This window comes from Thiocapsa imhoffii (assembly GCF_016583985.1).
Lineage (GTDB): Bacteria > Pseudomonadota > Gammaproteobacteria > Chromatiales > Chromatiaceae > Thiocapsa > Thiocapsa imhoffii.
This window is the reverse complement of record NZ_NRSD01000006.1, coordinates 111982-168908: the sequence shown is the minus strand read 5'-3', so window position 1 is coordinate 168908 and position 56927 is coordinate 111982. Positions and strand designations below refer to the sequence as shown.

The window sequence follows — 56927 nt, the reverse complement described above, 5'->3', positions numbered from 1 at the left end:
CCAGAGCCAGGCGAGGAAGGTCAGCAGGGCCACGACCAGCACGATGGGGACGAAGACGGCCGCGATCCGATCGGCCACGCGTTGGATTGGTGGCTTGCTCGACTGCGCATCTTCCACCAGGCGGATGATCTGTGCTAGCAGGGTCTCTGCTCCGACCCGCGTGGCACGATATCGAAAGGCCCCCGTTTGGTTGACCGTGCCACCGATAACCGCGTCTCCAGGGTCTTTGCGCACGGGCACGGGCTCCCCGCTGATCATGGATTCGTCGACATAACTCCCGCCCTCGGTCAGGATGCCATCGACCGCAAGACGCTCACCCGGTCGGATCAGCAGGATGTCGCCGGGAACGACCGCATTGGCCGGGATCTCGCGCTCGCCCGTCTCGCTCAGGATCCGCGCGCGTTGGGGTTGCAGATCGAGCAGGCCGCGAATCGCCTCGGAGGTTCGACCTTTGGCGAGTGCCTCAAGATAACGTCCGAACAGGATCAGGGTCACGATCACGGCCGCGGCCTCGAAATAGAGGTTGGCGGTGCCGGGCGGAAAGACCTCCGGAACCGTGACCACGAGCAGTGAGTACCAATAGGCCGCTCCACTCCCGAGCATCACCAGGCTGTCCATGCCAGGACTGAGGTGACGCAACTCGGTCACACCCCGCACGAGAAAGCGTCGCCCCGCCCAAAAGAGCACCGGTGTGGCTAGCAGCAGCTCGAGCCCGTTCCAGATCGTCTTAGGTGCTAGGTGCTCGAACCAGAGGCCAAGCGGTGGCACAACCATGGGCCCCATGCTGATCAGCAGCAGCGGTAGGGTCAGCACCGCGGCGATGATGAGGTCGCGCCGCAGTTCCAGACGCGCTTGATCCTTGCGGGTCTGTTCGGTGGTGAGATCCCGCTCCTTGAGGACGGGATGATAGCCGGCCGCGCGGATCGTCTCGGCAATGCGTTCCGCGCTCGACGTGGCCGGAAGATAGGTGACCCGCGCCGTTTCCGTCGACAGATTGATGTCGGCGGCGAGGACGCCAGGCAGGGCGCGGATCGCGCGTTCGACCCGCGCGACACAGGCGGCGCAGGTCATTCCTTCGATGCCCAGGGTCAGTGAGGTGACCTGGGGCTCGAATCCAGCGGCGCGCAGTGCCGCGAGCAGTGCCGCGAGCCGCGCGGGGAGGGGGGGTGACGAGGGCGTGGGCACGAGGCGCAGCACGGCGACCCCAGCGGCGAGATTGACAGCGGCCGAGTCCACGCCGGGTTCGCGCGTGAGGACGCGCTCGACCCGCGTGACGCAAGCCGCGCAGTGCATGCCGTCGACACCGATTCGAACCTCCTGCATGATCTTCCCCCAATGCGCGACGCGATCCCGATAACCATGGCGTCGGTTGGTCCCATGATACAGTTCCTTCAGGTTCGGCCAAGCGAACGCATAAGCGCATCCGACCAGGCGACCCGAATGCCGCGTGATGCGATTCGTTCGTGAACCATAGCGGAGTCATCCATGCTAACGATTCGTCCGATCCCTGCGTTTTCCGACAATTATATTTGGATCCTAACGGATTCCGACGCCCCGCGTGGAGCGCGCGCCCAGTCCTCGAGCCTAGCCGTGGTGGTTGATCCCGGTGATGCCGAACCGGTGATCGCGCATCTGCAAGCGGAATCACGCACGCTCGGGGCCATTCTCATCACGCATCATCACGGTGATCACATCGGCGGCGTGGCGGAGCTGCGCGCGGCCTTCCCCGCGGCCCAGGTGTTCGGGCCAGTCGATCCACGCATCCGCGGGATCACGCATCCGGTTCGCGACGGCGAGCGATTCCGTCCCCACGGGATCGGGATGGCGATGCGTGTCATGGCCGTCCCGGGTCATACCTCGACCCATATTGCGTATCTCGGCGATGGCGTGTTGTTCTGCGGTGATACCCTATTCGCGGGAGGCTGTGGCCGAGTCTTCGACGGAACCTTCGAGCAGCTCTCGGACTCTCTTGATCGAATCGCGGCACTGCCAGCGGACACGCTCATCTACTGCGCGCATGAGTACACGCTCGCCAATCTTGGATTTGCCCGCTGGGTCGAGCCGCAGCATGAGCCGTTACGCGCCCGTCTGGAGGCGGATGGCGCCCGGGACGATGCGGGAGAACCGACCGTGCCCTCACGCCTCGAACTCGAACGCGCCACGAACCCCTTCCTGCGCACGCGTGTCCCAGCGGTGATCGCGGCCGCTGAGCAGTTCGCCGAGCGCCCCCTAACCACGCCGCGCGAGGTCTTCAAGGCGCTGAGACAATGGAAGGACACCCTGTACGATTGATCTCCTCGTCGACGTGTCTGGTCGTGGGGGACCGCCATCCGCCCGTCCTGGCCGGGTTCCCGCAGCCGGCGGGCTCGGGAGTGATGCGCGAGCTTGGGCCGGGCGCGCAGCCGGTCCCCTGCAACAGACCTATTCGTCGTATCTCATGAGACCGCATCTCGCCATGGCTGCCATCCACGCCCGCCTGTACTCACTGTTGATGGCCCTGCTTGCGCTCGTGAGCGGGGCTCTCGTGGTCCTAGGCTTTGCCCCCTTCGGTTGGTATCCCATGGCGCTGGTGGGCTTGCTCGGGTTGTTGTTCGCTCTGCGGGGGGCAGACGCGCGCGACGGCGCGCTGCGCGGATGGCTCTTCGGTGTTGGTCTAATGGGCTTCGGGGTGTTCTGGATTCGTATCAGTTTGAACGAATTCGGGAATATGACGCCCGTGGTCGCGAACCTGCTGACGGTGCTCTTCGTCGCCATCATGGCGCTCTATTATGGCCTGCTGGGTTGGCTTCTCAGACGACTGGGCCGCAACGATGACTGGGTCGTGCCCGGGTTGCTCTTTCCCGGCATCTATCTGTTGATCGAGTGGCTCCGAGGATGGTTGTTCACGGGGTTTCCCTGGCTGAATCTCGGTTATACCCAGCTCGACGGGCCGCTGAGTGGGTATGCCCCAGTGGTGGGCGTCTATGGGGTTGGGTTGCTGCTGGTCTGCTCAGTGGGGCTGCTCTGGGGACTGGTTCATTGGGCGCGGGCAGGCCGGTGGGCCGCGGTCGGCGCACTGGTGGTGATCTGGGGTGGCGGGCTCCTGTTGCAAACCGTCGCCTGGACACAGCCCACGGGCGAGCGGTTGCGCGCGGCGGTGGTCCAGGCAAACATCCCCCAATCGATCAAGTGGGACCCGGAACGCTTGGTCTCGACGGTGTCGATCTATTGGGAGCTGACGGAAGACCTCCTCGGTGTCGATCTGGTGGTCTGGCCAGAAACGGCGATCCCAGCGTTCCTCCACGAGGTCCGCACGGCCGTGATCGAGCCCATGGCGCTGCGCGCGGCCGAGGCGGGGAGCGAACTCGTGTTGGGCATCCCAGTGATGGAGACGGAGCAGGGGCGTTATTACAATGCCCTGCTGAGCATTGGGACGCAGGAGGATCTCTATGCGAAACGTCACCTGGTCCCCTTCGGTGAGTTCATGCCCTTCAAGCCGATCCTCGGTCCCCTTGTGGAACTCTTCGAGGTGCCCATGTCCGATTTTAGCCCTGGCCGTTCCGAGCGACCCTTGCTGGCGGTCGGAACCTGGTCAGCCGGGGTCTCAATCTGTTATGAGGACGCGTTTCCGAGCGCCGTGTCGCAGGCGCTGCCGGAGGCGCGGTTCTTGATTAATGTCAGCAATGATGCCTGGTTCGGTGACTCACTGGCACCGCATCAACACCTCGAGATCGCGCGCATGCGCGCACTCGAAAACGGTCGCTACCTGTTGCGCGCGACCAATACGGGGATTTCCGCCATCATCGACACGCGTGGACGACTTCTAGGGGTGGTGCCGTCGTTCGAGCTCGGGAGCCTGACCAGCGAGATCGAGCTTTACCAGGGCGCCACACCATTTGCACGCTTCGGCAACGGGCCCGTGATCGTGACGGCGGCATTCATGGTGTTGCTGGCATTGGGGTTCGGCGTGATCGGCATGGCTGGTGCTAAGATAAGGCGCAGGCGTGCTTGACCCGGGCTGGTGTCCTTGGTCCTCCCGCAGCCGCGGTCCGCTGAGGTGAGCGCGCGGCACTCTCCGAGCCGTGCTAAAGGCTGAACCGCGCCGAAGGGCTGAATCGGGCACAACTGGATCGCAGGCTGGGCGGCGTGGGCGTCGGTATCGGGCACCCGGGCGCGCACGGGTGCGGTTGTAACGGGTTTCGTGAACGGGAGTCATCGTGCAGGCCTTGATCTTATTCTTTGCCGAGCTGTGCGCGCTGCGCAAGACACCGCAGGATCTACCCGCTTCGAACGTTCTGTTCGGGCTGGTCGTGCTCGCGGCCGTCGTGGTCGGGGTCGTGATCGGTCTGGTTGCCGGACTCTCGTTCGGGGTCAGCTCCCTGCATACGGTGGTCGAACTTGCCCTCACGCTGATGGCGCTTTCGTTGGCCCTGCGACTCGTGGGGAAGCCCTCGCGCTTCCTGCAAGCAGCGACCGCATTACTGGGCGCGGGGGTCGTGATCGGCGTGATCGCGATCCTTCCACTGAGCTTGAACCCGACCGGTCCGGAGGAAAGCGATCTCGCCGCGCTCGGCGCACTGCTGCTCCTGGTGATCTTCGTCTGGAGCGTCGTGGTCACCGGGCACATCCTGCGCCACACCTTCGGAATCACGTTGGGACAGGCGGCGGCGATTACCGTGGCCTTCAAGATCGCGATGGTTCTGGTGCTCGGGTCGCTCGGAAGCCTCTAGCCGAACGCGACGTCGCACTGAGCGAACGCCTGGACTGGTTCGGACCTCCCGGCGTCACTGAGCCCGCGCGCTTGGGTTCGGCCCTCGCGGAGCCGATCTGGCGTGCGTCGCGTGGATTGACGGGAACAAGATTAAGGATTGGACATGCACCTGCATCTGTTGGGAATCTGTGGCACCTTCATGGGCGGGATCGCCCTGCTTGCACGTGCGCTCGGGCATCGGGTCACGGGTTCGGACGCGAACGTCTATCCGCCGATGAGCACACAACTCGAGGAGGCGGGGATCGAACTCATGGAGGGTTATGACCCAGCCCATCTGCGCCCAGTCCCGGACCTGGTCGTGGTGGGCAATGCGCTGACACGTGGAAACCCAGCGGTCGAGGCGATGCTGGATCAGGGTCTACGCTATTGCTCCGGTCCGGACTGGTTGCGCGAGCATCTCCTGAGCGAGCGCTGGGTCTTGGCGGTCGCCGGAACCCATGGTAAGACGACGACCGCGAGCATGTTGGCCTGGGTGCTCGAGGAGGCTGGACTCGCGCCGGGCTTTCTGATCGGCGGGGTACCACTGGATTTCGGTCAGTCCGCCCGTTTGGGCACGGCGCCTTTCTTCGTTGTCGAGGCAGATGAATACGATACGGCCTTCTTCGATAAGCGGTCGAAATTCGTCCACTACCGTCCAAGCACCCTGATTCTGAACAACCTCGAGTTCGATCATGCCGATATCTTCGATGATCTGTCGCACATTCAACGTCAATGTCATCACCTGATCCGCACCGTCCCCCAACGCGGTCTGATCGTACATCCCGCTGCCGATCCCGCGATCGACGAGGTCTTCGCGATGGGGTGCTGGACCCCACGAGAATCCTTCGGCGCCGCCGGACATTGGAGCGCCCAGCTCATTGCCGCGGATGGATCCCGGTTTGTGGTGTCTTGCGATGGCGAACCCGTGGGGGAGGTGGCCTGGGGCCAGACCGGCTTGCACAACGTCCACAACGGGCTTGCGGTCGTCGCGGCGGCCCGGCATGCTGGCGTGCCCGTGGCGCAAACGCTGGCGGCCCTATCCTGCTTCAAGGGGGTGAAACGGCGCATGGAGCTGCGCGGCCGGGTCGCGAAGGTCAGCGTTTACGATGATTTCGCCCATCATCCGACCGCGATCGCGACCACCCTGGCCGGATTGCGCCAGCGGGTCGGGACACAGCGCATTCTCGCCGTGCTCGAACCGCGTTCGAACACCATGAAACTCGGCGTGCACAACGACACCCTCGCCGCCTCGCTCGACGACGCCGATCGTGTCTTCGTCTTCGCCCCCGAGGATCTGGGTTGGGATGCGGGTCGCGTCTTCAGTCGGCTCGGGAGCCGCGCCGTGGTGCATCGCGAGATTGCGTCGCTGCTCGACGCGATTCTTGCCGCAAGCCGTCCTGACGATCACATCCTGGTGATGAGCAACGGGGGGTTCGCGGGTCTGCATCAGCGCCTGCTCGACCGTCTCGGGATGCCTACCTCCGCGGCCGATCGCGGTTGCGGCGCGCGCGAGTGCTGAGTTGGCGAGCGTGTATCCGGCCCACCTCACAGCAGGAATGCCATGATGGCATCTGAACCATCATCTCCCTGGCCAAAGACGATCACCGTCGCCCTGACCGGTGCCTCGGGTTCGCAATACGGGTTGCGTTTGGTCGACTGTCTCTTGTCCGCGGGGATGCGCGTCTATCTGCTGGTGTCGCAAGCGGGGCAAGTGGTGCTGAAGATGGAAGCAGACCTCGAGGTCCCGGGACGGGCCGGCGATGCCGAGGCGTTCTTCCGCGACTACTTCAAGTCCACGCCCGGGCAGTTGCGTGTTTTCGGCCGCCAGCAGTGGAGCGCGCCCGTGGCGAGCGGCAGCAATCCTCCCGATGCCATGGTGGTGTGTCCCTGCACCACCGGAACCCTGGCCAGCATCGCCGCGGGCGTCTCCACCTCCTTGATCGATCGTGCCGCCGACGTGACCATGAAGGAGTCAAGGAAGTTGATTTTGGTCGTCCGCGAGACTCCCTTCACACCCATCCATCTCGAGAACATGTTGCGGCTTGCTCGCGCTGGAGTCGTCATCATGCCGGCCAATCCGGGGTTCTATTTCAAACCAACACGGGTCGAGCAATTGGTCGATTTCATGGTGGCACGCGTGCTGGACCATCTCGGTGTGCCGCATGCCCTGTTGCCACGCTGGGGCGACGAGTCAGTCCCTCCGACCTGAACCGACCAGGCCTGAACCGACTCGCCCCGTGGCCCTGGTGCCCGGGCCACGAGGCTCAAGTGTGAGCGCGATGGCCTCTGACACCGAGCCTGTCCCCGGTGAGCGGAGCCTCAGATCCTGAGCAGCAGTCGCGCCGGATCTTCCAGGGTGTCTTTGATGGTGCCGAGGAACTGAACTGCTTCGCGCCCATCGATGATGCGGTGGTCGTAGGTGAGCGCAAGGTACATCATTGGTGCGATTTTGATCTCGCCCTTGATCACCACGGGGCGTTCCTGAATCTTATGCATACCCAGGATCGCGCTTTGCGGCGGGTTGAGGATCGGCGTCGAGAGCAGGGACCCGAACACGCCACCATTGGTGATCGAGAAGGTGCCGCCGGTCAGCTCCTCATAGCTTAGGGTGCCGTCGCGGGCTTTCTCGCCGAAGCCGACGATTCCCTGTTCGATATCCGCCATCGAGAGCTGGTCGCAGTTGCGCAGGATCGGCACGACGAGCCCGCGTGGGGAACTGACCGCGATGCCGATATCGTAGTACCCGTGGTAGATGATGTCGTCACCATCGACCGAGGCGTTCAGCACGGGGAAACGCTGCAATGCCTCGATGGCCGCCTTCACGAAGAAGGACATCAAGCCGAGTCGGACGCCATGCGTGGTCTCGAAGGCCTCTTTATAGCGGCTGCGCAGTGCCATCACGGCAGCCAAATCGACCTCGTTGAAGGTGGTCAGCATGACCGCGTTTTGTTGTGCCTGAACCAGCCGTTCGGCAATGCGCGCGCGCAGCCGCGTCATGGTGACACGCTGTTCCGGACGCCCGGCCTCACCGGTCAGGCTCGGTGATTGAGCCATACTGGGCTGGGCGGCATCGGGTTCTTGATGCGGCGTTTCTGCCTCGCGCTGATCGAGATAGGCCATGACATCGGCCTTGTGAATGCGTCCCTCGCGACCGGTTCCCGCGATCGCGCGGGCATCGAGATTCAATTCCTTGATCAGGCGCCGCGCGGCGGGCGCGACCTGTGGTTCAGCCGTGTCTGGAGCAGTGGTGTCGGGCCGCTCCTGGGGGGCGCTCGCGGTCGACGCGCGCGCTGCGGTCTCGGAGGGGGAGGGCACGGCCGTCTCATTGGTGCGCGCCGCGGTATCGGCGGCGATACGGGCGAGCAACCCATCGGACTGCACGAGATCACCGACCTCGGCGAGGATTTCACTGAGGATGCCATCGGCCGGCGCGGGGACCTCGAGAATGACCTTATCGGTCTCGAGATCGACGAGATTTTCTTCGCGCTTCACCGGATCTCCGAGGCGTTTGTGCCAGGTCGCGACCGTGGCATCGGCAACCGACTCGGGGAGGTTGGGGACGCGGACTTCGCTGCTCATTGTGGCGGGATCCTTTTATTCATGCTGGGGTTGAAGAGCCCAGTGAGGGCCTCGTCGATCAAGCGCTCCTGTTGCTCCACATGGGCCGCGCGATGACCGACGGCGGGGGCCGCGGCCGCGGGTCGACCGACATAGACGGGACGTTTGCCGTCCTGGATTAGGTTGTGGAAACGGTGTTTGATCTGGTCCCAGGCCCCTTGATTTTGCGCCTCCTCCTGACACCAAATGATCTCATCGGTGGCTCGATAGGTCTCGAGCGCGGCCGCGAACTGATCCTTGGGAAACGGATAGAGTTGCTCGATGCGGATCAGGGCGACATTCGTGAGGCCGCGGGCGCGACGGGCCTCGAGCAGATCATAATAAAGCTTGCCGCCACAGAAGATGACCCGCTCGATGTCGGCCGGATCCAGTGGATCGACTTCTGGCAGCACCGGCTGGAAGCGGCCGGCGGCAAGTTCATCCAGGGAGGAGACCGCCAGGCGATGGCGCAGGAGACTCTTCGGCGTCATTACAATCAACGGTTTGCGGTAGTCCCGAACCATCTGTCGGCGTAACAGATGAAACATCTGAGCCGGCGTCGTCGGCGTGCAGACCTGGATATTGTGTTCGGCGCTCAACTGAAGGAAGCGCTCGAGACGCGCCGAGGAATGCTCCGCGCCCTGACCCTCGAGACCGTGCGGCAAGAGCATCACCAGTCCGCAGCAGAGTCCCCATTTGGTGCCAGCGGAGGTGATGAACTGATCGATCACGACCTGCGCGCCGTTGGCGAAGTCACCGAATTGGGCTTCCCAGATCGTCAATGCACCCGGCTCGGCGGTCGCGAAGCCGTATTCATAGGCGAGCACCGCCTCCTCGGACAAGATCGAATCGATCGCGATGAAGGCCCCTTGGTGTGGACTGAGATGCTGCAGTGGGGTGTAGGCGTTGCCTGTTAACTGATCATGAATCTTCGCGTGACGGTGGAAGAAGGTGCCGCGTCCGGTGTCCTGCCCGGACAGGCGCACCGGGATGCCCGCATCGAGCAGTGTGGCATAGGCCAGGTTCTCGGCGAATCCCCAGTTCAGGAGCTGGTCCCCTTGCGCCATCTTGCGACGCTCTTCGTAGAGCTTCTCGACCCGGGCATGCAACTCGAACCCGTCCGGCACGCGCAGCATCGCCTCCGTGAGTTCCCTCAGTTTGTCGATCGGGACCCCGGTCTCGACATCCTGGTCCCATTCGGTGTTACGACAAAATGCCCAGCTCACGCGATAGGCGTGGTCCAGTCCACAGAGCACCGGACGGGCGACGACGACACCCTGCTCGATCGAGTCGCGATAGTCGGCGACCAGCGCATCGGCCTCTTCTTTCGCGATGACCCCATCGGCGATGAGCCGATCGGCATAGACCGCACGAGGGGTGGGGTGTTTGCGGATTTTTTTGTACATCATCGGCTGGGTAACCGAGGGTTCGTCGGCCTCGTTGTGGCCGAGCCGGCGGTAGCAGACCAGGTCGATGATGACATCCTTATGGAATTGATTACGGAAGTCGAGTGCCATCCGAGTGACGAAGATAACGGCCTCCGGATCGTCGCCATTCACATGGAAAACAGGCGCTTGCACCATTTTCGCCACATCGGTGCAGTAGAGCGTGGAACGTGTGTCCAGCGGATTGCTGGTCGTAAACCCGATCTGGTTGTTGATGATGATGTGAATCGTGCCGCCGGTGGTGTAGCTGCGCGTCTGCGAGAGTTGCAGGGTTTCCATCACCACGCCCTGTCCGGCGAAGGCGGCATCGCCGTGGATCAGGACTGGCAGCACCTGGTCACCGCTGCGATCGTGGCGACGCCGTTGGCGTGCGCGCACCGAGCCTTCGATAACCGGGTTGATGATCTCCAGGTGCGATGGGTTGAAGCCCAGCGCAAGATGGACGATGCCTCCCGGCGTGTCGATATCGGTCGCGAATCCAAGGTGATATTTCACGTCGCCGGCCATCTTGCGCCAGTCCATCTGGACCCGGCCCTCGAACTCGTCGAAGATATCCTGCGGCGGCTTCCCGAAGATGTTGGTCAGGACGCTCAGGCGCCCGCGGTGCGCCATGCCGATGACCAGCTCCTTCTGGCCCTTGCGACCGGCACGCTGGATGAGTTCGTCGAGCAGTGGGATAAGCGCGTCGCCGCCCTCGAGCGAGAAGCGTTTCTGCCCGACGTAGCGTTGGTGGAGATACTTCTCGAAGCCCTCGGCGGCGCTCAAGAGGGTGAGCAGCCATCGACGATCCGCGCCATCGAGTTCCGGCGTTGCGCGATAGCCCTCGAGACGCTTCTGAATCCAGCGCTTCTCCTGGGTATCGGTGATGTGCATGTACTCCGAGCCGACCGTGCCGCAATAGATCTGCTCGGCCATGGCGATGATGTCGCGCAAGGGCATGCGGTCGGGTGCGTAGAGCGACCCCGTGTGGAAGACCTGATCCATGTCCTCCGTGGAGAGATTGTGGTACGAGGGGTCGAGGTCGGCGATCTTCGGTGTCTCGCGCAACGCGATCGGGTCGAGGCGCGCGACCTGATGGCCGCGGTAGCGATACCCGTTGATCAGAGACAAGACTGCCGACTGTTTCTCGGCCGCGGCGGGCTCGAGTCGTTCCGTGGAGCGGGTGTGTGCGCGTGAACGGCTCTCTTGGGCCAAGCGCAGAAAATTCTCACGCACCGGGCCGTGCGCGACCTCGTTCGCCGACTCCTGATGCATGACCTGAAAGCGTTCGCGCCAGGCTAGGTCGACACTCTCTGGGTCTTTTAGGTAGCGTTCGTAGAGATCTTCGATGAAGCTGGCGTTGCCGCCATACAAGGCACCGGAACGACGAAACAGCTCGAGGATTGCGCTCATGCTCGCTGATGTTCCCGAGGGTTAGATTTATGTATGGATTTTCGCGGTTTATAGCACACTTTAGGTCATGCTTGGCAGCTCTGATGCGCGATGACGCACGCTGATCGCCACCGCCGCGCCGGCGCGTCCCAGCCCGTTCGTCGCCCTGCGCCACGCGTGCCCGAGTGTATCCGCGGGCGATCATGACCGGCCTATACTCTAAGTCCGACGACGAGGAGCGCAAGCGTCATCGACTCCAGATCGTTCGCTTGCAGGCGGATATCGCCTATTTCGAGGCGCGCCTGGAGATGATCGGCGAGCCCGCGACGCTGTATCAAGCCACCCAACGCTTGGCCTTCGAGCTCCTGCGCCGGCATCTCCTTGAACAGGTCCTCGCCGCCGGGAAGAAACGCATGGCGCCCGTGACCGCCGCTGTGAAGGGCGAGACGACACCCAGAGCCTGAGTCCGGAGCGAGAGACAAGGGCGTGGTGACCGGCAGCAAGCCTGACGGCATGGGGATGCGATGCTGGCATCCCCCGTGGAGCGCAACGCCCGAGCGGACGTCGCGTGGGGGCTCAGTGTTCGCCTTTGATGCGCAGCAGTCCGGCGAGACGATTGCCTTGCTTCTGCGGACCACCGCGCGGGAAGAGCTGATGCAGGCCGTGATTGCTGCCCTGCTCACCGCCCCACACCCGGCGGAAATGGGCGATCATGTCGCGGACCGTGGCCTGGGTGCCGTGTTTGGCGTAGCTGGCGCGCAGGTAACGGATCACCTCCCAGTGCTCGGCGCTGAGCGTCAGTCCCTCGTGCGCCGCGAGCGTGCGGGCAAATTCCTCGGACCAATCGGACGGATCGACCAGATATCCTTCGCTGTCGGTCAGAATCTCGCGCCCCTCGACCGTGAAGGCGTGAGTGGTCATGCTGGGATAGGCGTTGCTGCCGACCGGGAACTCCCCGGGTAGACCCTTGGAGTCGTGCTCGGACTGGGTGATCGACCAGAGCTCGATCGGGATCTTGCCATCGAGACGGCCGTCGAATCGCTCAACACCCGAGACCAGGATCTTGCCGCTGGTGGGGGGAAGGTCGAAGCTGGCCACCCCCTCGTGATCGGTCAGGATGGGCGGGGTCTCGGACCCGTCGGCATCAAGCTTCAGCACCACTGGGGTCCGTTTCAGCGGTTCCCTGGTGACCTTCATTGAAACCTTGACTTGAATCATCTTGGACCTCTCCTCGTCGGATGACGAGCGGCGATCATGTCACCGACCGTCGTCGTGATGGCCGCGCCGCTTCAGTCCGATGGCATGGTTCTCACCGCGGTGTCGTGCCGATGCGAATGCGCCAAAGTCGGTGTCAAGGGGGGGGGTGAACCGGCCCCTCATTCGGACTGGGCATTCAGTTGGATATTAATCAGGGGTTTTAGTTTTGACAAACGAAAATGATTTGTTTTTGATATCGGTTTTTCCGATTTGATCATCGATGGATAGCCAGCAGATCAACACCTTTCTCGCGGTCGCCGCGCATGGCAGCTTCCAGGAGGCGGCCACCCGCGTGCATGTCACCCAGTCGACCGTGAGTGCGCGGATCCAAGCGATCGAGCAGGAATTGAATGCACGTCTGTTCGTGCGTAATCGCTCGGGCGCGACTTTGACCGCGGCGGGGCAGCGCTTTTTGCGCCATGCCAAGACCCTCGCGCTAACGTTCGATCAGGCTCGCCACGACGTGGGGTTGCCGAGTCGCTTTCGTGGGAGCCTGCGGATCGGCGCGCGCATTGCGCTCTGGGATGGTTTGCTGCCGCTCTGGGTGGGGCGCATGCGGGCGCAGGCCCCCGATCTCTCCATCAACAGCGACATCGGATTCGAAGAGGACCTGATGCGGGGGATCATCGTGGGCACCTTGGATCTGGCACTGATGTACTCACCACGCCATTGCGCGGGGCTCCAGATCGAACATCTGTTCGACGAAACCCTGGTGCGTGTCTGCAGCGATCCGCAGGACACGGCGTTGGACGACAGCTACGTCTACGTGGACTGGGGACCGACCTTCTACGCGCAACACCAACAGGTCTATCCTGATCTGGAGCGGCCCGCGCTGATGGCCAACATTGGCTGGCTTGGTCTGCAATTGATCTTGGCCAATGGTGGGTCCTGTTTCGTTCCCGAGCGAATCGCCGCCTCCTCTCTCAGAGACGGATCGCTTCATCTGGCTCCGCATGGCCCCCGCTTTCGCTTGCCAGCCTATGTGGTCCACTCGTCGCAAGACGATTCCTCCATGCTGGACATGGCGCTCGGGGTGCTGCGTGCGCTGGTGCGCGAGCAGACAACGGGTGGCGATGCGGAGCCGGAGGAGGGGGCTCCCAGCGGCAGACGGGGCGGGGCGATTCAGGTCGCGCGCGGCGAGGGGAAGAGCAGCGGCAGGAGGTCCCGATAAGCTGAGACGAAATGCACGCTGAGCCCCTTGCGCACATGCTCGGGAACCTCTTCGAACTCGCCGCGGTTGTCCTCGGGCAGGATGATCTCGCGGATGCCCGCGCGGCGCGCGGCAATGAGTTTTTCCCGGATCCCGCCGACCGGGAAGACCTCGCCCGTCAAGGTAATTTCTCCGGTCATGGCGACCCTGCGCAAGGGGTGATGGCGGGCGAGAGACAGGAGCGCCGAGGCCATGGTGATTCCGGCTGAAGGTCCATCCTTTGGCGTTGCGCCAGCCGGAACATGGAGATGGATAAAGGCGTTTTCGAAAAACGACGGATCCGCGCCCAATTCCTCGGCATGGGAGAGCACGAAACCATAGGCGATCTCCGCCGATTCCTTCATGACATCGCCGAGCTGACCGGTCAGTTTGAATCCACGCGTGAAGCTGTGCGTGCGTGCGGCCTCGATCGACAGCGTTGCACCCCCCATTGCCGTCCAGGCGAGTCCGGTGACCACCCCGGGTCCTGAGAGTTTGCGTTCATCACGAAATACCGGGCTGCCGAGATATTCCTTGAGATCGTCCGTGGTGAGGCGAACTGGCGGTGTTGCCTGATCGAGGAGGCGTACCGCAACCTGACGCACGATCTTGCCGAGTTGCTTTTCCAGTCGGCGGACCCCGGCATCGCGCGCGTAGCCATCGATCAGTGCGCGGAGCGTCTTGGTGTCGAGCGCGACCGCGCCCTTGACGAGACCCGCGCGCTCGATTTGGCGCGGGAGCAGGAATTTCTTGGCGATTTGCAGCTTTTCCTCGGCAATGTAGCCGGAGAGCTGGATCACCTCCATGCGGTCGAGCAGGGGGCCGGGGATGCTGTCGAGCTGGTTGGCGGTGCACACGAAGAGCACCTTCGACAGATCGAAGCGCAGATCGAGATAATGGTCGAGGAAATCGGTGTTCTGTTCGGGATCGAGCACCTCGAGCAGTGCCGAGGCCGGGTCGCCATGATACGACGCACCGATCTTGTCGATCTCATCGAGCATGATCACGGGGTTGGCGGTGCCGGCGTCCTTCATGGCCTGGAGGAACTTGCCTGGCATGGCGCCGATATAGGTTCGTCGATGGCCCTTGATCTCGGCCTCGTCACGCATCCCACCGACCGAGAAACGATAAAAGCGGCGTCCCAGGGCGGTCGCGATCGAGTGTCCGATCGAGGTCTTGCCCACCCCGGGCGGACCGACCAGAAGGATAATGGAACCCGCGACCTCGCCCTTGTGGATCCCAACGGCAAGGAACTCGAGGATGCGTTTTTTGACATCCTCCAGACCATAATGGTCGCGGTCGAGGACCCGGCGTGCACGTTTGAGGTCGAGCTTGTCCTTGGAGTAGTTGCCCCAGGGCAGGATAGTGATCCAATCCAGATAGTTGCGGGTGACCGAGTACTCCGGTGAGCCGGTTTCCAGCATCCGCAGCTTGTCCATCTCCTCATCGACGCGCTTGCGCGCCTGCTCGCTGAGCGTGAGTCGCGCGAGGCGTGCGGTGAAGCGGTCGAGTTCCGCGGTGCGATCGTCCTTGGCGATGCCGAGCTCCTTTTGAATTGCCTTCAGCTGCTCGCGTAAGAAGAACTCGCGCTGTTGCTTCTGCATCTTCTCCTCGACCGTGCGGCGGATCTTCTGCTGCGCGCGGGCGAGTTCGAGTTCGTTGTTGAGCAGGACGAGGACCTTTTCCATGCGCGGGAGGAGCGCGACGATTTCCAGGACCTCTTGGAGCTGCTCCTTGGTCGAGGTGGTTAGACTGGCCGCGAAATCCGACAGATGGGACGGGTCATCGGGGCCGAACCGATCGAGAAACATCCGCAGTTCCTCGACATAGAGCGGATTGAGCGGTAGGAGCTCCTTGATGGTGTTGATCACGGCCATCGCATAGGCCTTGACCTCATCATTCGGTGGCCCGGCGGGTTCCGGGAGATAGGTGACCTGCGCGCGGAACGGCACGGTCCGATTGAGCCAGGTGCCGATCCGAAAACGTTGCAGACATTCGACGAGAACCTGCAGATGCCCGTCTTGTTGGTGGATGCGGTGGACGCGACAGACGGTGCCGATCGGGTGAAAATCGCTCGGACGCGCCTCCTCTGAGGTCTCGCTGCGCACCAGCACGACCCCGAGGATCTTGTGCTCGCTGTCGCTGACCGTCTGCAGGGTAGAGGCCCAATTCTCCGCGTCCATCATGAGCGGGACAGCTTGGCCGGGAAAGAAGGGGCGTGAGGCGACGGGCAGAATCGGGATCTGCGTCGGTAAGACGTCATTGGCGCGCGCGAGTTGGATTGCCGATCCCTCTACCGCCGCTTCCTCTTCTTCAATCGTCACGCCCTGATTGTCTTCATCCGTCATCTGCTCGAACCTCACCCAGGAAGACCACACATCCGAGCGGTCAATTTCAGGGTCTCGGCGGAAATTTGCAAGCGGCGTTCGCCAGCCGTGCGAAGCTGGCGACATCGAGCGACTCGGCCCGAGCGGACGGATCGATGTCGAGATCGCGCAGTTGGGACTCGTCGGCGAAGGCCGCGAGACTGTTCCGCAGCGTCTTGCGGCGTTGCCCGAAGGCCGCCGCGACGATGCGTGCATGGAGATGCGGGTCCGCGAGCGCATACCGAGGCGGGCGGTGGGGGCGTAGTCTGAGAAAGGCGGACTCGACCTTGGGAGCCGGTCGGAAGGCGCCGGGGCCAATGCGAAAGAGCGCCTCTGGGGTGCACTGCGTCTGTACCATCACGGAGAGACGCCCATAGCGCTTCTCGCCCGGGACAGCGACGATCCGCTCGACGACCTCTTTCTGCAGCATCAGATGAAGATCCTCGACGCAGGCGGACTGTTCGAGGAAGCGAAACAGGAGTGGGGTGGAGATGTTGTAGGGCAGGTTGCCCACGAGACGCAGTCGGGTTCCGGGTGCGGCGAGCGTGCACAGATCAATGCGCAGGGCATCACCCTGATGGATGCGCAGTTCACCGCACGCGGCGAGACGGTGGCGTAAGGGCTCAACCAAATCACGGTCGAGTTCGATCACATCAAGGGAGCCAACCGCGGCGAGCAGCCCGGCCGTGATGGCCCCTTGGCCGGGTCCGATCTCCACGATGGCCTCGTTGGGTCGGGGCGCGATCAGTGCGATGATGCGCTCGATGACACGGGCGTCATGGAGAAAATTTTGGCCGAAGCGTTTGCGTGCTCGGTGTTCCATCAGATGCGGACTCCGGCGCTCGGGCGGCCGCTCGGCCGCCGCGCATGGGATTGTGGATTCACCGCGCGGGCCTGCACGCTGTTCGGTCCGGTCTCAACAGTTGTGGCAGACTTCATGGGCGAACTGTTCGAGCTTCCGCGTGGCATTCGCGAAGAGACGGATCCCCTCGGCGAGTTTCTCCGTCGCCATCGCATCCTCGTTCAAGTCCCAGCGGAAGCTCGCTTCGTCATAGGAGACGCGGGGGATGTCCATCGTCTTGGCGCGTTCGGGGTCGAGTTTGCGGGGAACATCACCCTCGGTCGACACCAGTTCACCCAGCAGCGCCGGGGAGATGGTCAAGTAGTCACAACCGGCCAATTCGAGGATTTCATCGAGATTCCGGAAGCTTGCACCCATCACGACCGTCTGGTAGCCGTGGCGCTTATAGTAATTGTAGATCCGCGTCACCGATTGCACCCCGGGATCTTCATCCGTAGGATAACCCGAGACGTTCTCGGCATTCTTGTACCAGTCCAGGATGCGCCCGACGAAGGGCGAGATCAGGGTCACCCCGGCATCGGCGCAGGCGGCGGCTTGCGCGAAGCTGAAGAGCAGGGTCAGATTACAATGAAGCCCCTCACGCTCGAGCCGCTCAGCCGCGCGAATCCCCTCCCAGGTCGAGGCGATCTTGAACAGCACGCGTTGGCTCGGATCGATTCCCGCGGCCTGGTAGAGTTCGACCAAGGCCGCCACGCGTTTGATCGTGGCCTCCGTGTCGAAGGAGAGACGGGCGTCGATTTCGGTGGAGACGCGCCCGGGGACGATCTTCAGGATCTCGCTGCCAAAGTTGACCGCGAGCTTGTCGATGGTCGCGCGGGTCTGGCTCAAGGCATCGGCGCCCCCCTCGCGCATCCCATGGAGCACCGCGTCTTCGACGAGTTCGCGGTAGTGCGGCATCTGCGCCGCTTTGTAGATCAGCGACGGATTGGTGGTGGCGTCCTGTGGTGTGTACTCGGCGATGGACTCGAAGTCTCCGGTGTCGGCGACGACCGTGGTCATGGTCTTGAGTTGGTCGAGTTTGCTCATGGTTCCACACCTGTTTGAGGGGTTGAGTAAAACGGCGGGTCACGAGACCTTAATGGAAACCCGTGACAATTTCGAATCGACCCGGCCGAGGGCGCGGCGCGGGCCGAACGTCCGCACCACCGATCCTGACACGGAGGACATCGGCTCGTGAACCCGAATCGAAGTGGTCGAGCAACCGCTGTGCCCTCACGTCGAGCCTGGTGCGTCTCCCCATGCCTCCTGCCATGATCGAACTTCAGGCCGCGCGCGACACCTCCGTGGATGAGATCCTCAGGATCCTCCGGGGTTCACAGCGCCAGGTGCCGCGGCCGAGCGAAGCCGTGACGGACATCCTCTACGACACCTTCGACTGGGCACTCTATCGCGACGGTCTGTCCCTAGCCGTGCGCACGGACGCGGAGTCCGCGGCGGCGTTGCCGGATCAGTTGGTGCTCCGTTCACTTGATGCCGCATCCAGGCCGATTGTCCAGGCGCGTGCTCAGGGGCAGCGGGATGCACTCGACTTCGCCGCGCGCCTGCCGCCCGGCCCGGTGCGCGAGCACCTGCTGAAGCTCAGCCCGATCCGGCGGTTGCTGCCGCTCGTCACGATCCAGCGGCGGGTGACGAACAGCCGGATCGAGCCGGATGAAGGGCAAGGCCTGTTGCGGGTCGCGATCGAGGAGCGCAGCGTGCTCGGGCCTGGGGGGGATCTCTGTGGTGCGCTCGCGCCCCTGATTCGCCTCGACGCGGAGCCCTCGCATGTCGAACGGTTCGCCGCCGTGATCGCGCGCGCGCGCGGGGCCTTTGCGGCGTGCCCCTCCCCGGGCGCTGAGTTGGATGAAGCGCTCGCCCTCCGCGGTCGTCGGCCGAACGATTATTCCGCGAAGATCGACGAGCGGATCGATCCCAAACAACGAGCGGATGAGGCGCTCAAGGGTGTCTTCAGGCATTTGCTCGGAATCCTCCAGGCCAATGTCGAGGGCACCCGCGCGCATTGGGATATCGAGTTCCTGCATGACCTGCGCGTGGCGACGCGGCGCACTCGCTCGGCCCTGACCCAGGTCAAGGGCGTCTTTTCCGCGTCGGTGGTCGAGGACTTCCGGGTGCGCTTTGCCTGGTTGCAGCAGGTCACGGGTCCGCTGCGGGATCTCGATGTCTATCTGCTGGAGTTCGCGCGCTACCGTGACGCCTTGCCCGCGTCCTTGCGCCTTGGGATGGGGCCGTTCCACGAGTTTCTGGTCCTGCGCCAGGCTCAGGAACAGGAATATCTCGCCGCCGTGCTTGCCTCCCCGGCCTTCACCGAGCTGATGGCGGATTGGCAAGCCTTCCTCGAGGCCCCGATGGGCGCGCACGCGGCGGGACCCAAGGCGGGACACGCGATCAAGGCAATCGCGGATGCCCGCATCCGGCGCATGGCGAAACGTGTCCGTCAGGAAGGGCTCGCGATTCGGCCCGACTCACCGGCGACGGAGCTGCATGAACTGCGCAAGAGCTGTAAAAAACTGCGCTACTTGATCGAGCTGTTCCAGAGCCTTTACCCACGCGGAAAGCTGACACGGCTGATCAAGCTGCTCAAGACCCTGCTCGATCATCTCGGCGAGCTACAGGATCTGTCGGTGCAGGCCGACCATCTGCTCGACTGGGCGAGACAGATGTATCGCGCCGGCGAGGCGGATCCCGAGACCCTGCTGGCCATGGGCGCGTTGGCGGGTCAGTTGTCCGAGCGTCAGACGGCGGCGCGCGCGTCCTTTGCCGAGGTCTTCAGCCAGTATGTTGGCGATGAACAGCAGGTGCTGTTCAGGCGTCTGTTCGGCCACCACTGATCCCGCACCGCAAACGGTTGACTCAGGCCCGATCCCCACTGCGTCGAGCGGCGCCGCATCCGCTGGTGCCCCGCTCACGCTGACTCCGACTCTGACTGTCATGCTGGGCCGCCTGGCCGTGACGAGCCCGTCGCGCGCCGCCTACACCCTCGCTGCCGGATCCTGCCCGACTGGCCGATCCCCGCCGTGGCAACCGGCCTGCTCGGACGCAGTCCCGAGCATCAGCGCGCGGATCAGTTCCAACATGGGCGGAATGGCTGCTTCGGCCTGCGGTGTCAGACGGTAATGGTCATAGTCGAACGAGGCGCCGGTGACCGTGACGAGATAGGTTTCGGGGACGCGACCATAGAGGGTCTCGCACCAGGCGAGGAGTTCCCTGGGGTCGAGAAAGTGGGCCATGGTCGAGATAGCATGTGCGTCGGGATGCAAGCGCTGGCAGCGGACAGTCCCAGGCGCTCCCGCCACCGCGGCATCGAGGAAGATCACGCGATCCCGCTCGATCAGATCCGCCACCAACTCAGCGGTAAGAATGTGGCGCGAGAGCACGGTGACGCCCGCGGGGACACCGTCCCGCGCGAGGCGATCGGCAACCAGCGGCCCGATCGCGTCATCGCCGCGGATCGGGCTGCCGTAGCCGATGATCAAGACCTGCGCGGAGGATGGCGCGGAGGGTGGGGCTGAACCGTCCACTCAGCCACGCCTCAGGGTGTCGAGAATGCGACCATCGGCGGCGCGCAGTTCAATGGCGAGCGGCATCTCACCAAAGGCGTGCGAGGCGCAGGACAGGCAGGGATCGAAGCACCGGATCACCGCCTCGACACGGTTGAGCATGCCCTCCCGCAGGTTGTTGCCATCGACATAGGCATCGGCGACCTGGCGGATGCTTTGATTCATGGCGAGGTTGTTGTGGCCGGTCGCAATGATGAGGTTGACCCAATTGATCAGCCCTTCGTCGTCGATCTTGTAATGGTGCATCAAGATGCCGCGTGGCGCCTCGGACACGCCGATGCCCTCCGAGCGGTTGCTGCGCGCCCGAGCCCGGACCCGCGCGTCGAGGATCGTGGGATCCTTCAGGAGCCGATCCATCATCTCGAGCGCGTAGATGATCTCGACCAGGCGCGCGTAGTGATAATGGAAGCTGCTCGCGATGGGGCCAGATTCCTGCAGCATGTGGAACTCGGCGAGCGCCACATCGGCATAGGGCGTGCCGCAGGCATCGACATTGTTCAGCCGTGCAAGCGGGCCGACCCGATAGATGCCGTGCGGATAGCCGTGCGGTTTATAGTACGGGAACTTCATGTAGCTGAAGTCCTCGACCGCCTCGCCGATCAGGCGCTCGTATTCATGCGGCGGCACCATGTCCTCGACGATCCGCCCCTGTGCATCCTTGATACGGATCAAGCCGTCGTAGTGCTCAAGATGCCCCTTGGGGCTGACCAAACTGAGGAACATGGTCGGTTGGTTGCCGAAGTGCTCGGCCTCGTCCTTGAACTTAGGAACTAGGGTCTTGAAAAAGGTGTAGGTGCGTTTGGCGATGTCGAGTCCCTCGGGAATGAGTTTCAACATCGCATCGCGTTTCTCCTGGACCAGCGGCTCGCTGACTCCGCCGGGCACCACCCAGGTGGGGTGGATCTTCTTGCCCCCCAGCGTTTCGATGATGGTCTGGCCGATCTGGCGCAGTCGGATACCGTCCTTCGCCAAGGCCGGATCCTGTCGCATCACGCCGAAGATATTGCGGGAGACCGGGTCGGAATCCCAACCGAGCAGGAGGTCGGGCGACGACAGGTGGAAGAAGGACAGGGCATGCGATTGGGTGAGCTGTGCCAGATTGATGATGCGGCGCAGCTTCTCACCCGTGGGTGGAATGCTGACCGAGAGCAAGTGATCGCAGGCCTTGTTCGATGCCAGCACATGGCTGACCGGGCAGATCCCACAGGTCCGTGCCGTCAGGGCTGGCATCTCGCGGTAGGGGCGGCCCTCGCAGAACTTCTCGAAGCCGCGAAATTGGGTGAGGTGGAACTTCGCATCCTCGACCTCGCCTGCCTCCCCCAATTGCAGGGTGATGCGGGCATGTCCCTCGATGCGGGTGACGGGTTCGATGGTAATGGTCCGGCTCATGGATGTGCCCTGTTCTTTGAGCGCCACGTGAATCGAGGCGCACTGGTCATGACGATGACGGCGGCTGTTCGTTGGGGGCCAACTCGTTTGGGTTTGGCGCCTACCCGCTTGATCCACAGTGGTTTAGTCGCTCGGCTGGTGTGTCGTACCGGCGTCTTCCTCATTGGCCAGGGCACGCTCGGTGATCTCATGATAGAGCTGCGTGACCTTGGCGATGATGTCAGTAAATTCGGCATGATCGGCCCACCTGGCTTGCTGCGCCTTCGCGTCCTCCAGCACCTCGTGCAGGAAGTGGATGTCAAAGCTGTCGAGCCGTTCGCCGCGCGTGACCTTCGTCTTCAGATCGAGCAGGCGCGGGAGCCGTTGCGACGTCAAACGATTCAAGAGGGCGATCAGGATGCCCTGCTCCTCATCGCGGCGCGCGTGGCCGGGTTGCTTGGGATGGTTCACCTCAGGCTCCGAAACGGGTGACGGCGCTGGGATTCGGTTGTCGTCCCGCGATGAGTTCGCTCAGGACATACCAGATGGTGTCCGCGCTTGGCGGACAGCCGGGGACATAGATGTCAACCTCGACGACCGCATGGATGGGTTGCACGATGGCTCGCAAGGCCGGTACCTGTTGGGTTGGGATTTGTGCCTGGAGGGTGGCCGTTTCCCGATAGGCGTGGTCGATGACATCGGCCAACTTGAAGTGATTGCGCATGGCCGGGACATTGCCGTTCACCGCGCAGTCGCCGAGGCTGATGAGGATCTTGCAGTGCTTGCGAAAGGCCCGGGCCTTCTCCACGTCCTCGTCCGAACTGACCGAGCCTTCCAGGATGCCGATGTCGACCGATTCAGGCAGGATCTTGTTGTCGACCAGCGGGCTGTAGAGGATGTCGATGTGCTGCGCCAGTTCGATCAGGCGTTCGTCCATGTCGAGAAAGGACATGTGGCAGCCCGAGCAGCCATCGAGCCAGGTGGTGGCGACCGTGATCTTGGGCGAGGTGCTCATAGGATGTGTCTCCGACGGGCGAGGATCGGCAGGAAGTGTTGATCTTTGACCATTTCGCCGACCGAAGTGCCTTGTTTTACCAAGGCGCCAGTGGGGCAGACCTGGACGCACTTGCCGCAACTGGTACAGGTGTCGCTATCGCCCCAGGGTTCCGCCATGTCCGTGATGACCTGGCAATCACTGCCACGTCCCATCACATCCCAGGTGTGGGCGCCTTCGATCTCGTCACAGACGCGAACACAACGGGTACAGAGGATGCAGCGGTCATGATCGACCCGGAACATCTCGTGCGAACTGTCGACCGGATAACTGACCTGTCGATGGGGCACGCGCACATGGTCGACCCCACACATCTGCGCCATGAACTGAAGCTCACAGTGACCATTGGAGACACAGACCGAGCAGACGTGATTGCGCTCGGCGAATAACAGCTCGACGATGGTACGTCGATAGCGTTGGAGGGTTTCGGTATTGGTCTGGATCTGCATGCCCTCGGTGACGCGGGTCGAGCAGGCCGCCAACAGGCGGCCTTGCCCCGTGACCTCGACCAGACAGAGGCGGCAGGCGCCCCAGATCGAGAGACCGTCGAGGTAACAGAGGCTGGGGATCGGGATGCCGTGCTCGCGGCAGACTTCGATGATGGTCTCGTCTTCACGAGCGGACAGATCTTGACCGTCGATCTGTAGGGTGACGACACGGACGTTGGGTCGGTTCGCGGGTAGTGGCATGGCGGCTCCGTGGCAGTCGTCGGGTGAGGTCGTGGATGGCGTTGCGCGCGCTGTGCGCGCGAGGCGTCAAGCGTCGCTGAGTTTCGCCTCATATTCGTCACGAAAATAGCGCATGGTGCTGAGCACCGGATTCGGCGCGGTTTGGCCGAGCCCACAGAGGCTGGTCGCCTGCACCACCTCGCAGAGTTCCTCCAACAGCAGCAGATCGGCCCGGGTGCCCTGCGACTTCGCCAGGCGATCGAGGATGCTGTGCATCTGTTGGGTCCCGGTGCGACAGGGGATGCACTTGCCGCAGGACTCCGTCATGCAGAATTCCATGAAATAGCGCGCGACATCGACCATGCTGGAGGTCTCGTCCATGACGATCATCCCGCCCGAACCCATCATGGTGCCGAGCGTCTTGAGGCTGTCGTAGTCCACGCCGATGTCGAGGTGTTGCGACGGGATGCAGCCCCCCGAGGGTCCGCCGGTCTGCACGGCCTTGAATGCCTTGCCGCCGGGGATGCCGCCGCCGATCACCTCGATGATGTCGCGCAGCGAGGTCCCCATGGGCACCTCGATCAGGCCGGTATTGGTGATGGTGCCGGCCAGGGCGAACACCTTGGTCCCCTTCGAGCGTTCGGTCCCGATGGCGGCGAACCAGTCGCCCCCCTCGCGGATGATCGGGGCAATGTTGGCGAAGGTCTCGACATTGTTGATGAGGGTGGGGCGCCCCCACAGACCGGATTCGGCGGGGTAGGGTGGGCGCGGACGCGGCTGACCACGCAGCCCCTCGATCGAGGCCATCAGCGCGGTCTCCTCCCCGCACACGAAGGCCCCGGCTCCGAGCCGGACCTCCACCTCTAGATTGAACTGGGTATCGGCGATCTTGTTGCCGAGAAAACCGGACCGCTTGGCCTTGCGAATGGCGGTATGCAGGCGCTCGACCGCGAGCGGATACTCGGCGCGGACATAGACGAAGGCCTTGTTGGCGCCGATCGCATAGGCGGCAATGGCCATCCCTTCGATGACACGGTGGGGGTCGGACTCCAAGATGGCGCGATCCATGAAAGCACCCGGGTCGCCCTCGTCGGCATTGCAGATCACATATTTTTGCTCGGCCGGCATCTTCGCCACGGTCGACCACTTCAAGCCCGTGGGGTAGCCGCCGCCACCGCGTCCACGCAGTCCGCTGGTCGTGACCTCGCGCAGGACATCGCTTGGTGTCATCTCGCTGAGCGCGCGAATCAGACCGGCATAACCACCGACCGCGACGTAGCCTTTGAAGCTATCCGGATCGATCAGTCCAGCATGTTCGAGAACGATCTTCCGTTGTCGGGCGAAGAAGGGTTGATTGGTGGGACAATGCAGGCGCTCGAGCGGGGCTCCATCCAGGGTTCCGATGATGTCATCGGCATCGGCTGGGGTGACGTCCCGATAGAGGGTGGCCTCCTCGAGGCACTCGTCGGGCGCCGCCACCGCGACCAATGGCCCGGCTGAGCACAGCCCCATGCAGCCGACCCCCTTCACTTTGCAGTCGGGCAGCTCGGTACCCAAGGCGGTGACGAGGGCATCCTGCACGGGGCCGGCGCCGGATGACTGACAACTCGCGGCGACACAGACCCGGATCTCACGGGTCACCTGCTGATCGACAGCTCGGTATTGTTTGGCCAGATCGGCCAGATCGTCGAGGTTCATCAGTTCAACTCCTCGAGTTTGGCGATGAGCGATTCGCTGTCGAGTTTGCCGAGCACGTCGCCGTCGACCACGATGGCGGGGGCGAGACCACAGGCCCCGACGCAGCGTGCCGTCAGCAGCGAGAGTCGATCGTCGCTCGTGGTCTCGCCGGGGAGGATGTCGTAACGTTCGTGCAGCCGCTCGACCAAGGCCCCGGCGCCCTTGATATAGCAGGCGGTGCCGGTGCAGACCACGCAGGCGTGGCGGCCTTTCGGCTTGAGCGTGAACAGGTGATAGAAGGTCGCAACCCCGAACACCTTGCTCATGGGCAGATCCAGTGAGGCCGCGACGAAGCGCAACGAGGCCTCGTCGAGGAAGCCGAACGCGTCCTGGACGCTGTGCAAGGTCTCGATCAAGGCATGTCCCGCATAGCCGTTGCGACGCATGGTGGCATTGACGAGCTTCCAACGCTTGTCGTCGCTGGGCAGCGGTGGCCTGGCTTGCTGCAAACTCATCTCCCCTCCAACTTGGTTGTCATGGTGGATTCAATGGGTCAAGAGCGAGCGCGGCGTTCGGGCAGCCTCTCCACTGCTCTGCCCTCGCCACCCCCTGAGCTGCCTTCACCCGCGGGAGTTCTCCGCACCCCCAGACTCCAGTGTATGACAGTTCGCGGCGTCCTTGATGCCTCTCTTGCGCGCACTTTCGGTGCATCACAGGGTTCCGCCGCGTTCTTTCAGTGCTGGCGTGCGGGCGGCTATACTGGCGCCTTCATTCTCCCGGCCGCTACCGAGACGACGAACAATGGACGAGCTACCGACCCCTCGCAAGCGACCTCGCGGCATCTTTTTGTTGCCCAATCTCTTTACCACGGCGGCCTTGTTCGCCGGATTCTATGCCGTCCTCGCCGCCACCCAGGGGCGCTTCGAGGCCGCCGCGCTCGCGATCTTCGCGGCCCAACTGCTCGACGGCATCGATGGGCGCGTGGCGCGGATCACCCAAACGCAAAGCGATTTTGGTGCCGAGTACGACAGCCTCTCGGACATGGTGGCCTTCGGGGTGGCTCCGGCCCTGGTGGCCTATCACTGGGCGCTCGGTGGCTTGGGCAAGGTGGGATGGCTAGCCGCCTTCATCTTCACCGCGGCCGCGGCCCTGCGTCTCGCCCGTTTCAACACCCAAGTTCGCATCGCGGATAAACGTTTTTTTCAGGGGCTGGCCAGTCCCGCGGCCGCGGCCATCATCGCCAGCGGGGTCTGGATCGGTGCCGACCTGGGCATCCCGGGCGAAAGCGTGTCGTGGCTCGCAGCCCTCATCACCGCCGGGGCCGGTCTCCTGATGGTGAGCAATTTTCGCTATCTCAGCTTCAAACAACTCAATGTGCAGGGGCGCGTCCCCTTTCTGCTGGCCGTGGCGGTGATGCTCGGATTCGCCGTGATCTTCATCTACCCACCCCTGATGCTCTTTCTGCTGGCGTCAACCTACGCCCTATCCGGGCCCATCTGGACCCTCCTTCGGCTGCGCCAGACCCGCGCGCGACATCGACGCAACGTGCCCTGAGCCGGGTGCCACTTGCGCCCGCGCAGGCACTTGGTTAGGGTTCGATCTGGATCCATTGAGCCTGCTCAGAGGATGTCCGCACATGGAGGGATCCTGATGAAATCGATCGTAACCACCACCGCGCGCACGGCGCTCGTGCTCTTAGCGGTGATGCTGCCGCCACTCGCGCAGGCTGACACCAAGATCTGGACGCCCATTCCCGGTACCCAGACCCCCGACTCTGGCGGCCCGCTTCTCATCGAGCGCAATGGCATCGTCTACCCGGCGATCAAGGGCACCCGCACCCCGGATTATGGGTCATCCGATCGCCTCATCATCCGCGATGGCGTGGTCTATCGGGCCATCCAGGGGACCAACACCCCCGATTACGGCTCGCGGCAACGTCTGCTCCGGAATCGCTGATCGACGCCCGATTCTGCCCTCACCATCGCCTTCAGTGGATGATTCCGATGACAGCCCGTCGGCAGCGATCGCTAGCCGTGACGGGTGGAACACTGATGGTGGCTGATGTGCGATTCGCGGTGCGCTGAGATGCCGCGATGATCAACGGTAGGCGCTTGGCCTGGTATCCATCGCGCCGTCAATCCGCATTGTGCGCGTTCGCCCCGGGCCTGAGGGAAACGGGGGCTGTTGGGGATCAGAGCGGCTTGACGGCGAACAGATCGTGACGCGCGGTCTCGGTGATGGTCGAGACGGCTGGATGTTTGATATGGCGTTCCGCGGTGATGGCGTAATAGCGCTCTTTGACCTCGTCGACCCGCGCGATGAGCGCGACCCGATATTTGTCGAGAATGTCACGCTCCACCGCGGTGGGGGTCGTGAAGATGCCTGCGCCTCCTTCACCGAAGGCCTTCATCAACGCCCGGTCTTCGAACTCAGCGACGACAAGCGGTTTCACGCCCTGGCGATCGAACCAGAGTTCGAGCGCCCGGTGGAGCGAGCTTGAACTCGTGGGCATGAGCATCGGGGCGCCGTTAAGCGACGCGGGAAAGTTGTCACGATGTTGCTCCGCTAATTCAGCGGTGGCGAAGAAGCTGATCCCGGACTCACCCAGCGCATGATTGTAGGCGCGGATGTTGAGCGCCGGACTCACCGGACAATCGGCCAGGACAAGGTCGAGTTTGTGCACCGACAGGGCGGCGAGCAAGTCGGTGAGAGGGGCTTCGTGACAGACCAATCGGACCTTCTCGGGTGTCTTGAGAACAGGTGCTAGGACCCGGTAAGCAAGTAGCTTGGGCACGACCATGGCGATGCCGACCCGCAGGGTGATGCCCGAGGCCGGTGGTCGACCGGCGATGACGTCTTGCAATTCGCCGGTCAAGCGAAAGATCTCGTCGGCATAGGTCAGGACGAGTTGTCCGCTATCGGTCAGCACCAGGTTGCGTCCGGATTTACCGAAGAGCTTCGCCCCGATCTGATCTTCCAGTTCACGCAATTGGCCACTGATCGTCTGGGGCGTGAGATGCAGCATTTCGGAGGCGCGCGCGATCGAACCGTGCTTGGCGACGGCCCAGAAGTAGCGCAGGTGCTTCATATTCAGATTAGGCATCGGGACAGGCGATTCGCGCTGGTATGGATTGACTCAGAGTTGCGAGACGGGATGCGGATCCCTGGTGCGACGACGGATGTTCGGCTGGTCTGGGGCGCGGCGGCGACGGATCGCGTGGCTGCCGCTTCACATGATCGCGTCGCGCCCTGTTCTGGGACACCGAGCCCCGTCAAGGCCAGGCCCGGCATCATACCCGAAAGCCTCCGGCCGCGATGCTGCCAGATCGCACGGGGCGTTGTGGTCAGCATTGCACGCGGGCCTGGTGTCCGACGCGATCGACCGCGGCACGGCTGCCGTGAGGCCCGCGGGCGGATCACATGGCTCGGGTCATGCTGATGGATGCCTTGCGGGGATGATCGGCGAAACCGTTGCCTGAAGGTGTGATGCGCCCCACATCACAGGACCAAGCGGCCGAATCCGGTCGCTGACAACCAGGGCACCGGATTCGGATGACCATGACCCGAGGCGGAACCCCACAATCAGACTGCGGGACATTGGTAGACTGCGAAACATTGGTGTGTCGCACCCCTTGAGACCGCATTCACTGGCCTCTGCTGGGGGTTGACGGCCTCGGCCGGTGCGCACCGCCCCAACGTGACACGGAGCGAAGCAGGCATGAGCGATAAACAACAACTCGATTTCGCTGGTCGTGAGATCGACGTCCACTTCGATGGCCGTCTCTGCATTCACATCGGTGAGTGTGGCTACGCCAAGGGGGATCTGTTCGTCGGCGGGCGTGAGCCCTGGTGCGATCCGGACGCCGCCACGACGGCGGAAGTGCGTGAGATCGTCGAGCGCTGTCCGAGTGGGGCGCTGACCTATCAGGATAAATCCGGCGTGCCAGAGACGGCCCCGGCCGAGAACGTCGCGATGGTGGCGAGCAATGGCCCCTTATATCTGACCGGTGATCTCGACATCCAGGGCGCGGCGGAGGATATGCCGGGGGTACGGTTTCGCGCCGCGCTCTGTCGTTGCGGCGCCTCGCAAAACAAGCCCTTCTGCGATAACAGCCATGTCGAAGCCGGCTTCGTCGACGCCGGTGCCGTTGGGGATCGTGGTGCCGGGCTCACGGCAACCGGTGGCTCGCTCAAGGTCGAATTGCGCCCGGATGGTCCGATGGTGCTGTCCGGCAATCTCAGTATCCGTGCCGGCAGCGGTCGGCTCGCCTGGCAAGGCGAGAAGGCGTTTCTGTGTCGGTGTGGCGCCTCGAACAACAAGCCATTTTGCGATGGCATGCACAAAAAAATCGGTTTCAAGGGATAAATTTCCGGTCTTTCCGGTCAGACGGCCTTCAAACACCAGCCGCGGGCGTCTCCCAGGACGCATGCGGTTGTGAATGACCCTAGGATTGCGCCCAGGCGGCGCACCGAGAGGATGCAACGCGATCGGATGGCTGGCCGGATTCTCTTCGATTTCGATGGCACGCTCGTTGACAGCTTCGAGTGTGCCTTTGCGGCTTTTCAACGGGTGGGGCCAGCGTTCGGTTGTCCGTTGCTTAGCCGCGAGGAACTCGAACCCTTGCGTGAACGGCATGCGCTGGAGATCATGCACACCTTGCGAGTGCCGCCCTATCGGTTGCCCCAATTGGCCGCGCGCATGCGCCGAGAGATGCGGGAGGATCTACTGAACACGGCTCCAGTCGCAGGCATGGCCGACACCCTCGAGGCCCTGCTGCGTCGTGGTGATCGACTGGGTATCATCAGCTCGAATGCTCGCTCGAACGTCCGCGACTATGTGCGCCGCCACCGGCTGCCTGGATTGCAGGATGTGATTGGCGGAACCGGGTTATTTGGTAAGGCCCGGGTCCTACGATCCGTCGCGCGCCGGGCAAAGGTCCGCCCAGAGCGGATGCTCTATGTCGGCGATGAATTGCGCGATCTTGAGGCCGCGCGCGCCGCGGGCATGCGGTTTGCCGCCGTGGCCTGGGGTTACACACCGCTCGCACGACTGGCGGCCGCGGGCGCGGAGTTCCAGTGTCAGCGACCGCGCGATCTGCTCACCTGCCGCGACCGGCTCGCACTCGGGATTGAGGGCGAGGATTCGGAACTCTCACCAGGCTAAACCGGTCGCAGCGGTTGCTGGTTTCGGGTTAGGCGCAGGCCACCGGAAACCGACGCGCATGATCCGCGCTGTCATCTTGACCCATTGACGACCAAACCAAACCCAGATCGATGTCTGAATCACCCATGTCCGAGCGATCCCCTTTCATCGCCGCCGCACGCCCGGCGGCGCTCCCCGAAGCTTCAGCCGAAGTGGGGCGAGACCAGGACGAGTCGTCGCTGGTCGAGCAGTTCGCCGCGTTGCGTCAGCAACTGAGTACGGCGGTGCTAGGGCAGGCAGGGCTAATCGACCGCCTCTTAATCGCCCTATTGGCCGACGGGCATCTGTTGGTCGAGGGCGCCCCCGGACTCGCCAAAACCACCGCGGTGAAGGAATTGGCCGCTGGACTGGAAGGCGATTTTCACCGGATTCAGTTCACCCCCGATCTGCTCCCGGCGGATCTGACCGGGACCGAGGTCTATCGCCCGCACGACGGCACCTTTCGGTTCGATCGCGGGCCGGTCTTCCACAATCTGCTGCTCGCCGATGAGGTCAACCGCGCGCCCGCGAAGGTGCAATCGGCCCTGCTCGAGGCCATGGGCGAGCGGCAGGTCACCGTGGGTCGCGAGACCTATCCGCTCCCGCGTCTCTTTCTCGTGATGGCCACGCAGAACCCGATCGAGCAGGAAGGCACCTACCCCCTGCCCGAGGCCCAACTCGATCGGTTCTTGATGCATGTGCGCGTCGACTACCCGGATCTGGACACCGAGCGGGCGATCCTGCGACTCAATCGCGCCGAGGCGCGGCGTGAGCCAATCGACCCGGCGCGGACCCTCTTGCGTCAGGCCAGCGTTTTCGCGGCGCGTCAGGCGATCCTGGACATCTACATGGCCCCGGAAGTGGAGGACTATCTGGTCCACCTGGTGATGGCGACCCGTCGCCCCGCCGCCTACTCGCCGGATCTAGGCGGCTGGTTGCGCTTCGGGGCCAGCCCACGCGCGACCATCGCGCTGGATCGTTGCGCGCGTGCCCTGGCCTGGCTGAATGGGCGCCGCTATGTCTCGCCCGAGGAGATTCAAGCCCTCGCCCCGGATGTGTTGCGGCATCGCGTGCTGCTCTCCTATGAGAAGGAAGCCGAGGGGCAGAGCGCCGATGACTTCGTCGAGGTGCTCCTCGCGCGGGTCGCGGCGCCATGAGCGGGGCGTGGGTGATGGTGCGGCAGTGAGCACATGGACAGGCCAGGATCTAGCACGCAACCCGCGGTGATGACCCGCCCGGACGGAACCGTACCCGCGTTGCCGGAGTTGATCGCGCTGCGCGAGCACGCGCGGCGTCTTGATCTGGCCCCGCGCGGATGGGTGTTGGCCACGCGCACCGGCGGGCATCTCGCGCATTTTCGCGGACGCGGCATGGAGTATGACGAGTCCCGGGTCTATCAGCCGGGCGATGACCCACGCAACATGGACTGGCGTGTCACGGCGCGCGCGGGCCGGGCGCACGTGAAACTCTTCCGTGAAGAGCGCGAGCGGCCGGTGTGGCTGTTGGTCGATCAAGGACCGGCCATGCGGTTCGGGACCCGGGTCGCCTTCAAATCGGTCGTCGCCGCGCACGCGGCAGCCCTGCTCGGATGGGCCGCGATCGATCGCGGGGATCGGGTCGGCGGTCTCATCTTCGATGAGGGGCGCACGCTTGAGCGTCGCCCTGCCGCACGCGCCGCCGGCCTGTTGCCGCTGCTCGACCGCCTGGCCACGCCCGTGCCGCGGCCGACGCCACCGACCGGTTCCAGCGGCGGCTTCGCGTCACTGGGCGCGGCGGCGGGATACCTGGCGCGCTTGGTCCGCCCCGGGAGCTTGGTTGCCGTGATCAGCGATTTTGCCGGGATCAAGCGCGACGAGGCCCGCTGGATGACCGAGATCGCCGCGACCAGCGAGCTGCTTTTCCTGCCGATCCATGACCCGTTCGAACGAGACACGCCGCCTCCGGGTCGCTATGTCATCACCGATGGTCAGCGACGCCTGGTGCTGGATCTGACCAGCGCCCAGCAACGGCTCGACTATGCGCGGGGCTTTCGCGCGCGGATGGAGACCCTGGAGTGGTTGACGCGTCGTCATCGGGCGCATCTGTTGCCCTTGAGCACCCAGGACCCCGTTGGACCGGCCCTCGCGTTGGGGCTCGGCGCGCGTGGGCGGAGGTCCCATCATGGGCGGGCTGGGGAGCGAGGCGCGCATGATGGATGATCCGCTGAGTCAGTTGCGCGACTGGCATCTGCCCGCCGCGGTGGCCTGGTGGCCGCCGGCTCCGGGCTGGTGGTTGCTGACCCTGCTGCTGCTCGCGGGGCTGGCGGCGGCACTCATCTGGTGGCGTCGCGCACGCCATTCACCGCGCGCGGCGGATCGCGCGGCCGCGGCGCTGGCGCGGGAGGAGTTGACCGCACTGCGGCGAGCCTTCGAGCAGGATCGGAATGCACAAGCCTTCGCCGCCGGGGTGTCGCGGATCCTGCGCCGTCTCGCCCTGCGTCGCTTCGCGCGCGGGCAGGTGGCGGGTCTAACCGGCCAGGCTTGGCTGGCGTTCCTGGACCAGACCGGAGGGACGGATTGCTTCTGCTCGGGTGCCGGACGGCTCCTGACGGAGTTGGCCTACAGCGGCACCGCGCCCGACGCCTGTGACGCGGATGCCGTGCTGGCCTGTGCCGAGATCTGGATTCGGGCCGGCGAGGTGGCGTGATGCGGATGGGACGGAGCGGGTCTGAGCTGGGATTTGGAATGTTGACGAGAAACAAACCACCATCATGTTGACGCTGGCCTGGCCCTGGGTGTTGTTGGCATTGCCCTTGCCGCGCTTGGTGATGGGCTTGCCTCGGGCGCGCGAGGAGGAGAGCGCGGCCCTGCGGGTGCCCGCGGAGCTGCTCGCGAGTGCCGCGCCAAACGCCGGTTGTGCCGTCTCCCGGGCACGACCCTCACCGCGTCTGTGGCTGGCCCTGCTGACCTGGGCCCTGTTGGTGGTGGCGGCAGCGCGCCCGGAATGGGTCGGTGACCCGATCAATCTGCCGATCGCGGGCCGGGACATCCTGTTGGCGATCGACATCTCCGGCAGCATGGAGCAGGCTGATTTCGAACTGAATGGCCGGCCGGTGTCGCGGATCGCCCTGGTCAAGGCGGTTGCGGCCCGCTTTATCGAGCGGCGCGAGCACGATCGAATGGGCTTGATCCTGTTCGGGTCGCGTGCGCATCTGCTGACGCCCCTGACCTTCGATCGGGACACGGTCGCAAGCATGCTGAGCGAGGCGGTGGTCGGGCTGGCGGGTCGGGAGACGGCGATCGGCGATGCCATCGCCTTGGCCGTGAAGCGACTGCGCGACGAGCCGGAGGACAATCGCGTGCTGATCCTCCTGACCGATGGGGCCAACAACGCGGGCCACATCGAACCCCTGGCCGCGGCGCAACTCGCGGCCGACGCGGGGGTGCGGATCTACACCATTGGAATGGGTAACGGGGCGCTGGCCGGGCGGTGGGGACCCGCGCGCGCCGACTTCGATCCCGAATCACTAGAGCGTATCGCCGAGTTGACCGGCGGGCGTTTCTTCGCGGCGCAAGCGCGCGGGGAACTCGAACAGATCTATACCGAACTCGACCGGCTCGAGCCCAGCGAACGCACCGATCGGGCGGTCCGCCCGCGCCGCGCGCTCTATGTCTGGCCCGCGGCGGCGGCAGTGCTCCTCACCTTTGGACTGGCGGCATCCCCCTGGTGGTCGGGGTGGCGCGGAGGGTTGCGTCGTGTGGCCGGTTGAACTCCAGCTTCTGCGCCCCGTCTGGCTGCTCGCGCTCGTCCCGGCGGCCGCCCTCCTGCTGTTCCTGTGGCGGCGTCCAAGCCAGCGTCTCGTCTGGCAACGGCTGGTCGACCGACATCTGCTCGCGCATCTCTTGGTCGAGCGGGACGGCGCCCCCCGCCGTCTTCCCCTGATTCTCCTGGGCCTGGGCTGGCTCCTGGCGATCCTCGCCCTGGCGGGACCTGCCTGGGAGCGGGAGGTGCAACCGCTGTTTGGCCGTGATGCGGCCCGGGTCATCCTGCTGGATCTCTCGCCCAGCATGAATGCCGCCGATCAGCGACCGAGCCGTCTGGCGCGCGCACGCTTCGAGATTCTTGATCTCTTAAAGGCGAGCGACGATGGGCAGGTCGCGCTGATCGCCTTCGGACCGGCTCCCTTCCTGGTCTCCCCGCTGACGCGCGATGCCAACACCATCGCGGTGCAGGTGCCGCGCCTGACGACCGATCTGATTCCGATCGTGGGTGCGCGCGAGACCGCCCAGGCGCTGCGCGAGGCGGGTGAACTGCTGGACCAGGCCGGGGCGACGCGCGGTGAGGTCATCCTGGTCACGGATGCGGTGACGGACATGGCCTCGACACGCGCGGCGGTCACCCGGCTGGTGGCGGATGGGCACCGGGTCTCGGTGCTGGCGGTCGGCACCGAGCAAGGGGCACCGGTGCCACTCGAGCATGGGGCCGGCGCGGTCGCGGGACGCTTCGAGCAGGACGCCAACGGCGGAATCCGGATCGCCCGGCTCGACCCGGGACCGCTGCGCGAGCTGGCGCGACTCGGCCGCGGACGCTATGTCGAAGCGGAACCAGGTGACGCGGACACGCGCGTCCTGCTCGGTCAGAGCGAGGGGGGCGGCGCGGTGGTCGAGCACTCCGGCCTGCAGTCGGATCAGTGGCGTGAGGAGGGACCTTGGCTGCTGTTGCTCTTGTTGCCACTTGCCGCCCTGGCCTTTCGGCGCGGTTGGCTGGTGCCGGCTGTCGCGGTCGTCTTGATTCTCCCGCCGCATCCGAGCTGGGCCTGGGAGTGGGCGGATCTGTGGTCGCGCCCCGATCAGCGTGCCGCGCGCGAACTGGCGGCTGGGGCCGCGGAGCAGGCGGCCGAGGTCTTCGAGGATCCAGCATGGCAGGCCGCCGCACGCTACCAGGCCGGCGACTATGCCCGGGCCCTGGAGAGCCTGGCCGAGTTGTCCGACCTGGACGCCGATTACAATCGCGGCAATGCGCTGGCGCGCTTGGGGCGCTGGGACGACGCCATCGCGGCCTATGAAGCGGTCTTGTCGCGCGATCCGGATCACCAGGATGCGCGCCACAACCTCGAGCTGGTCCAGGCACTGCGTGAGCGTCCACCGGATGCGGACGCTGACGATGCGGCGGGGGATTCCGCCAGCGATGATCCGGGCGATTCCGATCAAGCCCAGTCCGATCAAACAACCGCGGATTCAACGGGGGCTGATTCCAACGCGGCCGAATCAGACCCTGATGATCCAACCAGCGCGGACGCGGGCGATCCCGCTGGCTCCGACGATCAGGCGTCCGGGGCGGATGCTGCCGCCGATGGCCAGGAGGATGCGGATCTGACCCAGGATGAGCGTCAGCCTGAGGCTCAGGATCAGTCCGGGTCATCCGCGCAGCTGCGGGGTGATGACGCGACGAGCGACTCAAGCGGTGGCGATGACATCCGTCCCAGCGACAGGCCGGATGCGGCTGAGCCGCGGGAGACGGACGATGCCGAGATCCGTGATGCACTCGATCAGGCCCTCGACGCGGATCAGGAGGCGTCCACCCTAGAGGAGATGGAGGCGTCGGCGGGCGCACCAATGGATGCGAACCGCGGCGCGCGTGACCCCGCGGCAGCCGAGCGCGAGCAGGCACTCGAGGCTCAGTTACGACGGGTGCCGGATGATCCGAGTGAGCTGTTGCGGCAACGGTTTATTCTGCAACAGTTGCGCCGCGAAGGCCGCCTACCCTGAAGGGCGCGGGGTGGGGCGCCCCGGGTCGCGCTGCCCCTGATGAATATCCGAGTGGGCGGCCGGCTCGTGGTTTACCCGGCGGGCACCAACCGCACGCATGTGGCGCCGCGCGTCGCGAACGAACCGCGCATCCTCTTGTTGCAGGTTGGATGGATGGTCTGGACAGGAGCGTGTCATTCATGAAACAGCAAGCCTTGTCACCGGTCGTAACCCCACGACCGCTTGGGTGGGTGATCCAGCATGCATGGGTGGGGTGGCCGGACTCCGTGCCGATCGCGCGGGTCACGCAACGAGCCGCCAGACGGGTTCTGTGTGGGCTTCTGCTGCTGGCGGGCCTGATGAGCGCGACCGGGCTCGCTTGGGCCGATACGGTGCGCGCCGAGGTTGATCGTCACCAGCTTGCGGCCAACGAGACCTTTGTCCTGCGCCTCATCCGCGATGGTGCGGGAGGCCGCGGCGAGCCCGATCTCAGCCCGCTCGAGCCTGATTTCGAGATCCTCGGTCGCAGCCAGGGCGAGCGCATGACCGTGATCGGTGGGGTGATCTCTCACACCCGTGAACTGAGCCTCGAACTCTTGCCCGTCCGTTCTGGGACGCTGGAGATCCCACCGCTCACCTGGGACGGGGTCGCGAGTGACGCCATCGCCATCACGGTGGCGGAGTTGGCCGGGCCGGGCGCGGAGACCGACCGCCCACGCCCACTCTTTGTCGTGGCGTCGGTTGAGAACGCACAGCCCTACGTGCAGCAGCCGTTTCAATATGTCGTGCGCATCTACTTCAGCGAACCCTTGCAACGGGCGACGCTGTCCGACCCGGTGGTCGTCGGGGCGAGCATCGAGCGTCTCGGCGAGGACGCCGGCTTTTCCGAGATGGTCGATGGTGAGCGCTATCAGGTGATCGAGCGCCGCTTCTTGATTGTGCCCTTTCAAAGCGGCTCCTTGGAGATTCGTGGCCCGCGCTTGGACGCCGTGATGGAACAGCGGGGAGCGCAGCGATCCGGGGCGGATCGCGATCGCTTGTTCGCAGGCGCGCCCTTTGCCGGGCTGACGATGGTTCCTCCCGGCCGGCGTCTGTTCGAGCGCGCCGCCGATGTCGAGGTCACGATTCGTCCCCAGCCGGACGGGGCGAGCTCGCCCTGGTTGCCGGCCGAGTCGCTCGAACTCACCGAGGAGTGGGTTCCAACGACCCCCAGCTTCACGGTGGGTGAACCCGTGACACGGGTCGTCACCCTGACGGCGCGTGGGCTCACCGCGGCGCAACTGCCCCCCTTGGAACTGGCGGCGGTCGCGGGAATCCAGTCCTATCCCGATCAGGTGGCGGTCGAGGATCTGCCTGGACAGAGCGCGCCGGTTGCGCTCCAAACACTCGAGGTCGCGATGATGCCGGTCCAGGACGGGATCTTCACCCTGCCCGAGGTCCGCGTGCCCTGGTGGGATACCCGGACCGATGAACCGCGGGTGGCCGTGATCCCGGCGCGCCGGATCGAGGTCACGGCCGCGCCCGGTGCCGATCGGGACCGCGCGCAGGCGGCGGGCGATGCACTCCAGCCGCTCGAACCGACGTCCTCGGCGGGGCCCGGGGGGGGCGAGTCGGCTGGTTCGCGGCAGTCTCAAGCCCGTCTCGCGGATTGGCTCTGGCCTGGTATCGCCGCCGTGCTCGCAGGCGGGTGGCTGCTGACGCTGGTGCGTGAGAAGGTGTGGCGTGGGCGGGGCGATGCAGGTGATCCGCGCACGCGCTCGCTGAGCGGGTCGCCGGGTCATGCTCGCGGCGCGATTGAGCGGGCCTGCCTGGTCCATGATCCACGGGCCGCGCGCGCGGCCCTGCTCGAGTGGGCGCGGTTGCAATGGGGATCGGCGGCCCCCCGGGGGCTAGCCGCGCTCGGTGAGCGTCTGGCGGATGCCGAGGCCATGCGGATCCTGCTGGAACTGGATCGTCAGATCTATGCCGAGCGTTCGGAGCTGGACCGCGACGGGCAGGACTGGGACGGCCCTTTGGCGTGGCGCGTGCTCGAGCCACGATTGCGTGCGCTGACCGCACCGGTCACGTCGCCTGAGTCGGCCGTGTTGCCCGCGCTCTATCCCTCCGCGCGCTGAGCGCCCGGGCGACGCGGCGCGTGTTGCCGTCCTGGCCCTTTCGTCGTCACGCAGCGGATGAGAAGATGTCAGGGATCAAACGGTGCGAATGGACGAGGGGAGTGACGATGTCGCGGTTCAGCCTGCTGTTGAAAGGCGCGGCCATGGGGGTCGCGGAGGTGATTCCCGGTGTCTCGGGTGGCACCATCGCCTTCATTACCGGAATCTACGAGCGCCTCATCAATGCGGTGAAGGCCTTCGGTCCCAGTCTTCTCGGCGTGTCACGGCGGGCCGGTTTGGCCGGCGTCTGGGGCGCGATCGATGGCGCCTTTTTGACCTGGCTGCTGCTGGGGATGGCGATCGGGATCCTGCTCGGGGTCTTTGGCGTCTCCTGGCTCCTCGATCATTATCCGCCCCTCATTTGGGGGTTCTTCTGCGGTCTCATCCTGGCGTCGATCCTCTATATGGGACGGCGGATCGAGCGGCATGGTTGGCGTGAGTGGGCGCTGTTCGTCCTGGGCGCGGTGGGGGCCTTCCTGGTGACGCTGCTCTCGCCGGCGAGCGGCAACGATGCACTCTGGTTCGTGTTCCTGTGCGGTGCGATCGCCATCTCCGCGCTCATCCTGCCGGGGATCTCCGGGAGCTTTATGCTGCTCTTGCTGGGGATGTATCAGTTCATCATCCAAGACACCCTGAAGGGTCTACTGGTGAGTTTTTCGCTCGATAAGCTGATCACGCTCGCGGTGTTCGCCTTGGGGTGTCTGGTCGGACTCATGACGATGTCGCGGATCCTGTCCTGGACCTTCAAACGGTATCGCAGCCTCACGCTGGCGCTCCTGACAGGTTTTTTGGTCGGTTCGCTGAACAAGCTCTATCCCTGGCGCAACCCGAGCGATTGGCTGCGGGACCACTCGGGGCAGGTGGTGTTGGCAGCGGATGGCGTGACCCCCGCGAAGATCCTCTCGGAGGTCAATGTGCTGCCCGCGAACTATGATGGCGATCCCTTGGTGCTGGGGGTGCTGATCGCCTGTCTGCTGGGGTTCCTGCTGGTGTTGGCGTTCGATCGGTTCGGCCCGCAACCCGAAGCGCACTGAGGCGGCGCCGCGCCCGCTGGTGCTCCGACCGCGGATCAGGCCCGATCGGATCACGCCAGATCGCCGCACCCCCGTGGTCGGGCCGGGGGCGCTTCAGGCTCCCTTCGAAGCCATCCGCGTCAGCCATCCTGCAGGGCCAAGGGGTCGCGCTTCCGCGGATTGTGGCGATAAAACGAGGCGATATGGCCGATGCGCCCGATCAGGAGCGCGCCGGTGTGCTCGCAGATCTCGGTGATGGCGGCGTCGCGCTCGGTGCGGTCACCGGCACTGACCTTCACCTTCAGCAGTTCATGATGAGCCAGGGCCTGCTCGAGTTCCGCCAGGACCGCATCGGTCAGACCATGCTGACCGACCGTGACGACGGGCTTCAGATGATGAGTTTGCTGCTTCAGCCAGCGTTTTTGTTTGGTCGTGATCGGCATGATGTCGTGATTCGTTGGTGGACACGGAAGGTTGGGTGGGCTCCGCCACAGATCATGGGCGTGCATCATCGGGTAGTTTACCAATACCAGACGCACGACTAAGATAACCGGTTTTCCAGTGCTCGGTCGCGCGCGAGGACGTCACGTTGGGACAATTGGATCTCCGTTACCTGGTTGAGCCAGGGGGTCGTTTGCGCGGACGCTTGCGCGTGCCGGGCGACAAATCGATTTCGCATCGGTCCATCATGCTGGCGGCGATCGCGGAGGGCGAGACGCGGATCAGCGGATTCCTCGAGGGCGCCGATGCGCTGGCGACCCTGCATGCGTTTCGGCGCATGGGGGTGCGGATCGAGGGACCAGACCAGGGGCAGGTGTGGGTCCGGGGTGTCGGCCTGCGGGGACTGCGGGCCAGTGATCGTCCGCTCGATATGGGCAATTCCGGGACCTCCATGCGTTTGCTCGCGGGCTTGCTGGCGGGTCAGTCCTTTCCCGTCACGCTGGTCGGTGATGACTCCCTCTCGAAGCGGCCGATGCGTCGGGTCACCGAACCGCTGAGCGCGATGGGCGCGCGCATCGGCACGACGCCCGCCGGCACCGCCCCCTTGACCCTAGAGCCGACCACCGGGCTCCAGGGCATCGATTATCCGATGCCGGTCGCGAGCGCTCAGGTCAAGTCGAGCCTGCTTTTGGCCGGTCTCTATGCCACGGGCGAGACCTGTGTGACCGAGCCGGCCCCGACCCGCGACCACACCGAGCGGATGTTGACTGCCTTTGGCTACTCGGTGCGGCGTCGCGCGGCTCGCGTCTGTCTGACCGGTGGTGGGCGGCTCACCGGCTGTCGCCTGTCGATTCCGGCGGACATCTCCTCGGCGGCCTTTTTTCTCGTGGGCGCCAGTATCGCGCCGGATTCGGATCTCTTGCTCGAGGGGGTTGGAATCAATCCGACGCGGGTAGGGGTGATTAACATTCTCCGTGCCATGGGGGGGGATATCGAACTCCTCGAGCGACGTCTGGCGGGCGGTGAACCGGTCGCGGACATCCGGGTGCGCCATGCGCGGCTGCGCGGGATTCGCATCCCGGTCGATCAGGTGCCACTAGCGATTGATGAACTGCCAGCCATCTTCATTGCTGCGGCCTGTGCCGAGGGTGAGACGCTGCTGACCGGGGCGGAGGAGTTGCGGGTGAAGGAGAGCGATCGCATCCAGGTGATGGCGGACGGTCTCACCCGACTCGGCATCGCGGTCGAAACGCTGCCGGATGGGATGCGCATCCAGGGTGGCACCTTCGGTTCGACCGAGGCGGACACGACTGGACGGCATGAGGCCATCGAGACTCACGGGGATCATCGCATTGCCATGTCCTTCGCGATGGCCGCACTGCGTGCTCAAGGGCCGATCGCGATCCGTGATTGCGCGAACGTGCGGACCTCGTTTCCCGGATTTGTCGATCTCGCGGCCAGCGTGGGGTTGGACATCCATGAGCATCAGGCATGATGGACGCTCGTGCGCGCCTGGTGACCATCGACGGGCCTTCCGGAACCGGTAAGGGGACCTTGGCCGAGCAACTGGCCGAGCGGCTCGGCTGGCATTGTCTCGACAGTGGCGCCCTTTATCGCGTCCTCGGCCTGGCGGCGCAGCGCCAGGGGCTGGCGCTGACGGATGCCGCGGCCGTCGCCCATCTTGCTGGCGCGCTGCCGGTTCACTTCCGCGCGGGCCGGGTGTGGCTTGCCGAGGACGACGTCACCGAGGCGATTCGCACCGAACAGGCGGGCCAGGCGGCCTCGCGGGTGGCGGCGCATCCGCCGGTGCGCGCGGCCTTGCTCGACTGGCAGCGCGCACGGGCGCGTCCGCCGGGCTTGGTGGCCGACGGACGGGACATGGGTACCGTTGTTTTTCCACAGGCCCCATTGAAGATTTTTCTCGACGCCAGTGCTGAAGTGCGCGCGGATCGTCGATATAAACAGTTGAAAGGAAAGGGAATGGATGCTAACCTCCCCGACCTTGTGATGGAGATCGCCGAGCGTGACGCGCGTGATCGCAGTCGCCCCGTGGCCCCCTTGCGTGCCGCCGAGGATGCGATCCTGATCGATTCAAGTGCGATGTCCATTGAAGAAGTGCTCGATCGGGTCCTGGAAGAGGTGAGGCGCGTCTTCCCGGAACTGGTCTCGTAGAAGGCCGACAGCGCTGCCCGCGAAGGGCGTGCGCCTGCCGGCATGGTCGGGCCGGCGCCGAATGCGCCGGCCTATTCATGACATTCATCTCCCTCGTCCCGAATGGAACGGGTCAGCGCGCCGTATTCAGGATCATTTCATCTCATGACCGAAAGCTTTGCCGAACTCTTTGAACAAAGTCTGATCACCACCCAGCTGCAGCCGGGGACCATCGTTATCGGGACCGTGATCGAGATCACGTCCGACAATGTGGTGATCAACGCGGGCCTCAAGTCCGAGGGCGTCGTTCCACGAAACCAATTCATCGGCCCGGATGGGCAGCTCGAGGTGGCGGTCGGCGATGACGTCGAGGTTGCACTCGATGCCGTCGAGGATGGCTTCGGTGTCACGCGTCTGTCTCGCGAAAAGGCAAAGCGCTTCGCCGCATGGGACCATCTGGAAAAGGCCTTCGAGGCCGCCGATACGGTCAAGGGCATGATCAACGGCAAGGTCAAGGGCGGGTTCACCGTCGACCTGGGAACCGTGCGGGCCTTCTTGCCGGGATCATTGGTCGACGTGCGTCCGGTGCGTGATACCACCTACCTCGAAGGCAAGGAGCAGGAATTCAAGGTCATCAAGCTCGACCGCAAGCGGAACAACGTGGTGGTCTCGCGCCGCGCCGTGGTGGAGGAGGAGTACAGCGCCGAGCGCGAACAGCTCCTGAAGAATCTCGAGGAGGGTATGGAGGTCAAGGGGATCGTCAAGAACCTGACCGACTACGGCGCCTTCTTGGATCTGGGCGGCATCGATGGCCTGCTGCACATCACGGACATGGCTTGGCGTCGTGTCAAACATCCCTCCGAGGTGGTCGAGATCGGCGACGAGGTCACCGTCAAGGTGCTCAAGTTCGACCGTGAGCGGCAGCGTGTCTCGCTCGGTCTCAAGCAGATGGGCGAGGACCCCTGGGTCAACATCTCGCGTCGCTATCCCGAGAGCACCCGCGTCTTCGGTAAGGTCACCAACATCGCCGACTACGGCTGCTTCGTCGAGATCGAGGAGGGTGTCGAGGGTCTGGTCCATGTCTCCGAGATGGATTGGACCAACAAGAACATCCATCCGAGCAAGGTGGTCGCCCTCGGTGACGAGGTCGAGGTCATGGTGCTGGATATCGACGAGGAGCGGCGCCGCATCTCGCTCGGCATCAAGCAGTGCGCCATGAACCCCTGGGATGAGTTCGCCGCCACCCATAAGAAGGGCGACCATGTCTCCGGGAAGATCAAGTCGATCACCGACTTCGGCATCTTCATCGGACTCGATGGCGGCATCGATGGACTGGTGCATCTGTCCGACATCTCCTGGGATGAATCGGGCGAGCAGGCACTGCGTCGCTATAAGAAGGGCGATGAACTCGAAACCGTGGTGCTCTCCGTCGATCCCGAGCGGGAGCGGATCTCACTGGGTGTGAAGCAGTTGGACAAGGATCCCTTCTCCAGCTTCGTGGCCTTGCACGAGAAGGGCAGCGTGGTCACGGGAACCGTGATCGAGGTCGATCCGAAGGGCGCAACCATTGCTCTGGCCGATGGCGTCGAAGGTTACTTGCGTGCCTCCGAGATTTCCCGCGATCGCATCGAGGATGCGCGCTCGGTGCTCAAGCCCGGGGAAGAGGTCGAGGCCAAGTTCCTCGGCGTCGATCGCAAAAATCGGACTATTTCGCTGTCCATGAAGGCTAAGGACGTCGAAGAGGAGCAGGCCGCGATCAAGGGTTACTCTCGTGATGCGTCCACCGCGACCACGCTTGGTGATCTCCTCAAGGAGCAGATGGAAGAAGCACAACGCGGGAACTGATCCTGACGTGTTGGTTGTTGTGTGACGTCTGTCTATGAAACGGGGCCGCGGTGGTGGCCCCGCCTTGTTTCTCCTGGAGTCGATACCATGACGAAATCAGAGCTGATCGAGGTCCTGGCCGCGGCACAGGACCATCTCCCCTACAAGGATGTCGAGGAAGCCGTGCGCAAGATCCTGGAGCGGATGAGCAGTTCGCTGGCCACGGGGGAACGGATCGAAATCCGAGGTTTCGGCAGTTTCTCCTTGCACTATCGTCCGCCCCGTATCGGGCGTAACCCTAAGACAGGTGATGCTGTGGCCTTGGCCGGCAAACACGTCCCGCACTTCAAACCGGGCAAGGAGTTGCGCGATCGTGTCAATCACGCGTTCCAGAATGAGCGCGAGGACTTGGCGGACGATCCCATTCCGCTCGTCGCGTCCTCACGCTGATCCCGCCTCACTGATCAGATCGCATCGAGCGGACGCCGCCGGCACCCGCACCGCTCGGTCGGTCTCCAGGTGATTGAGCGGCCGCAGTCGCCACCCCCCACGGATCCACTCGCCTGTTCCCACACCGCGCTGCAACCGTGCGGTCGATCCGCTCTATCCTGACGCGGCCTTGTTTATCCCTCGCGGGACCATTCGGCTGATGGGTGCTGGATCATTGGCCCCGAGGGGGCGGGTGAGGGCGCGGTTGCCCGCAAAGACACAGGTGAAGGCCGTGCCTTCACCGACCTCGCTCCAGATCAGCAACCGGGCATCATGACGATTCATGATGTGCTTCACGATGGCGAGACCCAGCCCGGTTCCACCTGATTCGCGCGAGCGGGCTTTGTCCACGCGAAAGAAACGCTCGGTCAGTCGGGGGAGGAATTCCGGTTCGATCCCCTGGCCACGATCGCGGACACAGAGTTCGGGCCCATCGGGTGTGCGTTTCCAGGACACCCGGATTTCGGTTCCCTCCGGGGTGTGTTTGACCGCATTGAAGATCAGATTGGAGAAGGCGCTGCGCAATTCGGGTTGATTGCCGAACAGCAGCAGATCCTCGTCGATCTCGGTGACGAAATGATGGCGACCCTGGCTCAGGGCCTGGGCGTCTTGCAGCGTCAGTGTCAGCTCATCAGGGATGTCGATCGGTTCGAGCCGCTCCGGGCGCTCTTGCATCTCGAGACGGGAGAGGGTCAAGAGATCGTCGATGATGGAGGTCATCCGGCTGGCCTGATGCTGCATCAACGACAGGGGGCGACGGTGTGGGAGAGGGGTCGCGGGCGCCTCGACGAGATTCTCCAGGAAGCCGGCGATGACGGTGAGCGGGGTGCGCAGCTCATGGGAGACATTGGCGACAAAATCACGTCGGATCACGTTCAAATGGTAGATTTTAGTGATGTCGCGCGCGACCAGCAGACGTTGTCGCTTGCGCTCTCCGAATGGCGTGATCCGCAACGAGAGCATCAGGGCGCGATCGTGTGCCGGCGCGAAATCCATGGGCTTGTGATAGTCACCGGTGTCGATGAATTGCTTCAGGTCGGTGTCCGGCAGGATCGCGAGGATCGCCCGGCCATCGTCCGCGGGCCAGTGGATGTTCATCAGTTCAGCCGCGGCTGGATTGGCCCAGTCGATCCGATGTTGTTTGTCGAGGATCACCAATCCGTCTGGAACGGCATTGGCGGCCTCGCGAAAGCGCCGGGTGAAGCGAATCTGGCGCTTGCGTCCGCGTCGACCACGTTGCTGGTATTGCGCGATGGCGCGATAGATTTCGCCCCAGAGACCGCTCGGAAAGGGCGGGGCGAGGCGATGGTGGCGCTGGATGAGCAGGGTGAGATGCGCGAGGCGATAGAGATGGCGCAGCAGATAGGCCAAGATGAGGGCAAGCGCGAACCAAGATCCATGTGCGAACAGCAGTCCCAGCCCAATGGCCAAGCCAAGTGTGATCGCCAAGAGCGCGATTTCCTCGCGGAATGCGCCGTGCAAAGACCCGCCGCGGCTGTATGATTGACTGGCCAAGCCTGTCAGGTTTTGTCCGAGAAACGGTAGCCAACACCACGCACCGTCTGCAGCAGTCGGTCGTGACCAGACGGCTCCAGTGATTTGCGCAATCGCCGAACGTGCACATCCACCGTTCGTTCCTCGACGTACACCTGATCCCCCCACACGTGGTCGAGCAGTTGCGAACGACTGAAGGCGCGGTCGGCATGAGTCATGAAAAAGTGTAAGAGGCGATACTCGGTCGGTGCGATCTCGATGGGGCGGCCCGACGCGGTCACGCGATGACTGATATGGTCGATGCGCAGCCCCCCGATTTCGATGTCGTCGGCGAGATCATCGGGACGCGCCCGCCGCAACACCGCCTTGACACGGGCCACCAGCTCGCGCGGTGAGAAGGGCTTGGCGATGTAATCATCCGCGCCGGTCTCGAGCCCCTTGATGCGGTCATCCTCTTCACCACGCGCACTCACCATGATGATGGGCACGGTGCGAGTCTTGGGATTCTGCTTCAGTTGCTGAGCCAACTCGAGACCGGAGCGGCCCGGGAGCATCCAGTCGAGCAGGATCAGATCCGGGCTGTCGCTGCCCAGCAGGCGCCGGGCCTCATCGGCATGGCCTGCTTCGAGTACACGATGCCCCGCGCCTTCGAGCGCGAAACGAATGAGTTCACGGATGTCTGGCTCGTCATCGACAACGAGGATGGTCGTCATGGTTGTTTGCCCGTACCTCAGTGGATGGTCGGGGCCGCCCGATGCGCCACGACCGTTTCCGTTTGGCGCTATGTTATGGCCAACCGATGACAAACCGATGACCGTCACGGACGGGGCCGTTCGCGCACCCGATCCGTCAAGGCGCCGCTCAGCCGGGATACCGAATCCCGCGTTGTGCGAGCCAGTGCTGCAAGCGCGCGGTCTTCACCCCCAGGTCACAGGTTGGCGGCAGCCGCTCGAGATCATGGCCGTAGGCGATCAAGAGCTCGGTCTGCTCCTGGGGCTGGCGTGACGACCCATCACGTCGCACTGCTTCATCGTCGCTCGGGTCCCCGCTGGTTGGTCTCATGCCAGTTCCTTGCGCAGCATCTTTTCGACCTTCTTAAACCGCGCGCTCAAGCGGCTGTGATGAGCTTGATCGCGGCGGCTGATCAGGATGATGGCGAGGGTCGAGAAGAGTATTCCAGGGACGATCTCGTAGAGATCAAAGAGTCCGCCATCGAGTTGACGCCAGCCCAGAACGGTCAAACCGCCGATCGTGATCCCGGCGAGCGCACCCAGTCCAGTCATTCGCGGCCAGTAGAGTGACAGGACCAAAGCCGGTCCAAAGGCCGCACCGAAACCGGCCCAGGCATAGGCGACCAGGTCGAGCACCATGGCCTCGGGGTCCATGGCGAACCAAAAGGCCGCGGCGGCCACAATCAGGACGGAGAGGCGCCCGACGGCCACCAACTCACGTGTTCCAGCCTGGCGACGCAGCACCGTGCGATAGAGATCCTCGGTGAAGGTTGATGAGGAGACCAGGAGTTGTGAGTCCGCGGTGCTCATGATGGCCGCCAGGATCGCGGCCAGCAGGAAGCCGGCGACCAGCGGATGGAACAGCACATCAACCATCAGGATGAAGACCGTCTCGCGGGCCTCGGCTGTCAGCGGTTGTTCGATGATCAGGATGCCGGCCAGCCCCGTGAGCGTCGCGCCCGTGAGCGTGACGGCGACCCAGCTCACCGCGATCCAGCGGGCCAGCGGGACCTGACGTGCCGAGGCGATGGCTTGGAAGCGGGCGAGGATGTGAGGCTGACCGAAATAACCGAGACCCCAAGCCGCGAGCGAGAGGATGCCCAGGATGCCGAGCGCGGTCCCATCGGCCCGGGTGAAGGGGTCGAGGAGGTTGGGATTGCTTGCCTCGATCACCTCGAAGGCCAGCGTCGGGTCACCGACCTGGGAAAAGGCGATCCAGGGGACGATCACCAGGGCCAGCGCCATCAACACACCCTGGAGGACGTCGGTCCAAGAGACGGCCAAGAAGCCACCAACGGCCGTGTAGAGCATGATGGTGAGGGCCCCAATCGAGACCGCCCAGAGATAGGGAAGCCCGAAGACGGACTGGAACAGTTTTCCCCCAGCGACCAGCCCCGCGCTGGTGTAGAGCAGGAAGAAGAGCAGGATGAAGAACGCGGCGACCCCGCGCAACCAGCCGCCCTGATCCTCGAAGCGTCGCGCAAAATACTCTGGCAGGGTCAAGGCGTTGCCATAGGCCGCGCTGAAGACGCGCAGTCGTGCCGCAACCAGTCGCCAATTCGCCCAGGTTCCGAGTAACAGACCCACCGCCAGCCAGATCGACTCCAGTCCGGCGGCATAGGCGAACCCCGGTAGTCCGAGCAGCAGCCAGCCGCTCATGTCCGAGGCGCCCGCGCTCAGGGCGGCGACGCCGCTGCTGAGTCGCCGACCGCCGAGGATGAAATCCGACAGATCCTTGGTGCGCTGATAGGCGTACCAGCCGATCAGGCCGACCACCAGGAAATAGACCGCGAAGGTGAGGCTCAGGAGGATGGTATTCTGTGTCACGTTCGCTATCCGCTCGGGTCGTCGATTGGTCGTGTTGTCTTGGAAAACCCCGTCCAGGAGAAGTCCGGCTCGGTTCGCCAGTTTAGTGCCCGCGGGCTGTTCACTCCAAACCGAAACGATCGCGCGGGCATCGGCGATCAGAAGGCGACCGCGGCCTGACTGCCGTGCCGCGTGAAGCGGTCACGCCTGAGCGCCCGCCCGCCTGCTATGTGAGGAGCTTTGCCATGTCCACTGCCCGGATCCTGAAGCGTGAGCCCATCTTCGAGGGACGCGTGATCGAGGTTACCCGTGAGACCGTTTGTCTGCCATCGGAGCAGCCGCCGGGGCGCGAGGTCGATTTGGAGATCATCCGCCATCCCGGTGGTGCCGCTGTGGTCGCCTTGGACGACCAAGACCGGGTCTGTCTACTGCGCCAGTTCCGTCATGCCGCCGACGGATGGCTTTGGGAACTCCCGGCGGGAAAGCTCGACGCGGGCGAAACCCCGCTGGGGAGCGCGACGCGTGAGTTGGCCGAGGAGGCCGGCCTGCTCGCCGAACATTGGACGGACCTCGGGCGGATGCACAGCTCACCCGGCGTCTTCACCGAGATCGTCACCCTCTGGCTGGCACGGGGCTTGGTGCGCAAACCGCTCGCGCATGAGCCGGATGAGCTGATCGAGGTCCATTGGTTGTCACTTGCCCAGGCCCTCGACTGGTGTGATGACGGGACCATCACGGATGCGAAGACCTTGATCGGTCTCTACCGTGCCCGGGGTGTCATCGAAAACACGCTCGCGACCCTCTCGGAGAACGCGGGCTGTTGAGGCGTGGGCAACCTCGGCCGGCGCACTCGCCCTCCACCGGCTCCGGCCCGGAGCCATCTAGGGTCCGGCTGACAATCAGCACCGACGCGCCCCCCTTCAGAGCGGGCGTCTCGCGCACGGCACGGCAGCGGCGAGCGCGGCGAACCCAAGGAGGACCGCGACCAGCAAGGGTCCGAATGGCTGATCGAGCCGCAGTGCCAGCAGGTAGGCGAGCAGATAGCCTCCGCAACCGCACAAGGCGCAGAGCGCGAGCGTCCAGCGCCATCCGGGGGCGACCCGAAAGGCGATCCAGGCTGGGACCAGAACCAAGGCAAAGGCGCCCATGAGCCCGATGGTCGCGGTCCCGATCGCCATGGCGAGCGCGGCGAGTAAATCGAAACGCAGGTGCCAACGGTGTCGCGGCAGGCGGTTCGCCAGCTCGTGCGTGGGAAAGAGGCGGGCACGGATGAGGGCTGGCATCAGGCGCGGCAGCATGATCAGCGTGATCACCGCCAGTAGCGCGGCGGCGGCGACCTCGAGGAGGCCGGCGAAATAGAGTTGGCCTTCGATCAGGGCGTGGCCGAGTGCCGCACCCAGGGTCGTATTGGCCGCGATCAGGCCGAGTGCCGACCAGCCGAGCAGGACCATGAAGCCGTAGACCAGGTTGCCACGCGCCTGGGTCAAAAACTTGAAGGCACCCCCGGCAACCGCTCCGAGGAGGCCGCCGAGGACGGCCGGGATCCCAATCGCGAGACCCAGCAGCGCGCTTGCGGCCGCCAGGTGCGCGAGTCCGAAGGCGGCCAGCCACTCTTCCCGCAGCATCAGCAGTGCACCGATGAGGGGCAGGGAGAGGGCGATGAGGACGCCGGTGATCAGCGGGAGCCGAAACAAGGGGTCGAACAGCAGCGCTAGCATCCGGTGATCTCGATAACGCGGGAGCAGACCCGTTCAAGGAAGGCGCGCGTATGGCTGACAACCAGGACTGCGCGCCGCGCTCGGGTCGCCCTCACCGCAACACCCGGCGCGGCTCGCCCGGGGGCCAGCATCTCTACCAACAGGGTTTCGCGCTCGGGGTCGAGATTGTTCGTCGGTTCATCGAGCAGCACGAGCTCGGCGTGACCGGCGAGCGCCGCCCAGACGCAGAGGAGCTGGTACTCACCTCCGCTGAGGCGATCGATGCGCCGGCGCAGTCCCCGCTGCAAGGCGGCCGGCATCCCTGTACTGGAGGCGTCGGCGTAGCGGAGGAACTCGGCTCCGGTGAGTGGCAGCGTGGCGAGGCGAACCGGGTGCTGTGCTTGATAGGCCAACGTCAGTGCGGGGGCACGGCGGATACGACCGGAGAGGATGTCGGCCTGCTCGGCGATGGCGTTGAGCAGAGTCGATTTCCCACTGCCGTTCGCCCCCCACAGTCCGACCACCTCGCCGGGTTCAAGCGTCAGGGAGACGGGGCCGACGACCGGCTTGCCGTAGCCGGCGACCAGCTCCTCGACCCGCAGCAGGGCGGGCGTCACTGGGGCTGCGACAAGGCCAGAACCCAACGATCGATGTGGTCGAGATAATCCGATCCCGCGGCGTTCATGGGGGGTTCCAGGGTGAGACTGACGGCCTCCCAGCCGAGTTCACGAGCCAGTCGGTTTGGCGCTTGCACCGATTGATAGGGCGCATAGATGATGATCCCCGAGCGTCCTTGCAGTTGATCTTGCAAGGCCTTCACGTGACGCGCGGTCGGTGGCACGCCCGGAATTTCCTCCAGGGTCCCCAGCAAGGGGACATTGAAACGATCGAGGAGATAGACGGCATCACGATGATAGAGCACCGCGCCGGGCGCACCGGCAAGTTGCTCCTGCCAAATGGGCATGCGTTGTGCCACCGCCAGCGCGAAATGCTCAGCATTCGCCTGATAGGTGTCGGCACCCGCTGGATCCAGTCTGGCGAGTTGCGCGGCGAGCGCCTGGGCAATCTGGACCATGCGCTCGGGATCCATATTGACATGGGGGTTCCCGACGGGGTGGACATCCCCCTGCGCGCGATCGGCCGGGGCGCCGACGTCCAGCAGGTCGACCTGCGCGGCGGCTTCGAAATAACCGGGCTGGCCAGGCAGGACGCGTGGATTCGCGGCGCTGCCGATCGCCATGGGGAGCCAGCCGATTTCCAGCTCCGCGCCGATCGCGACCACCAGATCGGCATCGCGTAGCGCCCTGATCATGGTCGGCTTGGCTTGCAGCATGTGCAGGTCCCGATCCGGTGACGCAAGCACGGTGACACGGGTGCGATCCGCGCCGATGCTGCGCGCGAGGGCGCCCATGCTGGGACTGGTGGCCACCACCTCGAGCGGTGCGGCGAACGAACCCCATGCGGTGAGGGTCAGGAGGGCTGCGAGGACTCCAATTGAGAAGGATCTGATCGTCATACATCTCACTCCGTTTGTGATCGTCATCCGAGTGGTGCGTGCCGGCGCGCACGGGACTGCGGGTGCGCCGGACCCATCGGCCCGGCCTCGTCAGAAGGCATGTGCTCCATGTGAGCCGAGAGCCATGACGAACTGAAGATAGAAGGCGTCGAAGCGCTCCCGCTCACCTGGGCTCTCGAGGATGTTGTTGTAGGCGTATTGGGCGCGCAGCCTTGAGAATTCGGTCAGGTTCCAGGTGACATCGAAGGTCCAGCGGTCCGATGAGCCGAAACTGTCGTTGCGTCCACCACTGATCTTGTTGGTAAGACCGAGCACGTCATAGCGCAGCCCCGTCGTCCAACGCGGTGCGAAACCGTAGACCGCCTGAGCATAGAGACCATCGGTGGTGAAGGTTCGATTCGATCCAATGGCCTCGGGATGCGCACTTGAACGCACTGTCAGGTCTTTGATTGATCTCAGGTATTCAGTTTGGAAGAGGAGGTTTCGATGGCCGTATGCGCCGCCGCCATCGTATTTGTAGACGAGGTCGACACCCCACAACGAGGCATCGCCGGCGAGTCCGTTGCGATGGACGACGACCCTGTGAGAATGGTCGTGTCCGTGTCCGTGTCCGTGTCCGTGTCCGTGTCCATGGTCATGATCGTGGTCGTGGTGATCATCATGGCGGTGTTGATGCGTGTGCTCATGCACCTCTTGATGCTGCGTGTTGTGCGCATAGGAGAGACCGAACTGAAGGGCATGATGGGTGGGAAGATTGGGTGAGACCTTGGCGAACGCGGTCCAGAGACGGGGGCCATCTGTTGTGCGGCCGAGTCCCAACTCGGTCTGCTCACCGCCGTCCAAGGTCGTGCCAAAGATCTCCTGATTGCCTTGAAAGGCTTCAACGCCGAGCAGGGTATAGACCGGGAGCTTCGGCAGCCAGGTGATCTGCAGACCGGTATCCAACAAGCCATGGTCGCCGAGGAGATTCAAATAGGGCAGGTTCTGATCGGCGAAGTCCCACTGATGGGGATGTTGTTTGTTGATATAGCCGAAATCACTGAGGAACTTTCCACCCTTCACCCGCAAGCCGGCCGGTAGGGCGCGGGTTTGAAAGTAGGCTTCCTCCAGCTCGACGCCGCCATCGCCGTCCACGGCGAGGAACAGCGCGGCGTCGAAATAGGGGTCGACCGTTCCGGTCAGCGCAATCTCTGCTTCGGTGAAATTGAAGCCGTTCACCGGGGCGCCATGACTGTGACCACCGTGATCATGGCCATGTCCATGATCGTGTCCGTGATCGCCGAAGACCCGCGAGGGTTGGAACGCCCGTCCCACCAAGCTCCCCCCCTCGCCGCCGATGGTGTCGTGATAATAGTTTCCGTCGAGGAAGACCGAGATCTGGGGATTGAAGGCCGTCCCGGAGGTCAGGGCGCCCAACACGGTCTTGGGTGACTGCGCTTCGCTGGGTTCGACCACGGTGGGCGCGGTCATGGGGCGGGATTCGATGGCCGCGGTCCGTGCAGCCGTTTCGGCACGGGCCGCGGCCGCCTCGGAACGCTGGGCGGATTGATGAGCTTCTTGCTCAGCTTTGGAGAGGCGCGATTCGAGTTCCTGGATGCGACGTTCGTACTGTGTCTTCATCTCATCGATGAGCGACCGTAGCTCGCGGATCTCATGCTCCGTTGAGGGCAATGCAGCAACGGGCGTCATCAAGGCCGTGGCGATGGCGATCCGTGCAAGTGGTCTTGGCATGGGTTGAACTCCGAAAAAGCGGGCGAGTGTTCATGCGCTGTCGTGAGCGCGACCTGGATTCCTGCTCTCAGTATCGCTAAATAATGTAATATCATTACATCTTCTCTTGCAACCGACATCCCGCGGATCGAAGCGCCGCGGCCGCATCCCAGGGGTTGGCGTACTGAGTGCGGTTCGCCCCCTGAAGACCTGTCGGCGATCCTGACACGGGACAGGCCGAGACTCCGTTAGTGGACGCCTCGGCATTGCAGAATCAGCGTCCTGTCATCACAGTCCAATTTGGTCACTAAAAGGCGATCGCAGCGTCCCGGTTCGCACCGAGCGCGATGGACCGTTGCCATCCATGCGCGTGGATCCGGTTGGTGGAGACATGGTCGGGCCAAGCTGAACGCTCTGTGGCATGATTGCAGGTGCCGTGAGAGATGGCGGATCACCGAACCGGCTCGCGTTCGTGCCGAGCCGGTGGTCTCCTGGTGTGCGGTCGCGTGCGGGTGGCGCTGTTCACCGGGTCGACTGCTGCGGATGCCCCTAGGATGGAATGGACAGATGCCGCTCTCGGTGATGAATCGGACGATGCACTGGCACACTGGCACACTGGCGACCGGTGCGGTACAGCATGGGATGGAGCGAGGCGGTTGAATGCGTGATGAACGGTTTGACGACTGTCTCTGGGTTTCGAGGCTGCAAGTAAGAGGGGAGGGCAAGCCCAATGGCTGAAGAGCTGAATTCCAACTATGTTCCGAGCCCCGATGAGGAGTACATGAACGACCAGCAACTGGCCTATTTTCGCGCCAAGTTGCTCAACTGGCGCGACAGTCTCCTGGAGGAGGCGCAGGGCACGCTCGCGGGGTTACGGGACAGTGCCCATCATGAGGTGGGTGACGACGTTGATCGGGCGACCCGCGAGGCGGATCAGGCCCTTGAGCTGCGCACGCGTGACCGGTGCCGCAAGCTGGTTCACAAGATCGATCAAGCGCTCAAACGGATCGACGACGGCAGCTACGGCTACTGCGAAGAAACTGGAGAGCCGATCGGCCTGGCGCGGCTTGAGGCACGTCCGGTTGCGACACTCTCGGTCGAAGCGCAGGAACGACGTGAAATCAAGGAACGGCAACAGCTCAGCGGGGCGGTCTGAGGCCTCATCGACGGGCTATGACGTCACCCATCAGGCGCGGCCTGGACCGATATTCAGGCCGACCGAGATGCGCGTGGCGGCGCTGCGGTTCGCTGCGACGCCGTGCGCAAGACTCGGTGGAAAGAAGAGCAGGGTGCCGGCGCGCGGCGCGATCCGCATGCTGGCCGTCTCGTCCTGAATGAGGAGATCACCCGAGTCGGGTGGTGCGACCACATAGTAGACGCCGGAGAGCAACTCATCGCTCTCGTCATGGGTGTGGGTGGAGGTGGCATCGCCGGGTGCCATGATGTTCAGCCAAAAACCAAACCTGAGTTGCTCGGGCGGACGCTCAAGGATGGCGCCAGCGAGGCGCAGGGACTGCTCGAGCAGGATGGCGAGTTCTGGAATGCGGTCGCGGTCGAGATAGAGGTTCTCGAAGCGGCCGCCGACGAAATGGCTGCGCTCGGTGAAATCACCGTCTCTCAAGCGACACACCCTGGCGTGAATCCGGGCATTGAGTCGCGCTGCGTCGGACAGCCGGCACCGGTATAGGATGGTGCTGCCACAGTGCAGGCGCTCGATGTCAGGCCTGGGACTGGATGGTGTCGCGGCAGTCACCATGAGGGCGCGTCCCGGGTCGGCCGCTGTGCAACTCAGCGGTTCGCGGAGGAGGTGCTGTCCTCCCCATCCGGCCAGGGCCGGATGGGCACGGCCGTAATGCTGTTCTTCGGTGATCCTTCGATCACCCGGTCGCTGTAGCTCATGTAGACCAGTGTGTGACGGGGGGCATCATAGAGGCGGACCACCTGTAGCGTCTTGAACAGGACCGAGGTTCGCTTCTTGAACACCTCGTCGCCGTTGCGCTTGCCGTTGCGGATCTCCTCCGCGAGCTCGATGGGGCCGATCTGAACACAGTGGATCGCGGAGTCCGAGGTGTCCTCCGCGATCCCGACGGCACCGGACACCCCTCCGGTTTTTGCTCGACTCAGATAGCAGGCAACGCCGGGAATGTCGTCATCCTCGAAGACCTCGATCACGATCTGATCGTTGGGTCCGAGCCATTTGAACTTGGTCGAGAAACTGCCGATGACCTCGGCCGAGAGCAACCCGGCGAAGCCGATCGAGCCGATCAGCAGGATCAGGACGGCGACCGAGCTACGGGATTGGCGCGGCCGCATCGCAGTGGTCTCCGCGCGGCGGGCGCCGCGGGTCAGGGTGGGCGCCGACTCCTGGCGCAGACGCAGTCGGTGGCGTGACGGTCGCGGATCAGACATCGCTCGATCTCATGGTGGGTCGCTGAGGGATCTCGGCAAGCGGTGGGGATCGTCTCACATGATGTGACGAAATCGTCGCTCGCATTCACTGCGGCTGCGGGTGAGCGCGTCTTCGATCGAGACCCCGAGAAACCAGTTCCCAGTGATCCCGAGCGGCGTGCCGGCAAGTGCCGCATCGAGTTGCGCGATGCGCGTGCCGTGACCGCGTTTCAGCGCCGGGAGTCGATTGGTCACGCGCGCCTGCGCGACGATGTGTCGTGGAGTGGTTCCCAAGGCCAGACAGGCACGCTCGATCCGCGCCTCTTCGTTCAAGGCCCCCGGACGGAAGTGGAATGCAAAACCACGGTAGCGGGGATCGGGGAGGAAATCACGTGACACGGCGGAGTAAAAGGCATCCTCGACGGCGATCAAACCGGCGATCGGTTTCACGCCGATCTCCCCGTTGCGAAACACCAGGACCAGGGTCTCGATCGGCGCGACCCCAATATCGGCAATGGCGGCGCGGGCCTCCTCGAATCCCTCCGGGATCAGTGCGTGGGCGACATCCGGCGGCACCGCCAGGGTGAGATGGTTGCAGGCGAGGGTCTGCTCAGCGAGTTGGAGTTGAAAGCCCTGGTCGGCGCGCCTGATCTCGCTGACGCGCTGCCCAGTGCGCACTTCGATCTCTGGTTGTGCCGCGATGGCCTGTGGAATCGCCGAGAGGCCCTCGGCGAAGGTGAAGGCCTTGATCACATCCTTGCGTCGCGGCTTGCGGCGGAACAGGGCCTCGGCGGGATAGTCGTCGGCCGGTTGGCAGATCACGGCCTGAAAGGCATGTCGGAGCAGATCCTGGTAGTTCCGCTGCCCCAGCACCTCGCTGTAATAGTCGGCGACGCTGCGCCCGTCCTTGCGGGCGCGAAAGATCCTTGGAATGGAGCGCGCGGCCTCCCAGAGATGCAGCGCCGAGCGGATGGACTCGCGCTGTCCCTGCCGCCAAAGCAGATAACCGACCTTCTGCTTGGCTTGGACGCGTGATGTTAAACCGAGATCGTCGAGGATCGATAAGAGGTTACCGTAACTGTTGAAACAGGTGTGACCGCCTGCCTCGGTCCAAAACGACCCGAGTTCGGGGAAGTGGTAGCTGTTCAGACAGCCCCCGATGCGATCGGATGCCTCGAGGACGAGTGTTCGATGCCCGGCTCGGCGCGCGAAATGGGCGGCACCGAGGCCGCTGATGCCAGCCCCGATAACGATATGATCAAAGTCGGTGCTCATGCTGTGTCCTGGGGTTGACGTCTCAGTCGTCCGGTCGTCCGCGCTTGCCCACAGGCTCCATCTCGGCGAGCGTCAGGTGAGTGAGGTCTGGAATCGGAATGGGTGTCGGCGGCGGTTCGCAATCCGCGAGTGTCCAGTTTTGCCCTTCCACGAGACTCAGTTCGCTCGTATCGAAGAGATCAATATTAACC

The 56927-nt window shown here is 64.2% G+C and carries 53 protein-coding genes (2 of these 53 only partly in view); 25 read left to right on the top strand and 28 right to left on the bottom strand.

Going from position 1 to position 56927, the window contains the following annotated elements; genetic code table 11:
* A protein-coding gene (locus CKO25_RS08420; protein WP_242467500.1) for a heavy metal translocating P-type ATPase crosses the window boundary here: on the bottom strand, nt 1–1323 show its 5' portion. The gene continues 1203 nt to the left of window position 1, outside the view; the window shows 1323 of its 2526 coding nt (coding positions 1–1323); it begins with the start codon at nt 1321–1323; the stop codon falls past the left edge of the window.
* A 162-nt stretch (nt 1324–1485) separates the two neighbouring features.
* Between CKO25_RS08420 and gloB the strand changes: the two genes are divergently transcribed.
* The 5 genes from gloB (at nt 1486) to CKO25_RS08395 (ending at nt 6938) form a co-directional block, all read left to right on the top strand.
* Nucleotides 1486–2292, top strand: coding sequence for a hydroxyacylglutathione hydrolase (gene gloB / locus CKO25_RS08415; protein WP_200387472.1), 807 nt, complete (start codon nt 1486–1488; stop codon nt 2290–2292).
* A 163-nt stretch (nt 2293–2455) separates the two neighbouring features.
* On the top strand, nt 2456–3991 hold the full coding sequence (gene lnt, locus CKO25_RS08410; protein ID WP_242467499.1) for an apolipoprotein N-acyltransferase: 1536 nt from the start codon (nt 2456–2458) through the stop codon (nt 3989–3991).
* 205 nt (nt 3992–4196) lie between these two features.
* Complete coding sequence (locus tag CKO25_RS08405; RefSeq protein ID WP_200387470.1) at nt 4197–4709, top strand: hypothetical protein; 513 nt, start codon at nt 4197–4199, stop codon at nt 4707–4709.
* Nucleotides 4710–4853: 144 nt separating this feature from the next.
* Nucleotides 4854–6248 carry a UDP-N-acetylmuramate:L-alanyl-gamma-D-glutamyl-meso-diaminopimelate ligase gene (mpl, locus tag CKO25_RS08400; protein ID WP_200387469.1) on the top strand — a complete coding sequence of 465 codons (1395 nt, stop codon included), beginning with the start codon at nt 4854–4856 and terminating at the stop codon, nt 6246–6248.
* 42 nt (nt 6249–6290) lie between these two features.
* Entirely contained in the window at nt 6291–6938 is a 648-nt protein-coding gene (locus CKO25_RS08395) for a flavin prenyltransferase UbiX (RefSeq protein ID WP_371829708.1), read from the top strand.
* Nucleotides 6939–7048: 110 nt separating this feature from the next.
* Here CKO25_RS08395 and odhB read toward each other — a convergent pair whose 3' ends face one another.
* Nucleotides 7049–8308 carry a 2-oxoglutarate dehydrogenase complex dihydrolipoyllysine-residue succinyltransferase gene (gene odhB, locus CKO25_RS08390; RefSeq protein WP_200387468.1) on the bottom strand — a complete coding sequence of 420 codons (1260 nt, stop codon included), beginning with the start codon at nt 8306–8308 and terminating at the stop codon, nt 7049–7051.
* Nucleotides 8305–11163: a 2-oxoglutarate dehydrogenase E1 component gene (locus CKO25_RS08385; RefSeq protein WP_200387467.1), complete on the bottom strand. Its 2859-nt coding sequence runs from the start codon at nt 11161–11163 to the stop codon at nt 8305–8307. The genes odhB and CKO25_RS08385 overlap by 4 nt, the downstream gene beginning before the upstream one ends.
* A gap of 182 nt (nt 11164–11345) precedes the next feature.
* Here CKO25_RS08385 and CKO25_RS08380 point away from each other — a divergent pair, with 182 nt between their 5' ends.
* The gene (locus CKO25_RS08380) at nt 11346–11606 is read left to right on the top strand and encodes a hypothetical protein (protein ID WP_200387466.1); all 261 of its coding nucleotides are present in this window, start codon (nt 11346–11348) and stop codon (nt 11604–11606) included.
* 112 nt (nt 11607–11718) lie between these two features.
* On the opposite strand, the gene CKO25_RS08375 is transcribed toward CKO25_RS08380, so the two are convergent.
* Complete coding sequence (locus CKO25_RS08375; RefSeq protein WP_200387465.1) at nt 11719–12360, bottom strand: TusE/DsrC/DsvC family sulfur relay protein; 642 nt, start codon at nt 12358–12360, stop codon at nt 11719–11721.
* Between the two features lie 259 nt (nt 12361–12619).
* Here CKO25_RS08375 and CKO25_RS08370 point away from each other — a divergent pair, with 259 nt between their 5' ends.
* Complete coding sequence (locus tag CKO25_RS08370; protein WP_200387464.1) at nt 12620–13570, top strand: LysR family transcriptional regulator; 951 nt, start codon at nt 12620–12622, stop codon at nt 13568–13570.
* Here CKO25_RS08370 and lon read toward each other — a convergent pair.
* The 3 genes from lon to tal all read right to left on the bottom strand — a co-directional run bounded on the left by lon (nt 13522) and on the right by tal (nt 17842).
* Nucleotides 13522–15936 carry an endopeptidase La gene (lon, locus tag CKO25_RS08365; RefSeq protein WP_200387463.1) on the bottom strand — a complete coding sequence of 805 codons (2415 nt, stop codon included), beginning with the start codon at nt 15934–15936 and terminating at the stop codon, nt 13522–13524. The genes CKO25_RS08370 and lon overlap by 49 nt on opposite strands.
* 46 nt (nt 15937–15982) lie before the next feature.
* Nucleotides 15983–16777, bottom strand: a complete 795-nt coding sequence (gene rsmA, locus CKO25_RS08360) for a 16S rRNA (adenine(1518)-N(6)/adenine(1519)-N(6))-dimethyltransferase RsmA (RefSeq protein WP_200387462.1) — start codon at nt 16775–16777, stop codon at nt 15983–15985.
* A 93-nt stretch (nt 16778–16870) separates the two neighbouring features.
* Nucleotides 16871–17842, bottom strand: a complete 972-nt coding sequence (gene tal / locus CKO25_RS08355) for a transaldolase (protein WP_200387461.1) — start codon at nt 17840–17842, stop codon at nt 16871–16873.
* Between the two features lie 212 nt (nt 17843–18054).
* Here tal and CKO25_RS08350 point away from each other — a divergent pair, with 212 nt between their 5' ends.
* A complete protein-coding gene (locus tag CKO25_RS08350) occupies nt 18055–19644 on the top strand; it encodes a CYTH and CHAD domain-containing protein (RefSeq protein WP_242467498.1) in 1590 nt (529 codons plus the stop codon).
* A gap of 141 nt (nt 19645–19785) precedes the next feature.
* Here the strand turns inward: CKO25_RS08350 and CKO25_RS08345 are convergent, their stop codons facing one another.
* The 7 genes from CKO25_RS08345 to hoxE all read right to left on the bottom strand — a co-directional run bounded on the left by CKO25_RS08345 (nt 19786) and on the right by hoxE (nt 25655).
* Nucleotides 19786–20334, bottom strand: coding sequence for a hydrogenase maturation protease (locus CKO25_RS08345; protein WP_200387460.1), 549 nt, complete (start codon nt 20332–20334; stop codon nt 19786–19788).
* Entirely contained in the window at nt 20335–21762 is a 1428-nt protein-coding gene (locus tag CKO25_RS08340; protein ID WP_200387459.1) for a Ni/Fe hydrogenase subunit alpha, read from the bottom strand. It abuts the gene before it with no gap.
* A 123-nt stretch (nt 21763–21885) separates the two neighbouring features.
* Nucleotides 21886–22212, bottom strand: a complete 327-nt coding sequence (locus tag CKO25_RS08335; RefSeq protein WP_200387458.1) for a hypothetical protein — start codon at nt 22210–22212, stop codon at nt 21886–21888.
* 1 nt (nt 22213) lies between these two features.
* Nucleotides 22214–22756 carry an NADH-quinone oxidoreductase subunit B family protein gene (locus CKO25_RS08330; RefSeq protein ID WP_200387457.1) on the bottom strand — a complete coding sequence of 181 codons (543 nt, stop codon included), beginning with the start codon at nt 22754–22756 and terminating at the stop codon, nt 22214–22216.
* Entirely contained in the window at nt 22753–23484 is a 732-nt protein-coding gene (gene hoxU / locus CKO25_RS08325) for a bidirectional hydrogenase complex protein HoxU (RefSeq protein WP_200387456.1), read from the bottom strand. The genes CKO25_RS08330 and hoxU overlap by 4 nt, the downstream gene beginning before the upstream one ends.
* A 66-nt stretch (nt 23485–23550) precedes the next feature.
* Nucleotides 23551–25161 (bottom strand): NuoF family protein, encoded by a 1611-nt coding sequence (locus tag CKO25_RS08320; RefSeq protein WP_200387455.1) that lies wholly within the window; start codon nt 25159–25161, stop codon nt 23551–23553.
* Nucleotides 25161–25655, bottom strand: coding sequence for a bidirectional hydrogenase complex protein HoxE (gene hoxE / locus CKO25_RS08315; RefSeq protein ID WP_200387454.1), 495 nt, complete (start codon nt 25653–25655; stop codon nt 25161–25163). The genes CKO25_RS08320 and hoxE overlap by 1 nt, the downstream gene beginning before the upstream one ends.
* 286 nt (nt 25656–25941) lie before the next feature.
* Here hoxE and pssA point away from each other — a divergent pair, with 286 nt between their 5' ends.
* Both pssA and CKO25_RS08305 read left to right on the top strand, forming a co-directional pair.
* On the top strand, nt 25942–26694 hold the full coding sequence (pssA, locus tag CKO25_RS08310; RefSeq protein ID WP_200387453.1) for a CDP-diacylglycerol--serine O-phosphatidyltransferase: 753 nt from the start codon (nt 25942–25944) through the stop codon (nt 26692–26694).
* A 96-nt stretch (nt 26695–26790) separates the two neighbouring features.
* Nucleotides 26791–27096 carry a hypothetical protein gene (locus CKO25_RS08305; RefSeq protein ID WP_200387452.1) on the top strand — a complete coding sequence of 102 codons (306 nt, stop codon included), beginning with the start codon at nt 26791–26793 and terminating at the stop codon, nt 27094–27096.
* Between the two features lie 235 nt (nt 27097–27331).
* On the opposite strand, the gene nhaR is transcribed toward CKO25_RS08305, so the two are convergent.
* Entirely contained in the window at nt 27332–28243 is a 912-nt protein-coding gene (gene nhaR / locus CKO25_RS08300; RefSeq protein ID WP_200387451.1) for a transcriptional activator NhaR, read from the bottom strand.
* 615 nt (nt 28244–28858) lie between these two features.
* Here nhaR and CKO25_RS08295 point away from each other — a divergent pair.
* The 9 genes from CKO25_RS08295 (at nt 28859) to CKO25_RS08255 (ending at nt 39235) form a co-directional block, all read left to right on the top strand.
* Entirely contained in the window at nt 28859–29506 is a 648-nt protein-coding gene (locus CKO25_RS08295) for a CDGSH iron-sulfur domain-containing protein (protein WP_200387450.1), read from the top strand.
* A 126-nt stretch (nt 29507–29632) separates the two neighbouring features.
* Nucleotides 29633–30304 carry an HAD hydrolase-like protein gene (locus tag CKO25_RS08290; RefSeq protein WP_200387449.1) on the top strand — a complete coding sequence of 224 codons (672 nt, stop codon included), beginning with the start codon at nt 29633–29635 and terminating at the stop codon, nt 30302–30304.
* A 125-nt stretch (nt 30305–30429) separates the two neighbouring features.
* Nucleotides 30430–31479: an AAA family ATPase gene (locus tag CKO25_RS08285; RefSeq protein WP_200387448.1), complete on the top strand. Its 1050-nt coding sequence runs from the start codon at nt 30430–30432 to the stop codon at nt 31477–31479.
* A 69-nt stretch (nt 31480–31548) separates the two neighbouring features.
* A complete protein-coding gene (locus tag CKO25_RS08280; protein WP_200387447.1) occupies nt 31549–32520 on the top strand; it encodes a DUF58 domain-containing protein in 972 nt (323 codons plus the stop codon).
* The gene (locus tag CKO25_RS08275) at nt 32510–33007 is read left to right on the top strand and encodes a DUF4381 domain-containing protein (protein WP_200387446.1); all 498 of its coding nucleotides are present in this window, start codon (nt 32510–32512) and stop codon (nt 33005–33007) included. Before CKO25_RS08280 ends, CKO25_RS08275 begins: the two co-directional genes overlap by 11 nt.
* Before the next feature lie 64 nt (nt 33008–33071).
* A complete protein-coding gene (locus tag CKO25_RS08270) occupies nt 33072–34070 on the top strand; it encodes a VWA domain-containing protein (RefSeq protein ID WP_200387445.1) in 999 nt (332 codons plus the stop codon).
* Nucleotides 34057–36069: a VWA domain-containing protein gene (locus CKO25_RS08265; RefSeq protein ID WP_338115094.1), complete on the top strand. Its 2013-nt coding sequence runs from the start codon at nt 34057–34059 to the stop codon at nt 36067–36069. Before CKO25_RS08270 ends, CKO25_RS08265 begins: the two co-directional genes overlap by 14 nt.
* A gap of 179 nt (nt 36070–36248) precedes the next feature.
* Complete coding sequence (locus tag CKO25_RS08260) at nt 36249–38162, top strand: BatD family protein (RefSeq protein WP_200387443.1); 1914 nt, start codon at nt 36249–36251, stop codon at nt 38160–38162.
* A gap of 107 nt (nt 38163–38269) precedes the next feature.
* Entirely contained in the window at nt 38270–39235 is a 966-nt protein-coding gene (locus CKO25_RS08255) for a DUF368 domain-containing protein (RefSeq protein WP_200387442.1), read from the top strand.
* Between the two features lie 119 nt (nt 39236–39354).
* Here the strand turns inward: CKO25_RS08255 and yhbY are convergent, their stop codons facing one another.
* A complete protein-coding gene (gene yhbY / locus CKO25_RS08250) occupies nt 39355–39657 on the bottom strand; it encodes a ribosome assembly RNA-binding protein YhbY (RefSeq protein ID WP_200387441.1) in 303 nt (100 codons plus the stop codon).
* Nucleotides 39658–39803: 146 nt separating this feature from the next.
* Between yhbY and aroA the strand changes: the two genes are divergently transcribed.
* From aroA to ihfB, 4 genes are all read left to right on the top strand, one after another.
* Nucleotides 39804–41150, top strand: a complete 1347-nt coding sequence (gene aroA, locus CKO25_RS08245; RefSeq protein WP_200387440.1) for a 3-phosphoshikimate 1-carboxyvinyltransferase — start codon at nt 39804–39806, stop codon at nt 41148–41150.
* A complete protein-coding gene (gene cmk, locus CKO25_RS08240) occupies nt 41150–41827 on the top strand; it encodes a (d)CMP kinase (RefSeq protein ID WP_200387523.1) in 678 nt (225 codons plus the stop codon). The genes aroA and cmk overlap by 1 nt, the downstream gene beginning before the upstream one ends.
* Before the next feature lie 144 nt (nt 41828–41971).
* Complete coding sequence (gene rpsA / locus CKO25_RS08235; protein WP_200387439.1) at nt 41972–43651, top strand: 30S ribosomal protein S1; 1680 nt, start codon at nt 41972–41974, stop codon at nt 43649–43651.
* Between the two features lie 87 nt (nt 43652–43738).
* Entirely contained in the window at nt 43739–44080 is a 342-nt protein-coding gene (gene ihfB / locus CKO25_RS08230) for an integration host factor subunit beta (protein ID WP_200387438.1), read from the top strand.
* Between the two features lie 153 nt (nt 44081–44233).
* Here the strand turns inward: ihfB and phoR are convergent, their stop codons facing one another.
* The 4 genes from phoR to putP form a co-directional block, all read right to left on the bottom strand.
* On the bottom strand, nt 44234–45601 hold the full coding sequence (gene phoR, locus CKO25_RS08225; protein ID WP_200387522.1) for a phosphate regulon sensor histidine kinase PhoR: 1368 nt from the start codon (nt 45599–45601) through the stop codon (nt 44234–44236).
* A 38-nt stretch (nt 45602–45639) separates the two neighbouring features.
* Complete coding sequence (gene phoB / locus CKO25_RS08220; RefSeq protein WP_200387437.1) at nt 45640–46326, bottom strand: phosphate regulon transcriptional regulator PhoB; 687 nt, start codon at nt 46324–46326, stop codon at nt 45640–45642.
* A 148-nt stretch (nt 46327–46474) separates the two neighbouring features.
* Nucleotides 46475–46675 (bottom strand): hypothetical protein, encoded by a 201-nt coding sequence (locus tag CKO25_RS08215; RefSeq protein ID WP_200387436.1) that lies wholly within the window; start codon nt 46673–46675, stop codon nt 46475–46477.
* A complete protein-coding gene (gene putP / locus CKO25_RS08210; protein WP_200387435.1) occupies nt 46672–48171 on the bottom strand; it encodes a sodium/proline symporter PutP in 1500 nt (499 codons plus the stop codon). The genes CKO25_RS08215 and putP overlap by 4 nt, the downstream gene beginning before the upstream one ends.
* Nucleotides 48172–48395: 224 nt before the next feature.
* Here putP and CKO25_RS08205 point away from each other — a divergent pair, with 224 nt between their 5' ends.
* On the top strand, nt 48396–48974 hold the full coding sequence (locus tag CKO25_RS08205; protein WP_200387434.1) for an NUDIX hydrolase: 579 nt from the start codon (nt 48396–48398) through the stop codon (nt 48972–48974).
* Between the two features lie 96 nt (nt 48975–49070).
* Here the strand turns inward: CKO25_RS08205 and CKO25_RS08200 are convergent, their stop codons facing one another.
* The 4 genes from CKO25_RS08200 to CKO25_RS08185 all read right to left on the bottom strand — a co-directional run bounded on the left by CKO25_RS08200 (nt 49071) and on the right by CKO25_RS08185 (nt 53094).
* Nucleotides 49071–49868: a metal ABC transporter permease gene (locus CKO25_RS08200; RefSeq protein ID WP_200387433.1), complete on the bottom strand. Its 798-nt coding sequence runs from the start codon at nt 49866–49868 to the stop codon at nt 49071–49073.
* Complete coding sequence (locus CKO25_RS08195) at nt 49862–50464, bottom strand: ATP-binding cassette domain-containing protein (protein ID WP_200387432.1); 603 nt, start codon at nt 50462–50464, stop codon at nt 49862–49864. Before CKO25_RS08195 ends, CKO25_RS08200 begins: the two co-directional genes overlap by 7 nt.
* Nucleotides 50461–51363 carry a metal ABC transporter substrate-binding protein gene (locus CKO25_RS08190; RefSeq protein WP_200387431.1) on the bottom strand — a complete coding sequence of 301 codons (903 nt, stop codon included), beginning with the start codon at nt 51361–51363 and terminating at the stop codon, nt 50461–50463. Before CKO25_RS08190 ends, CKO25_RS08195 begins: the two co-directional genes overlap by 4 nt.
* Nucleotides 51364–51453: 90 nt before the next feature.
* Entirely contained in the window at nt 51454–53094 is a 1641-nt protein-coding gene (locus tag CKO25_RS08185) for a TonB-dependent receptor (protein WP_200387430.1), read from the bottom strand.
* A gap of 709 nt (nt 53095–53803) precedes the next feature.
* Between CKO25_RS08185 and dksA the strand changes: the two genes are divergently transcribed.
* Complete coding sequence (gene dksA / locus CKO25_RS08180; protein WP_200387429.1) at nt 53804–54229, top strand: RNA polymerase-binding protein DksA; 426 nt, start codon at nt 53804–53806, stop codon at nt 54227–54229.
* A gap of 30 nt (nt 54230–54259) precedes the next feature.
* On the opposite strand, the gene CKO25_RS08175 is transcribed toward dksA, so the two are convergent.
* The 4 genes from CKO25_RS08175 to CKO25_RS08160 form a co-directional block, all read right to left on the bottom strand.
* A complete protein-coding gene (locus CKO25_RS08175) occupies nt 54260–54703 on the bottom strand; it encodes a putative 2OG-Fe(II) oxygenase (RefSeq protein WP_200387428.1) in 444 nt (147 codons plus the stop codon).
* Nucleotides 54704–54861: 158 nt separating this feature from the next.
* On the bottom strand, nt 54862–55482 hold the full coding sequence (locus CKO25_RS08170; RefSeq protein ID WP_242467496.1) for a CreA family protein: 621 nt from the start codon (nt 55480–55482) through the stop codon (nt 54862–54864).
* A gap of 54 nt (nt 55483–55536) precedes the next feature.
* Nucleotides 55537–56736 (bottom strand): protoporphyrinogen/coproporphyrinogen oxidase, encoded by a 1200-nt coding sequence (locus CKO25_RS08165; RefSeq protein WP_200387427.1) that lies wholly within the window; start codon nt 56734–56736, stop codon nt 55537–55539.
* Nucleotides 56737–56758: 22 nt separating this feature from the next.
* On the bottom strand, nt 56759–56927 hold the end of the coding sequence (locus tag CKO25_RS08160; protein ID WP_200387426.1) for a hypothetical protein. Its footprint extends 353 nt past the window's final position; 169 of the gene's 522 nt are visible here — the last part of the coding sequence; its start codon lies beyond the right edge, outside the window; it ends in the stop codon at nt 56759–56761.

Excerpts from the sequence above, each read along its gene's own strand:
- gloB (WP_200387472.1), top strand. The coding sequence starts at position 1,486 with ATGCTAACGATTCGTCCGATCCCTGCGTTTTCCGACAATTATATTTGG.
- lnt (WP_242467499.1), top strand. The coding sequence starts at position 2,456 with ATGGCTGCCATCCACGCCCGCCTGTACTCACTGTTGATGGCCCTGCTT.
- mpl (WP_200387469.1), top strand. The coding sequence starts at position 4,854 with ATGCACCTGCATCTGTTGGGAATCTGTGGCACCTTCATGGGCGGGATC.
- CKO25_RS08395 (WP_371829708.1), top strand. The coding sequence starts at position 6,291 with ATGATGGCATCTGAACCATCATCTCCCTGGCCAAAGACGATCACCGTC.
- odhB (WP_200387468.1), bottom strand. The coding sequence starts at position 8,308 with ATGAGCAGCGAAGTCCGCGTCCCCAACCTCCCCGAGTCGGTTGCCGAT.
- CKO25_RS08385 (WP_200387467.1), bottom strand. The coding sequence starts at position 11,163 with ATGAGCGCAATCCTCGAGCTGTTTCGTCGTTCCGGTGCCTTGTATGGC.
- CKO25_RS08380 (WP_200387466.1), top strand. The coding sequence starts at position 11,346 with ATGACCGGCCTATACTCTAAGTCCGACGACGAGGAGCGCAAGCGTCAT.
- CKO25_RS08375 (WP_200387465.1), bottom strand. The coding sequence starts at position 12,360 with ATGATTCAAGTCAAGGTTTCAATGAAGGTCACCAGGGAACCGCTGAAA.
- CKO25_RS08370 (WP_200387464.1), top strand. The coding sequence starts at position 12,620 with ATGGATAGCCAGCAGATCAACACCTTTCTCGCGGTCGCCGCGCATGGC.
- lon (WP_200387463.1), bottom strand. The coding sequence starts at position 15,936 with ATGACGGATGAAGACAATCAGGGCGTGACGATTGAAGAAGAGGAAGCG.
- rsmA (WP_200387462.1), bottom strand. The coding sequence starts at position 16,777 with ATGGAACACCGAGCACGCAAACGCTTCGGCCAAAATTTTCTCCATGAC.
- tal (WP_200387461.1), bottom strand. The coding sequence starts at position 17,842 with ATGAGCAAACTCGACCAACTCAAGACCATGACCACGGTCGTCGCCGAC.
- CKO25_RS08350 (WP_242467498.1), top strand. The coding sequence starts at position 18,055 with ATGCCTCCTGCCATGATCGAACTTCAGGCCGCGCGCGACACCTCCGTG.
- CKO25_RS08340 (WP_200387459.1), bottom strand. The coding sequence starts at position 21,762 with ATGAGCCGGACCATTACCATCGAACCCGTCACCCGCATCGAGGGACAT.
- CKO25_RS08330 (WP_200387457.1), bottom strand. The coding sequence starts at position 22,756 with ATGAGCACCTCGCCCAAGATCACGGTCGCCACCACCTGGCTCGATGGC.
- hoxU (WP_200387456.1), bottom strand. The coding sequence starts at position 23,484 with ATGCCACTACCCGCGAACCGACCCAACGTCCGTGTCGTCACCCTACAG.
- CKO25_RS08320 (WP_200387455.1), bottom strand. The coding sequence starts at position 25,161 with ATGAACCTCGACGATCTGGCCGATCTGGCCAAACAATACCGAGCTGTC.
- hoxE (WP_200387454.1), bottom strand. The coding sequence starts at position 25,655 with ATGAGTTTGCAGCAAGCCAGGCCACCGCTGCCCAGCGACGACAAGCGT.
- pssA (WP_200387453.1), top strand. The coding sequence starts at position 25,942 with ATGGACGAGCTACCGACCCCTCGCAAGCGACCTCGCGGCATCTTTTTG.
- CKO25_RS08305 (WP_200387452.1), top strand. The coding sequence starts at position 26,791 with ATGAAATCGATCGTAACCACCACCGCGCGCACGGCGCTCGTGCTCTTA.
- nhaR (WP_200387451.1), bottom strand. The coding sequence starts at position 28,243 with ATGCCTAATCTGAATATGAAGCACCTGCGCTACTTCTGGGCCGTCGCC.
- CKO25_RS08295 (WP_200387450.1), top strand. The coding sequence starts at position 28,859 with ATGAGCGATAAACAACAACTCGATTTCGCTGGTCGTGAGATCGACGTC.
- CKO25_RS08290 (WP_200387449.1), top strand. The coding sequence starts at position 29,633 with ATGGCTGGCCGGATTCTCTTCGATTTCGATGGCACGCTCGTTGACAGC.
- CKO25_RS08285 (WP_200387448.1), top strand. The coding sequence starts at position 30,430 with ATGTCCGAGCGATCCCCTTTCATCGCCGCCGCACGCCCGGCGGCGCTC.
- CKO25_RS08280 (WP_200387447.1), top strand. The coding sequence starts at position 31,549 with ATGACCCGCCCGGACGGAACCGTACCCGCGTTGCCGGAGTTGATCGCG.
- CKO25_RS08275 (WP_200387446.1), top strand. The coding sequence starts at position 32,510 with ATGATGGATGATCCGCTGAGTCAGTTGCGCGACTGGCATCTGCCCGCC.
- CKO25_RS08270 (WP_200387445.1), top strand. The coding sequence starts at position 33,072 with ATGTTGACGCTGGCCTGGCCCTGGGTGTTGTTGGCATTGCCCTTGCCG.
- CKO25_RS08260 (WP_200387443.1), top strand. The coding sequence starts at position 36,249 with ATGAAACAGCAAGCCTTGTCACCGGTCGTAACCCCACGACCGCTTGGG.
- CKO25_RS08255 (WP_200387442.1), top strand. The coding sequence starts at position 38,270 with ATGTCGCGGTTCAGCCTGCTGTTGAAAGGCGCGGCCATGGGGGTCGCG.
- yhbY (WP_200387441.1), bottom strand. The coding sequence starts at position 39,657 with ATGCCGATCACGACCAAACAAAAACGCTGGCTGAAGCAGCAAACTCAT.
- cmk (WP_200387523.1), top strand. The coding sequence starts at position 41,150 with ATGGACGCTCGTGCGCGCCTGGTGACCATCGACGGGCCTTCCGGAACC.
- rpsA (WP_200387439.1), top strand. The coding sequence starts at position 41,972 with ATGACCGAAAGCTTTGCCGAACTCTTTGAACAAAGTCTGATCACCACC.
- ihfB (WP_200387438.1), top strand. The coding sequence starts at position 43,739 with ATGACGAAATCAGAGCTGATCGAGGTCCTGGCCGCGGCACAGGACCAT.
- phoB (WP_200387437.1), bottom strand. The coding sequence starts at position 46,326 with ATGACGACCATCCTCGTTGTCGATGACGAGCCAGACATCCGTGAACTC.
- CKO25_RS08215 (WP_200387436.1), bottom strand. The coding sequence starts at position 46,675 with ATGAGACCAACCAGCGGGGACCCGAGCGACGATGAAGCAGTGCGACGT.
- CKO25_RS08205 (WP_200387434.1), top strand. The coding sequence starts at position 48,396 with ATGTCCACTGCCCGGATCCTGAAGCGTGAGCCCATCTTCGAGGGACGC.
- CKO25_RS08200 (WP_200387433.1), bottom strand. The coding sequence starts at position 49,868 with ATGCTAGCGCTGCTGTTCGACCCCTTGTTTCGGCTCCCGCTGATCACC.
- CKO25_RS08190 (WP_200387431.1), bottom strand. The coding sequence starts at position 51,363 with ATGACGATCAGATCCTTCTCAATTGGAGTCCTCGCAGCCCTCCTGACC.
- CKO25_RS08185 (WP_200387430.1), bottom strand. The coding sequence starts at position 53,094 with ATGCCAAGACCACTTGCACGGATCGCCATCGCCACGGCCTTGATGACG.
- dksA (WP_200387429.1), top strand. The coding sequence starts at position 53,804 with ATGGCTGAAGAGCTGAATTCCAACTATGTTCCGAGCCCCGATGAGGAG.
- CKO25_RS08170 (WP_242467496.1), bottom strand. The coding sequence starts at position 55,482 with ATGTCTGATCCGCGACCGTCACGCCACCGACTGCGTCTGCGCCAGGAG.
- CKO25_RS08165 (WP_200387427.1), bottom strand. The coding sequence starts at position 56,736 with ATGAGCACCGACTTTGATCATATCGTTATCGGGGCTGGCATCAGCGGC.